General features: G+C 64.2%; 49 protein-coding genes and 1 pseudogene (2 of these 50 only partly in view). 29 read left to right on the top strand and 21 right to left on the bottom strand.

Annotation, left to right across the window (positions count from 1 at the left end; genetic code table 11):
* A protein-coding gene (locus tag KUW00_RS01595; protein WP_222568086.1) for a DEAD/DEAH box helicase family protein crosses the window boundary here: on the bottom strand, positions 1-62 show its 5' end (the start). 2701 nt of this gene lie to the left of the window's left edge; the window shows 62 of its 2763 coding nt (coding positions 1-62); its start codon is at positions 60-62; the stop codon falls past the left edge of the window.
* A 321-nt stretch (positions 63-383) separates the two neighbouring features.
* On the opposite strand from KUW00_RS01595, the gene KUW00_RS01590 reads away from it, so the two are divergent.
* A complete protein-coding gene (locus KUW00_RS01590) occupies positions 384-629 on the top strand; it encodes a hypothetical protein (protein WP_222568085.1) in 246 nt (81 codons plus the stop codon).
* 3 nt (positions 630-632) lie between these two features.
* Positions 633-829 (top strand): annotated as a pseudogene (locus KUW00_RS22305) (IS3 family transposase); the annotation flags it as partial.
* Between the two features lie 804 nt (positions 830-1633).
* On the opposite strand, the gene thpD reads toward KUW00_RS22305, so the two are convergent.
* Entirely contained in the window at positions 1634-2560 is a 927-nt protein-coding gene (gene thpD, locus KUW00_RS01585) for an ectoine hydroxylase (RefSeq protein ID WP_213227508.1), read from the bottom strand.
* A 613-nt stretch (positions 2561-3173) separates the two neighbouring features.
* On the opposite strand from thpD, the gene KUW00_RS01580 reads away from it, so the two are divergent.
* The 3 genes from KUW00_RS01580 to KUW00_RS01570 all read left to right on the top strand — a co-directional run bounded on the left by KUW00_RS01580 (position 3174) and on the right by KUW00_RS01570 (position 5703).
* Positions 3174-3362: a DUF3008 family protein gene (locus tag KUW00_RS01580; protein WP_108131823.1), complete on the top strand. Its 189-nt coding sequence runs from the start codon at positions 3174-3176 to the stop codon at positions 3360-3362.
* A 269-nt stretch (positions 3363-3631) separates the two neighbouring features.
* Positions 3632-4306 (top strand): response regulator transcription factor, encoded by a 675-nt coding sequence (locus tag KUW00_RS01575; RefSeq protein ID WP_222568084.1) that lies wholly within the window; start codon positions 3632-3634, stop codon positions 4304-4306.
* Positions 4306-5703 (top strand): ATP-binding protein, encoded by a 1398-nt coding sequence (locus KUW00_RS01570; RefSeq protein WP_261391939.1) that lies wholly within the window; start codon positions 4306-4308, stop codon positions 5701-5703. The genes KUW00_RS01575 and KUW00_RS01570 overlap by 1 nt, the downstream gene beginning before the upstream one ends.
* A 42-nt stretch (positions 5704-5745) precedes the next feature.
* On the opposite strand, the gene KUW00_RS01565 is transcribed toward KUW00_RS01570, so the two are convergent.
* Positions 5746-6210, bottom strand: a complete 465-nt coding sequence (locus tag KUW00_RS01565) for an HPP family protein (RefSeq protein WP_308812437.1) — start codon at positions 6208-6210, stop codon at positions 5746-5748.
* Between the two features lie 803 nt (positions 6211-7013).
* Between KUW00_RS01565 and KUW00_RS01560 the strand changes: the two genes are divergently transcribed.
* The 6 genes from KUW00_RS01560 (at position 7014) to KUW00_RS01535 (ending at position 14584) form a co-directional block, all read left to right on the top strand.
* A complete protein-coding gene (locus tag KUW00_RS01560) occupies positions 7014-9533 on the top strand; it encodes an EAL domain-containing protein (protein WP_213227378.1) in 2520 nt (839 codons plus the stop codon).
* 155 nt (positions 9534-9688) lie between these two features.
* On the top strand, positions 9689-10135 hold the full coding sequence (gene mntR / locus KUW00_RS01555) for a manganese-binding transcriptional regulator MntR (RefSeq protein ID WP_108131827.1): 447 nt from the start codon (positions 9689-9691) through the stop codon (positions 10133-10135).
* Between the two features lie 262 nt (positions 10136-10397).
* Positions 10398-11405 carry a metal ABC transporter solute-binding protein, Zn/Mn family gene (locus KUW00_RS01550; protein WP_222568082.1) on the top strand — a complete coding sequence of 336 codons (1008 nt, stop codon included), beginning with the start codon at positions 10398-10400 and terminating at the stop codon, positions 11403-11405.
* A 55-nt stretch (positions 11406-11460) separates the two neighbouring features.
* Positions 11461-12297, top strand: coding sequence for a metal ABC transporter ATP-binding protein (locus KUW00_RS01545; protein WP_222568081.1), 837 nt, complete (start codon positions 11461-11463; stop codon positions 12295-12297).
* Positions 12294-13442, top strand: coding sequence for a metal ABC transporter permease (locus KUW00_RS01540; protein ID WP_222568080.1), 1149 nt, complete (start codon positions 12294-12296; stop codon positions 13440-13442). The genes KUW00_RS01545 and KUW00_RS01540 overlap by 4 nt, the downstream gene beginning before the upstream one ends.
* Positions 13439-14584, top strand: a complete 1146-nt coding sequence (locus tag KUW00_RS01535) for a metal ABC transporter permease (protein WP_213227384.1) — start codon at positions 13439-13441, stop codon at positions 14582-14584. The genes KUW00_RS01540 and KUW00_RS01535 overlap by 4 nt, the downstream gene beginning before the upstream one ends.
* Positions 14585-14737: 153 nt before the next feature.
* Here the strand turns inward: KUW00_RS01535 and KUW00_RS01530 are convergent, their stop codons facing one another.
* On the bottom strand, positions 14738-15526 hold the full coding sequence (locus KUW00_RS01530) for a transporter substrate-binding domain-containing protein (protein WP_222568079.1): 789 nt from the start codon (positions 15524-15526) through the stop codon (positions 14738-14740).
* 137 nt (positions 15527-15663) lie between these two features.
* On the opposite strand from KUW00_RS01530, the gene KUW00_RS01525 reads away from it, so the two are divergent.
* The 5 genes from KUW00_RS01525 (at position 15664) to KUW00_RS01505 (ending at position 20552) form a co-directional block, all read left to right on the top strand.
* Positions 15664-16602, top strand: a complete 939-nt coding sequence (locus KUW00_RS01525; RefSeq protein WP_222568078.1) for a LysR family transcriptional regulator — start codon at positions 15664-15666, stop codon at positions 16600-16602.
* Between the two features lie 117 nt (positions 16603-16719).
* Complete coding sequence (gene dctP, locus KUW00_RS01520) at positions 16720-17754, top strand: TRAP transporter substrate-binding protein DctP (RefSeq protein WP_222568077.1); 1035 nt, start codon at positions 16720-16722, stop codon at positions 17752-17754.
* A gap of 236 nt (positions 17755-17990) precedes the next feature.
* Positions 17991-18494, top strand: a complete 504-nt coding sequence (locus KUW00_RS01515) for a TRAP transporter small permease (protein WP_045993166.1) — start codon at positions 17991-17993, stop codon at positions 18492-18494.
* A complete protein-coding gene (locus KUW00_RS01510) occupies positions 18491-19768 on the top strand; it encodes a TRAP transporter large permease (RefSeq protein WP_108131832.1) in 1278 nt (425 codons plus the stop codon). Before KUW00_RS01515 ends, KUW00_RS01510 begins: the two co-directional genes overlap by 4 nt.
* Positions 19769-19775: 7 nt before the next feature.
* The gene (locus KUW00_RS01505) at positions 19776-20552 is read left to right on the top strand and encodes a M15 family metallopeptidase (protein WP_222568076.1); all 777 of its coding nucleotides are present in this window, start codon (positions 19776-19778) and stop codon (positions 20550-20552) included.
* 9 nt (positions 20553-20561) lie between these two features.
* Here the strand turns inward: KUW00_RS01505 and KUW00_RS01500 are convergent, their stop codons facing one another.
* Genes KUW00_RS01500 through KUW00_RS01485 form a run of 4 tightly spaced genes read right to left on the bottom strand, consistent with a single transcriptional unit; the run spans position 20562 to position 27020 of the window.
* Positions 20562-21440, bottom strand: coding sequence for a hypothetical protein (locus KUW00_RS01500; RefSeq protein ID WP_222568075.1), 879 nt, complete (start codon positions 21438-21440; stop codon positions 20562-20564).
* A 17-nt stretch (positions 21441-21457) separates the two neighbouring features.
* Complete coding sequence (locus tag KUW00_RS01495; protein ID WP_108449527.1) at positions 21458-22711, bottom strand: hypothetical protein; 1254 nt, start codon at positions 22709-22711, stop codon at positions 21458-21460.
* Positions 22708-23334 (bottom strand): condensin complex protein MksE, encoded by a 627-nt coding sequence (locus KUW00_RS01490; RefSeq protein WP_045993163.1) that lies wholly within the window; start codon positions 23332-23334, stop codon positions 22708-22710. Before KUW00_RS01490 ends, KUW00_RS01495 begins: the two co-directional genes overlap by 4 nt.
* Positions 23331-27020 carry an ATP-binding protein gene (locus KUW00_RS01485; protein WP_222568074.1) on the bottom strand — a complete coding sequence of 1230 codons (3690 nt, stop codon included), beginning with the start codon at positions 27018-27020 and terminating at the stop codon, positions 23331-23333. The genes KUW00_RS01490 and KUW00_RS01485 overlap by 4 nt, the downstream gene beginning before the upstream one ends.
* Before the next feature lie 210 nt (positions 27021-27230).
* On the opposite strand from KUW00_RS01485, the gene KUW00_RS01480 reads away from it, so the two are divergent.
* Positions 27231-27863: a hypothetical protein gene (locus tag KUW00_RS01480; protein WP_222568073.1), complete on the top strand. Its 633-nt coding sequence runs from the start codon at positions 27231-27233 to the stop codon at positions 27861-27863.
* A 73-nt stretch (positions 27864-27936) separates the two neighbouring features.
* Here the strand turns inward: KUW00_RS01480 and KUW00_RS01475 are convergent, their stop codons facing one another.
* Positions 27937-28830 (bottom strand): LysR family transcriptional regulator, encoded by an 894-nt coding sequence (locus KUW00_RS01475; RefSeq protein WP_222568072.1) that lies wholly within the window; start codon positions 28828-28830, stop codon positions 27937-27939.
* A 189-nt stretch (positions 28831-29019) separates the two neighbouring features.
* On the opposite strand from KUW00_RS01475, the gene KUW00_RS01470 reads away from it, so the two are divergent.
* The 3 genes from KUW00_RS01470 to KUW00_RS01460 are packed head-to-tail and all read left to right on the top strand — an operon-like array spanning position 29020 to position 32731.
* The gene (locus tag KUW00_RS01470; RefSeq protein ID WP_222568071.1) at positions 29020-30177 is read left to right on the top strand and encodes a M20 family metallopeptidase; all 1158 of its coding nucleotides are present in this window, start codon (positions 29020-29022) and stop codon (positions 30175-30177) included.
* A gap of 9 nt (positions 30178-30186) precedes the next feature.
* Entirely contained in the window at positions 30187-31611 is a 1425-nt protein-coding gene (locus KUW00_RS01465) for a YfcC family protein (protein WP_222568070.1), read from the top strand.
* Positions 31612-31624: 13 nt separating this feature from the next.
* Positions 31625-32731, top strand: coding sequence for a mandelate racemase/muconate lactonizing enzyme family protein (locus tag KUW00_RS01460; RefSeq protein WP_222568069.1), 1107 nt, complete (start codon positions 31625-31627; stop codon positions 32729-32731).
* A 203-nt stretch (positions 32732-32934) separates the two neighbouring features.
* Here the strand turns inward: KUW00_RS01460 and KUW00_RS01455 are convergent, their stop codons facing one another.
* The 4 genes from KUW00_RS01455 to KUW00_RS01440 all read right to left on the bottom strand — a co-directional run bounded on the left by KUW00_RS01455 (position 32935) and on the right by KUW00_RS01440 (position 37861).
* A complete protein-coding gene (locus KUW00_RS01455) occupies positions 32935-34764 on the bottom strand; it encodes a TRAP transporter permease (protein WP_222568068.1) in 1830 nt (609 codons plus the stop codon).
* Between the two features lie 74 nt (positions 34765-34838).
* The gene (locus KUW00_RS01450) at positions 34839-35813 is read right to left on the bottom strand and encodes a TAXI family TRAP transporter solute-binding subunit (protein ID WP_222568067.1); all 975 of its coding nucleotides are present in this window, start codon (positions 35811-35813) and stop codon (positions 34839-34841) included.
* Between the two features lie 361 nt (positions 35814-36174).
* Complete coding sequence (gene iolG / locus KUW00_RS01445) at positions 36175-37161, bottom strand: inositol 2-dehydrogenase (RefSeq protein WP_222568066.1); 987 nt, start codon at positions 37159-37161, stop codon at positions 36175-36177.
* Positions 37162-37528: 367 nt separating this feature from the next.
* Complete coding sequence (locus KUW00_RS01440; RefSeq protein ID WP_222568065.1) at positions 37529-37861, bottom strand: hypothetical protein; 333 nt, start codon at positions 37859-37861, stop codon at positions 37529-37531.
* Here KUW00_RS01440 and KUW00_RS01435 point away from each other — a divergent pair.
* Genes KUW00_RS01435 through KUW00_RS01415 form a run of 5 tightly spaced genes read left to right on the top strand, consistent with a single transcriptional unit; the run spans position 37829 to position 43153 of the window.
* A complete protein-coding gene (locus KUW00_RS01435) occupies positions 37829-39091 on the top strand; it encodes an NCS1 family transporter (RefSeq protein ID WP_222568064.1) in 1263 nt (420 codons plus the stop codon). The genes KUW00_RS01440 and KUW00_RS01435 overlap by 33 nt on opposite strands.
* Positions 39092-39146: 55 nt before the next feature.
* Entirely contained in the window at positions 39147-40532 is a 1386-nt protein-coding gene (locus KUW00_RS01430; protein ID WP_222568063.1) for an amidase family protein, read from the top strand.
* 41 nt (positions 40533-40573) lie between these two features.
* Positions 40574-40876 carry a hypothetical protein gene (locus tag KUW00_RS01425; RefSeq protein ID WP_045993133.1) on the top strand — a complete coding sequence of 101 codons (303 nt, stop codon included), beginning with the start codon at positions 40574-40576 and terminating at the stop codon, positions 40874-40876.
* Positions 40877-40905: 29 nt separating this feature from the next.
* A complete protein-coding gene (locus KUW00_RS01420; protein ID WP_222568062.1) occupies positions 40906-41946 on the top strand; it encodes a CobW family GTP-binding protein in 1041 nt (346 codons plus the stop codon).
* A complete protein-coding gene (locus KUW00_RS01415) occupies positions 41939-43153 on the top strand; it encodes a PotD/PotF family extracellular solute-binding protein (RefSeq protein WP_261391925.1) in 1215 nt (404 codons plus the stop codon). Before KUW00_RS01420 ends, KUW00_RS01415 begins: the two co-directional genes overlap by 8 nt.
* Before the next feature lie 68 nt (positions 43154-43221).
* On the opposite strand, the gene KUW00_RS01410 is transcribed toward KUW00_RS01415, so the two are convergent.
* Positions 43222-43965 (bottom strand): sulfite exporter TauE/SafE family protein, encoded by a 744-nt coding sequence (locus KUW00_RS01410; RefSeq protein WP_222568061.1) that lies wholly within the window; start codon positions 43963-43965, stop codon positions 43222-43224.
* A gap of 134 nt (positions 43966-44099) precedes the next feature.
* Positions 44100-45101 carry a type I glyceraldehyde-3-phosphate dehydrogenase gene (gene gap, locus KUW00_RS01405; protein ID WP_045993129.1) on the bottom strand — a complete coding sequence of 334 codons (1002 nt, stop codon included), beginning with the start codon at positions 45099-45101 and terminating at the stop codon, positions 44100-44102.
* Between the two features lie 361 nt (positions 45102-45462).
* On the opposite strand from gap, the gene KUW00_RS01400 reads away from it, so the two are divergent.
* On the top strand, positions 45463-45939 hold the full coding sequence (locus KUW00_RS01400; protein ID WP_108131858.1) for a methylglyoxal synthase: 477 nt from the start codon (positions 45463-45465) through the stop codon (positions 45937-45939).
* 20 nt (positions 45940-45959) lie between these two features.
* Positions 45960-47630 carry a glucose-6-phosphate isomerase gene (gene pgi, locus KUW00_RS01395; RefSeq protein WP_045993127.1) on the top strand — a complete coding sequence of 557 codons (1671 nt, stop codon included), beginning with the start codon at positions 45960-45962 and terminating at the stop codon, positions 47628-47630.
* A 162-nt stretch (positions 47631-47792) separates the two neighbouring features.
* Here the strand turns inward: pgi and KUW00_RS01390 are convergent, their stop codons facing one another.
* Both KUW00_RS01390 and KUW00_RS01385 read right to left on the bottom strand, forming a co-directional pair.
* Complete coding sequence (locus tag KUW00_RS01390; protein WP_222568060.1) at positions 47793-48212, bottom strand: fluoride efflux transporter FluC; 420 nt, start codon at positions 48210-48212, stop codon at positions 47793-47795.
* Positions 48213-48234: 22 nt separating this feature from the next.
* Positions 48235-48603, bottom strand: a complete 369-nt coding sequence (locus KUW00_RS01385; RefSeq protein WP_222568059.1) for a fluoride efflux transporter FluC — start codon at positions 48601-48603, stop codon at positions 48235-48237.
* 423 nt (positions 48604-49026) lie between these two features.
* Between KUW00_RS01385 and ybiO the strand changes: the two genes are divergently transcribed.
* Positions 49027-51402, top strand: coding sequence for a mechanosensitive channel protein (ybiO, locus tag KUW00_RS01380; protein WP_261391923.1), 2376 nt, complete (start codon positions 49027-49029; stop codon positions 51400-51402).
* 315 nt (positions 51403-51717) lie between these two features.
* Here the strand turns inward: ybiO and KUW00_RS01375 are convergent, their stop codons facing one another.
* Genes KUW00_RS01375 through hemC form a run of 4 tightly spaced genes read right to left on the bottom strand, consistent with a single transcriptional unit; the run spans position 51718 to position 56288 of the window.
* Entirely contained in the window at positions 51718-52944 is a 1227-nt protein-coding gene (locus tag KUW00_RS01375; RefSeq protein WP_045993949.1) for a heme biosynthesis HemY N-terminal domain-containing protein, read from the bottom strand.
* Positions 52941-54566, bottom strand: coding sequence for a uroporphyrinogen-III C-methyltransferase (locus tag KUW00_RS01370; RefSeq protein ID WP_222568058.1), 1626 nt, complete (start codon positions 54564-54566; stop codon positions 52941-52943). Before KUW00_RS01370 ends, KUW00_RS01375 begins: the two co-directional genes overlap by 4 nt.
* 25 nt (positions 54567-54591) lie before the next feature.
* Entirely contained in the window at positions 54592-55356 is a 765-nt protein-coding gene (locus KUW00_RS01365) for a uroporphyrinogen-III synthase (protein ID WP_222568057.1), read from the bottom strand.
* On the bottom strand, positions 55356-56288 hold the full coding sequence (gene hemC / locus KUW00_RS01360) for a hydroxymethylbilane synthase (RefSeq protein ID WP_261391937.1): 933 nt from the start codon (positions 56286-56288) through the stop codon (positions 55356-55358). The genes KUW00_RS01365 and hemC overlap by 1 nt, the downstream gene beginning before the upstream one ends.
* 330 nt (positions 56289-56618) lie before the next feature.
* Here hemC and argH point away from each other — a divergent pair, with 330 nt between their 5' ends.
* On the top strand, positions 56619-57456 hold the 5' portion of the coding sequence (argH, locus tag KUW00_RS01355; RefSeq protein WP_222568055.1) for an argininosuccinate lyase. Its footprint extends 578 nt past the window's final position; only the first 838 of its 1416 coding nucleotides appear in the window; it begins with the start codon at positions 56619-56621; its stop codon lies beyond the right edge, outside the window.

Raw genomic sequence — 57456 nt, 5'->3', positions numbered from 1 at the left:
CAGCCTGCATCTCTCAGCAGCTGATCGATCCGGCTCCTGGCCTGCTCCTCCGGCTGTTGCACGGCTCCCTCCATCCCCTGGTCATCGCGTGGGTGGTCCCACGTCTGCTCTGTCTGCCTCTTCCCTGGCGGCCCGAATAGGCCAGCAGCCCTTGCTGAGTGCTGCTCAATCGCCTAGAGACGAAAAGGCTCTACCCCAAGAGTACCGGCTAATGAACAGGTTTTCCTGTTGGAGCTGGAGTCATTGAGTCCTGGTTAGCCCTATCGCCGAGCAACAAGATCTCTGGCGGCAAGCTACTGTTATTGCGAACGCGGCGGATTAAGAGCCGATCGGCGGTCCTGTTGCGACTGGCGGCAAATGTCATCGAGCGAACGCAGACGGTGATGAGCGCATACTACCGCCAGCTGGCAAGTCGCACCGGCAAGGTCAAGGCGGTGACGACCAGCGCGCGCAAGCTGGCTCTGCTGTTCTATAACACCCTGCGCTATGGCTCGGCGGCTCAGGATCCTGGCGTCGATTACTATGAGGCGCGCTATCGGCAAGGACTGGTGGGTAACCTGCACCGGCGTGCGAAGTCGCTGGGCTTTGAACTGGCCACGTTGCAGCCCCTCAATCAGCGAGTTTTGTAGGAAAGTGTCCGCGGCAGCCAATACGCGTCGCATGAGTACCGCAGCACGCTGGACGGGTATACTTTCCAAGCTCCGATGAGCCATAAGGGGAACCGCTGGGACAATGCCGTCATGGAGCGCTTCTTCGGCTCACTGAAAAGCGAGTGGATGGGGGCCAGTGGTATGCGAGCCAAAAATCAGCGTGGCGCGACGTGATTAACTAAATCGAAATGGAGTACAACAGCTGCCAACTCCTCTCGACCCAAGGCTAACAGACGCCGGGGGAGATTGAATTGGCAGCTGCGGGGTGAAAATGTGTACGCTGAATTGACCAGAATAGGACGCGGACACCAGTGGAGGGTTTCTCCACCAAACAGCCTTCTCGACAGGGTGACGTACAGCAGCGAGACCGAAGCCGCACGACCAATCATTAAAACTATCAAAAACCGCAATTTTGATTATTTTTACCTATAGAACGACATTTTCAGATCTCCCGATTCTGCTGAACCACCGATGCCTACTAAGCAAAAAATAGCGGGGGTACCTGTGGGGGTACCAAGAAATTTAAAAAATAGAAATAACCCAAAAATCAAATGTTTGACGATACTTTTAGCGGGACGCCGCCTCCACCAACACCGACGAAAAGGCCACCTCATCTGAAGGTGGCTTTTTTGTGTCCGACAGATCCCAAAGGCAAAGAAGACCCAAGGGCGAGGTCGGCGCTCTCTACAGACCCAGGGGGTTCGATTCCCGCCGACTCCACCAACACCAGAAAGATGCCACCTTCCCAAAGGTGGCATTTTTCGTTTCAGGGCACACCCCCAGAAAAGCAGAGCCAAGGGCAAAGTCGGCGCTCTCTACAGACCCAGGGGTTCGATTCCCGCTGCCTCCACCAACACCGACGAAAATGCCACCTTGTGTATCAAGGTGGCGTTTGCTGCTGGAAGATCTCGAGCCCCAGCGACGATGGCCAGGTAAGCGCGTGACAGTGCCTGTGATGGCGGAGAGGTAGGTGGCGTCGGCTCTCACTCTTCCTGACGCTTTCCTTCGACAGGTGTGAGCGGGCTGTAGTCCTTGCGCGTGGCCAGGAACTCGGGGCGAGGCTTGTTGCCGCAGTAGGGGTCGTGGAGGGTATTCTCGACACTGTTATAGACGAAGAACAGGTTACTTCTCGGCCAGCAGGACATATTGATATTGGAGCCGTGCAGCGTATTGCACTCGAACATCACCAATGAGCCAGAATCGCCTTTCGGCGCCTCTATATCGTTCTCCAGCATCAGTTTCTTCAGGCTGGCGGCATCAGGAACACCGATGTCCTGGCTCTTCAATGACTCCTTGTAGTTGTCCTCCGGGGTGCGCCCGACACAAGGAACGAACTGCTTGTGGGACCCTGGTATCAGCATCAAGGGGCCGTTGAATTCACCGTTATCCGTCAGAATGATCGAGCAGCTCAGTGACCGCATCCGAGGCATGCCGTCTTCGCTATGCCAGGTCTCGAAGTCCGAGTGCCAGTCAAAACCTTTCCCCTTGAAGCCGGGCTTGTAGTTGATACGAGACTGATGGATGTAGACGTCGCTACCGAGTATCTGCTGCACCATGGCCAATAGCCTCGGGTCCCGTGTCAGACGGCTGAAACGATCCGAGACCTGATGTATGCCGAAGATTGACCGGATCTCCTGTTTTCCGGGCTCCAGCACCGTCCCTTCGGACAATTTGAGGTCTTCGTCCTCTTCGTACTCCCGCAATTCCTGGATAAAGGCATCCATCTCTTCTTTGTCGAAGAAGTTCTCGAAAGAGAGAAAGCCTTTTCTATCAAACTCATCAAGCTCTTCTTCGCTGAGGGGGCCATTCGCTCGCTGCTGTTCATCGCAATGAACGACCGGGTCGATGCGCTCGAACATGCCCAGCTTGCGCTCCAGGCGTGTCGGAAAAAGATCCTGTGTATCTCGCATGGTGGCTTGCTCCCTTGTCATGGCAGAATCGCTGAACGAAAGACGAAGACGCCATGCCTGGCCGAGTCACCAATGAACCGTCGCGGACAAGACTCGATGGGCGCTTTACGTCAAAGCTGTTGCAATAGCGTCTGAACAACGTCAATTCGAAAGTCATCAAGGTAATCCTTTACGTCGTCATCAGACGCTGCCAGAGCAGGACGCTGTTTCGTACTTATTATTGAAAAGAGTTGTAACGCCGTGTGACTTCACTTCTTCACATTACTTCGAATCTCGACGGTCAGATTCGGCGGCGGCCAAGGTAGCACCGCTATGCCCAGGCAAAAGCGCAAAAACCTCCAGCGAAAGGATACCTCCACGAAAGAACACAGGCCGACACACTCCCTGGCGAACGTCGCTCTTCCTTCCATGTGATTTCGCCCACTCGCCTCTGGATACGTTTCGGTATTCAGGCAACTGGCGTTGAAGACGTTCATGGCAAGTGATTATGCTGGGACTGATCCGGGTCGAACCTGGCGGAGTCTGGCTTTTCGTCGTTGGATCTGTAGAGCCTGCCAGGCAGCAAACTATTTACGCCGGTACGACAATCTTCTTTCCCTTCAAGGAGGTAACCATGCCAGCGAAATCGAAAGCCCAGCAGATGGCGGCAGGAGCGGCCCTCGCTGCCAAGCGCGGAGAACAGAAGGTGAGCGAACTCGACGGTGCCGCCCGGTCGATGTACGACTCGATGAGCGAAGACGAACTGGAAAAGATGGCGTCGACCGAGCGTACCGGCAAGCCCAGGCACGATTCGCAGTCCTAGGGCTTGTCTGAAAAGTGCCTGCGCTCGGTAATACGGCGTTAAAAATCGGCTGGTGCGCCAGCCCGGTCAAAATGCTCATTTACACCCCGTAAACTGCGCTTTCTCACCGATTTTTTGCCTTGTCTAACCTTCGCTCGTCGACTTTTCGGACAGCGCCTAGCCAGAGAACAGCGTCGGATCAAGGCTCCCGTCGATCCTTAAGCGTAGATTAAGGTTTTGCGCCCCATACTGCCTGAGAGACAGTTGGGTAGATCGACGGAGAAGACGCCATGCGGGCACTACTGGTGGAGGATGACCCTCTGTTGGGGGACGGTATCAAGGTCGCACTTGAACGAGAGGGCTATGCAGTCGACTGGTTCACCTGCGGCAAGCCGGCTCTCGAGGCTCTGGCCCTGGAGGCGTTCTCGGTGGTGATCCTCGACCTTGGCCTGCCCGACTGCGATGGACTGGAAATCCTGAGACGCCTGCGCCAGCAAACTGCCCTGCCGGTCCTGATCCTCACCGCCCGTGACGCCGTGGAAGAACGTATCCAGGGCTTGGACGCCGGGGCAGACGACGATGTACTGAAGCCCTTCGACCTCCAGGAACTGCTGGCGCGCCTGCGCGTGGTGATTCGACGAGCGGCCGGTCGCGCCAGTTCCACCATCGACGTCGGCACGCTGTGCATCGATGAGGCTCGCCATTGTGTCGACTGGAAGGGACGCGGTATCGCCCTGAGTCGTCGCGAGTTCGCCCTGCTGATCGAGCTCGCCCGTCATCCCGGCCAGGTACTGTCGCGTCCCCGCCTGGAGAGCCTGCTTTACGGCTGGGGCGAAGAACTCGAGTCCAATGCGCTGGAAGTTCACGTTCATCATCTTCGCAAGAAGCTGCACAAGGAGATGATCACCACGGTGCGTGGCATCGGCTATCGCCTCAATACCGACTTCCTGGCCATCACCCCGTGATGTCGATCCATCGCTATCTTTTCCGCACCCTGGCTCTATCCCTGGCCATGGTGGCGCTATTGTCGGTGGTGGCCGCCTGGCTGATCTCGCAAAACGAGCTGGAGGAGATCCTCGATGCCCAGCTCGCCTTCACCGGCAGGGGGCTGATGAGCATGCTCCCCGAGGCACCCGAGACAGACGACTATCAACGTCTGGCCCGATGGATGGACCAGCGCAAGGCCAGCGCCCACCTGTACACCGACAGCGGCACGTCCGATGACCTGCCGGTGGCACCCGGCCAGACCTATCACCACGAAGAGCGCAAGATGGGCTTCGGACTGTGGACCGAGACCGGCCAGCCGGTGGTGATTGGCCCTGGATGGCAAGGCGTCGATCGCCAGCCCCAGATGCCGCCACCTGGTGAGCAGGGTTTCGAGTGGCGATCGCTGGGAGAGTCTCGCTGGCGAGTCTTTGCCCTGCATGCCCCGGGTCGTGGTCTGTGGCTACAGATCGGTATCGAGCGGGACTTCTTCCTCGACATCATCGAGCGCATCGCACTCAATCACCTCTGGCCCATGCTACTGCTGATGCCGCTGTGCCTGTTGCTGGTGCTGCGCCATATCCAGCGCGGCTTGCGCCCCATCGAGCGACTATCGCAGCAGGTGGAGCATCGCGATTCCGCCGACCTCAGCCGCATAGCACTGGACGTACCGACGGAACTGGCTGGCCTCAGAGGGTCGCTCAATGACTTTATCGGGCGACTCAAGGCGACCCTGGAAAAGGAGAGACGTTTCACCGCCGATGCCGCCCACGAGCTGCGCACTCCGTTGGCAGCCCTCAAGATCCACCTGGACAACGCCCTGGCGGGTGAAGGCGACGCCCTGCCCAAGGCTCGTCAGGGCGTCGAACGACTCCAGCGCGTGGTAGAGCAGCTTCTGGTACTCGCACGGGTCGATCGCCACACCGCCGCGGCACCGGAAAGCGTAGACCTGCGCTCCCTGCTGCTGGACCTCGCGGCCGAGCTCTGGCCGCTGGCCGACGCCCGTGGCCAGCAACTCCGCCTGGAAGACGTCGACCCGACCACGGTCATGGGCAATGCCACGGAGCTCGGCATCATGATCCGCAATCTGCTGGACAACGCGCTGCGCTACACACCCGACGGTGGCACCATCGAAGCCATCCTCCAGGCAGAGCCCCAGGGTGTTCGCCTAAGCATCCTCGATAGCGGCCCCGGCATTCCCGATACGCACATGGAGCGTGTCGCCGAGCGCTTCCACCGCGCCAGCGACGCCACCATCACCGGTAGCGGTCTGGGCCTTTCCATCGTGCTTGCACTGGCTCATCAGCAAGAGGTCGAAGTCAGCCTGAACAACCGTGAGTCTGGAGGGTTGAACGCCACACTGCGCTGGCGACGCTGACATGCCACCCGGCCGTGCAGCACGCCGTCACGCATCGTCACCTCACCACCAATGGCGTGGGTATCGACGATGCCGGGCCAGATTGTTGATCAGGGTAGCGATCACCAACAGCAGCAGGCACCCCGCCGCCACCGGTACCAGCGCGTATCCCCACCCCAACGCGTGCAGCTCCGGTGAGCCAATGACCGCGATCAAGGCCGTTGCGCCGCCTGGGGGGTGCAGGGTGTGGGTCAACTGCATCACCAGAATCGAACTGGAGACCGCGACCGCGGCAGCCAGCCAGTCATCCCCCAGCCATAGCCAGCAGAGCACGCCGACCAGAGCTGACAGGACATTGCCGCCCAGAACATTACGGGGCTGCGCCAGAGGGCTGTCAGGGGTGGAATACAACAGCACAGAAGTCGCACCGAAGGAGCCGATCATCAACAGTGCCTGAGTCGATAGCCATTCGTGGCTCAACCAGCCGACGCCGGCCATGCCGACAAAGGCGCCAACCCACGACCACAAGGCATCCTTCCAGCACAGTTGCCCACGCTCAGCGTTCCCACCTTTCATCTTGCCCAGATACGTTTTCACCACCCGCCACCCCGGTTGTCCTGCCGACTCATTCAAAAGGGCCGCATACTCTTGCAAAGGTGACATCCCGAGGGAAATAGCCTTTTGGCATGCATCTATAGCAAAAGCGATAGTGTCAGGCAGCTCCCCGCCAACCTGGTCAGGCTGCGAATTGGCCTCGGGATGCTGGCGCGAGGCCTCTCCCGGACGACACCGCCGTCGAGGTTTCGCCGGTCTTGCAATGTATCCTTGTGGACGGCTTTCGCCCTGAAATTGTCGGTGGGTAGCGCCTGCGCCAAGCGACGGCTCGGCATAGGCATAGGCATCGTTGGCGCACCCCATTGCCGGTGAGGTCTGCACCGCACACGCCAGACAGCAGTAAAACAAGGTCGACGACCCGAGGCCGCACATATAGATGTTGACCAAAATCTTTGCCCGAATCGGCAACCAGGGTCGACTCGACTAAAGACAACGGCACTTTATCAGCGCTGTCTCAGCGCCTGACAACGCCTGCCTACTATGATTTTCTTCTCTGAGCCAGACGTCGGCATTTACACTTTTTTCACCGCCAGGACAACAATATAGCGCCCTGTATCACGCAAGCATTGACCGACAATTCTATACTCAAACGCGGATCCATCATGCTGGCTTGGCGACCACTCAGCCCGGCAGGAGCCTTTGCTCTACGCGCCAGGTCATGCTAATCAATGAAGAGGTTGTCTTAAGGCCTTACTACAAGGGACCCACCCCGACCCATGCCGCCCATCTTTATTACCTACCCGCAGGTCGCCCAGGCCATACAGGGAGTACACACGCCCTGGCTCGTCGTCCTGTCGTGTCTGGTGGCACTGGTATCGGTGTATTCGGCCATGGCCGTCGGCGAACGCGTTCACTCTGCGCGATGGCAACATCGACGCAGGGCCTGGTGGCTGGCCGGTGGCACCATGATGGGGCTAGGCATCTGGAGCATGCACTTCACCGGCATGCTCGCCTATCGTCTGCCCTTTCCCGCCCATCATGGTCTGTGGCTGACCCTGGCTTCTTTGCTGCCGGCGGTGGTCGCCGGCCTGATCGCCGTGGCGGCGATGGCTCGCAGGGGACTGTCCACCACGCGCAAGATCATCGCGGGATGCCTGCTGGGGCTGGGTATCGCCACCATGCACTACACCGGCATGGCAGCCATGGAGGCGCCTGCCAGCATGCGCTTCGCTCCCATTCCCTTGCTGCTGTCACTGGTGATCTCGCTGCCCTTTGGTATCGCCAGCATCTACAGCTTCCATGCGTCCAGAGATTTGCCCCGCGTGCAGGGCATTCGCCTGGGCAGCCTGCTGGCAGCGGTGTTTGCCGCCCTGGCCATCTGCAGCATGCACTATTCGGCCATGATGGCGGTGTACTTTCTGCCGGACCCAGGCTGGCAGGCGACAACACCAATGGCCCATCACGGCTCGCTACTGGCCACCGCCGTCGCCGTGCTGTCATTTCTGTTTGCGGTGGCCACCCTGGTCACGGTGCTTGTCGACAGGCGACTACAGGACAGCGCCATGCGCATGCAGGTCTCACGCCGCCAGTTGGTGGATGTCATCGAATCGATGCACGATGGCGTCGTACTGCTGGATCAGCGTGCCCGCATGATCATGTGCAACCACGCCTTCGAGACCCTGACAGGAGTGCCCCACACCGACCTCCAGGGCCACTCGATGCTCAAGCTCAACACCCTGCTGCGGCTCGATCAGCATCGCAGCCAGGTACTGCGCTCGCTGCGAGAAAATGGCGCCTGGATCGGCGATGTCGAGGTCCGACACCGCCAAGGTCGCCGCTTCCCTGCGCGCCTGAGCATCAATCGTGTACGCGCCGATGAAGACGGTAGCGGGCATTTTGTCGCCACCCTCAGCGATACCTCCGCCCACCATGACGCCCAGCAGCATATCCGTTACCAGGCCTATCACGACGGTCTGACCACCTTGCCCAATCGCAGCTCGCTGCAGGAGCGCATCCACGCCCTGCAACTGGCCAGCGACATCAGTGGCCGGCACATCATGTTGCTGCTGGTGGATATCGACAACTTCAAGGGCATCAATGATGCCCTCGGTCAGGCCACCGGAGATCGCCTGCTCAAGGCGCTGGCGGCCCGTCTCAGGCCCTGGGCCAGGCAAGCCAACGATCTGGCGCGGCTGAGCAGCAATGAATTTGCGCTGCTCTACGACGGTCTCTCGGTCTCCCCTGAGAATGCCATGGGGCAGGCCAGGGAAAAGGCACGCAGCGTACTGGAATCCTTGAACGGCGACTATTCGCTGGCCGGCGAGCGCCACAGCTGCCGCGTCAGCGGCGGCTACCTGTTGTTTCGTGGCGGTGACCTCGGCGTCAGCGAACTGCTCAAGCGCGCTGGCCTGGCCCTGCTCGAGAGCAAGAGCGAGGCCGCCCAGCGTCCTTGCGCCTTTGAAGCCAGCATGGTCGAGCGCCTGAATGCTCGACTCAGGCTCGAGCGACAGCTCAAGGACGCGGTCGTCGGCGAGCAATTGCGCCAGTACCTGCAGCCTCAGGTCGATCACCAGGGCACGATTACCGGCGCAGAGGTACTGCTGCGCTGGGAGCATCCGGAGCTGGGGCTGGTCTCGCCGAGTGCCTTCATCAGCCTGGCCGAGGACACCGGCCAGATCATCGAACTGGGCAACTGGGTGCTGCGCAAGACCTGTGAGCTGCTGGCCGACTGGCAACACGACCCCCACAGAAGCGCCTGGACCCTGTCGGTCAACGTCAGCGCCCGGGAATTCCAGCGCGCCGACTTCGTCACCGGCGTGGAGAGGGCCCTGACGGATACCGGGGCGCCTGCAAGCCAGCTGACCCTGGAGCTCACCGAGTCCTTGATGCTGGGTGAGGCCTATCCGGTCATCGATACCCTGACCCACCTGCGCACCCTCGGGGTGCGCTTCGCCATCGATGACTTCGGTACCGGCTATTCCTCTCTGGCCTACCTCAAGCGCCTCCCGCTGGACAGCCTGAAGATCGATGTGGCCTTCGTCCGCGATCTGACCGATGACCCCACTGCGGCTCCCATCGCCCAGACCATCATCGCCCTCGCCCAGACCCTGCAACTCGGTGTCATCGCCGAGGGTGTCGAAACCGTGGAGCAGCAAAAGCGGCTGCTGGAGCTGGGCTGTCGTTCATTCCAGGGTTATCTGTACTCGAAGCCCCTTCCCCTCCATCAATTCCTGGCCCTGTCGTCGCGCCGCCGACTGCCGGTAGGTGGATCGGCGATGCCACTGCTTCAGGGCTGACGATTTCTCTGACATGGGCATATGCGAGAAGGTCTCGACTCGGGTACGCCTCTTCCCGCGGAACACCTCTACGTGAGGTATCACCTTTGCTGAACTTGCATTACCGCCACCAATTGGCAAGATGGACACCCTGACCCGAGGCGACTCCATCCCCCATGAACGACCCCCTCAACCACGACGAACGCGCATCGCTGATTTCCCCGGAAAGCCACGTCGAGGGGTTTCGCAAGGCACGAGACGCACGCCGCACCGAACTGATCGAAGACTACGTCGAGCTGATCTCGGATCTGATCACCGACGGCGGTGAAGCGCGCCAGACCGATATCGCCCGCCGCCTGGGCGTCGCCCAGCCCACCGTCGCCAAGATGCTAAAGCGTCTCGATGATGAGGGCCTGATCATCAAGCGCCCCTATCGCGGCATCTTCCTGACCGACAAGGGCAAGGCCCTGGCCGATGCCAGCCGCGAACGACACCAGATCGTCGAAGCCTTCCTGATCAAGCTGGGCATCAATCCCGAAACCGCGCGGGTCGACGCTGAAGGCATCGAGCACCATGTCAGCGCCGAGACCCTGGCCGCCTTCGAACGCTTTCTGAAAGGCTGACGCCATCGCCGGGGCTTATCCGGCTCCGTGCCCCGCTCTGCCAACCCTATGCCAGCCCTCTGCCAGCCCCGGGCCGCCTCCAGGCAACAGGGCCTGTCGGTGCGCTCCAACGCGCGGATAGCCTGACTCGATCACCTCGATTAGCGCTCGATGCTTGACGCGAGGGGCCTTAGGCGCCAAAACTTAGCCACGTCTATAAATGATAGCCAAATAGCACTTCGGTGCTGCTTGCGCGTCGTTCTTGCCCCGAGGAGCCCTGTTCATGCGTCGTTCAGCCCCGGCTTCGGCCCTGCTGACCCTGGCCTCGCTGGCCGCTCTGACCACCCCCCAGGTTCACGCCCAATCCGACGCCGCAAAGACACAGGCACCGCTGGATGTGGTCGTCACTGTCGGCATGCTCGGTGATCTGGTCGAGCAGGTGGGCGGCGACTGCGTCGCGGTCAACACCATGATGGGGCCGGGGATCGATCCCCACCTGTACCAGGCCAGCGCCCGTGACGTGCACGATCTCGATCAGGCCGAGCTGATCCTTTACAGCGGCTTTTCACTGGAGGGCCAGCTCGGCAAGGTGTTCGATCGATTTTCCCGGATCAAGCCCACCGCTGCGGTAAGTGAGCAGGCCGTCGGCGACGACCAACTTATCCACACCCAGGACGCCTATGGCGTCGACCCCCACCTGTGGATGGATGCAGGACTCTGGGCCCGGAACGTTCCGGTCATCGCGGAACTGCTGGGAGAGCAGCGTCCGCACTGTGCCGAGGCCATGCAGCAGCGCGCCGAGGTCTACCAGGCGTCACTGGCCGAACTCGATGACTGGATTCAGGCCAGCATCGACAGCGTCCCCGCCGAGCAGCGCATCCTGGTGACCGCCCACGACGCCTTCGGCTACTACGGACGCGCCTACGGCATCGAGGTGGCCGGCATCCAGGGGCTATCCACCGCCACCGAGACCGGCGTGGCCGATATTCGCCGCATGGCCGAGCTGGTGGTCGAGCGTGGCGTTCCCGCCATGTTCGTCGAGAGCACCATCAATCCGCGCACCGTCCAGGCGGTGATCGACGCCGCCGCCGATCAGGACCACCGGGTCGAGATCGGCGGTCAGCTCTATTCCGACGCCATGGGCGCCAAGGGCACCCTGGAGGGCACCTACATCGGCATGCTCAAGAGCAACACCGAGCATATCGTCAGCGCCCTGGGCGGTCAGCCCGCCCCCTTGCCCGAGGCCCTCGCGGCGCAGATCGCCTCCGCCAGCCAGGACGCCGACCAGTGAACACCACCACCCCGCAGCGCTTGAACGCCACCGCGAGGTCGACAGGAGCCACACCATGAGCGAGCAGCTCCACGAACCCGACCTGGCCCTCCACGTGGAGGACCTGACGGTCAGCTACCATGGCAAGCCGGTGCTGTGGGACATCGATTTCGACGTACCGCCCGGTGTCATGGCCGCCATCGTCGGCCCCAACGGCGCCGGCAAGAGCACCTTGATCAAGAGCATCCTCGGCCTGGTGCCCAGCGTCGCCGGCCACGTCACCCTGCATGGACGCCCCTACCGCCAGGCGCGGCGGCGGGTCGGCTACGTGCCCCAGCGCTCCACGGTGGACTGGGACTTTCCCACCACCGCACAGGACGTGGTCGGCATGGGCCTCTACGGCCGGCTGGGCTGGCTCAGGCGTCCCGGCCGCCGCGAGCGACACGAGGCCATGCAGGCGCTGGAGATGGTCGGCATGGACGGCTTTGCCGATCGCCAGATCAGCCAGTTGTCCGGCGGCCAGCAGCAGCGGGTGTTCCTGGCCCGGGCGCTGGTCCAGAAGGCCGACGTCTACTTCCTCGATGAGCCCATGGCAGGCGTCGACGCCACCACCGAACGCGCCATCGTCGACATCCTGCGCAGGCTGCGGGACCAGGGCAAGACGGTGATCGTGGTCCACCACGACCTGCAGACGGTGCGCAGCTACTTCGACTGGATGCTGATGCTCAACGTGCGAGTGATCGCCCAGGGGCCGGTCAACGACGTCTATACCGCCGACAACCTGCGCCGCGCCTACGGCGGCCAGATCGCCCTGCTCGACGATGTCACCGGCGCCATTCCCGCCGAGCGCGAGCTCGCCGGCCAGCGACCCGAGACGCGCCCGCAGGAAAGTCGCGAAGAGGTGCCGAGATGAGCCTGAACGCCCTGCTCGGCGACTACACCCTGCAGAACGTGGTGATGGGCGCGGCGATGCTGGGTCTGGTCAGCGGCGTGCTCGGCTGTTTCGCGGTGCTGCGCAAGCAGAGCCTGCTCGGCGATACCCTGTCCCACGCGGCGCTACCCGGTGTCTGCCTGGGCTTCATCATCGCCGGGGGCCGCGAGATGGGCAGCATCCTTGCCGGCGCGCTGTTCACAGGCTCCTTGGCGGCGCTGGTGATGCTGCTGCTGACCCGCATGAGCCGGCTCAAGACCGACGCCGCCCTTGGCATCTCGCTCAGCGTGTTCTTCGCCATAGGGGTGGTGCTGTTGACCTATATCCAGGGCACCGGCAACGCATCCCAGGGGGGGCTCGACGCCTTCCTGTTCGGCCAGGCCGCCGCCACCCTGCGCAGCGACCTGTGGATCATGGCCGGCGTCAGCGGCGTGGCGCTGGTGCTGGTCGGCGGGCTGTGGAAGGAATTCAAGCTGGTGTCCTTCGACGCCGAATTCGCTGCCACCCAGGGCCTGCCGGTCACACTGCTCGAGGCCTTGATGACGGTGATGATCGCCCTGGCCGTGGTGGTCGGCCTGCAGATGGTCGGCGTGGTGCTGATGGCTGCCATGGTCATCGCCCCGGCGGTGGCGGCGCGTCAGTGGGCCAACAAGCTGGAGACCATGGTCATGCTGTCGGCGCTGTTCGGTATCGTCGGTGGCGTCACCGGCGCCTTGATCAGTGCCCTCGGCCCGGGGCTCGCCACCGGGCCGCTGATCATCCTGAGCCTGTCCAGCGTGGTGCTGGTATCGCTGCTGTTTGCGCCTCGCCGGGGCTTTGTGTGGGAAATCCTCAAGCTTCAGCGTGATCGGCGCCAGCTACGTCACCAGCGGGTGCTCACCACCCTCTACCAGCTCGCCAGCCACCACGCCGATCGCCAGTATCGCTCCGAGAAACGCATGGTGGACGCCTACCTGGGCACCGACAGCCGGCGCGCGCTGGAGCGCTTGACCGCCCGTGGCCTGATCACCCAGCAGACGCCGCCGTCCCACGAACCCGGTGACCACAAGCGCTGGGTACTGACGCCGGAAGGCTGTCGCGAGGCCGAGCGCATTCTCGATGACCTTGGCCGGGGAGGCCGCGCATGATGGCATCGCTGTTCAACAATATTCCGCTGATGATCATGCTGGTCGGCGCCCTCGTCGGCATCGCCTCCAGCCTGGTCGGGACCTTTCTGGTACTGCGCGGCACCAGCATGCTGTCCGACGCCATCGGACATTCCATCGTCTTCGGCATCGTGGTGGTGTGGTTGCTGACCCACCAGGCCAGCGGCCCGCTGCAGATCATCGGTGCGGCGCTCACCGGCATCTTCACGGTGTTTCTTACCGAGCTGCTGGTGTCGACGCAGAAGGTCAAGAAGGACGCCGCCATCGGTCTGGTGTTCCCGGTGCTGTTTTCCCTCGGGGTCCTGCTGATCAACCTCTACGCCAGCGACGTGCACATCGATGCCCACACCGTGCTGCTCGGCGAGATCGGCTTCGTGTGGCTCGACACCCTGCCTATCGGCGGTGTCGAGGTGCCCCGGGCGCTGGTCTCCATGGGGGCCATGACGGCGCTGAACCTGGCCTTCGTGGCGGCCTTCTACAAGGAGCTGAAGCTCGCCACCTTCGACAGCGCCCTGGCCAAGGCGCTGGGCTTCGCTCCTACCGCGCTGTTCTATGTGCTGCTGCTGTTGACCAGCGGCACCGCGGTGGCCGCCTTCGACGCTGTGGGGGCGGTGCTGTTCGTGGCCTTTGTCATAGTGCCGCCCTCGGCGGCCTACCTGCTCACCGACCGGCTGTGGAAGATCTTCGTCTACGCCTCGCTGATCGCCGCCGCCTCCAGCGTCTCGGGCTACTACCTGGCGGTGGCCTGGGACGTCTCCATCGGCGGAATGATGGCGGTGATGACCGGCGTCTTCCTCGCCCTGGCCTTCCTCCTCGGCCCGCGCTACGGCGTCTTCGCTCAATGGCTCGAACGTCGCCGCCAGCGCGAGCTGAACGAGAGCCGTACCCTGATGGTGCACCTCTATCACCACGAGGACGGCCCGGAGAAGGCGGTAGAAAACGTCACCATGGCGCTGCGTGATCACCTGATGTGGGACCCCGCCCGTGCCGAGCGGGTGGTGGAGCGCTCGCGCCAGCGCCATCTGGTCGTCCAGGAGGGCGAGCGTCTGCACCTGACCCAGGCCGGACGCAACCTGGCCCGGGAGATACTCGAGCCCGGCGCCAAGGCCGAAACCGGGGCCTGAGCACCGCGCGGACCCGGATACGCCTCTGGCAGCGACATAAGCCCAGCTAGCGCAACAAAAAGGGCGGCCAATGGCCGCCCTTTTCGTGTTCCAACTACCGGTAGCAAAATCGCTTACTGGGCCTGGCGAGGGTCCGGCCAGGCCAGACCATCCTCAGATCTTGATGTCGTAGTCCACGTACTTGTGCATCAGCTCGTCGTAGGTGCCGTCTTCCTTGATCTCGGCCAGGGCCTGGTTGAACTGCTCGGCGAGCTCCTTGTCGCGGGGACGGAAGGCCACCGCCACACCATGGCCGAAGTACGACTTGGGCTCACGGATCAACTCGGAGCTGACCACCACCTCGCTGTCGGCCTCGCCCACCTGCAGATTGGCCAGCGCCAGCGGGTAGTACATGAAGGCGCTGTCCAGGCGTCCGGTCTTGACGTCCAGCGCCAGGTCCTCGGCGGTGGCGTAGCGACGAACCTCCATGATGTCGCCATAGGTGTCGGTGATGAAGCGGTCGCGGATGGTGCCGCGCTGCACGCCCACCGTCAGGCCTTCGAGGCTGTCGCGATCGTCGGGGTCGATCTGCTGGTCACGCAGGGTCACCCACACGCTGGGGTTGGAATAGTAGGGTTCGGAGAACAGCACCTGCTGTCTGCGCTCCTCGGTGATCGCCATCGATGACATGATGGCGTCGTACTTGCGCGCCATCAGCCCCGGGATGATGCCATCCCAGCTCTGCTCGACCCACTCGCACTGACGCTGGATGCGCCGGCACACCTCTTCCCCGAGTTCCACCTCGAAACCGGCAAGGGTGCCATCGGGAAGACGATACTCGAAGGGCTCGAACGGGATATCCACCCCCAGCTTGAGTGGCTCATCCGCCTGAACGGTGGTGGAAGCAAGGGCGGAAAGCCCGATCAGGGCGCCAAGCAGCAGGGGGCGGGAAAACGATCGCATCCGTGAGATTCCTTTTTTGCGTTATGGTTATTGATCTATGCCTTTTGGGCCTGATGAGTCTGCCACTCTCCGCCTGCGCCGCCAAGCCACTTGCAGGACAATGACAGACACCGCCCCACCACGACCAAGGAATTCCGATGCTCAACGGCCGTGCCCTGGCCTATCTGTGTGAAGTGCAGCGCCGTGGGTCGCTGCGTGGCGCCGCCGTCCACCTCAATGTGGACGTCTCGGCCATCAGCCGACTGATCCGCCGCCAGGAAGAAGAACTGGCGACGCCCCTGCTGACCCGCCACCCCGACGGCGTCTCGCTGACCGAAGCCGGACGCCTGCTGGTCGACCACCATCGTGCCCAGTGCGACGCCGAGAGCGCCACCCTGTCACGCCTCAACGCCCTGCAGAGCCTGAACAGCGGGGAAGTCCGTCTGGCGGTGGGCGAAGGCTTCATCGCCGATCTGATCAACGCCCCGCTGCAGACCTTCATGACCGCCCACCCGGGCATCGACATCGTGGTGGTGATGGCCGGCGTCAACGAGGCCATGGCCCTGATCCGCGATCGCGAGGTGGACCTGGCGCTGCTGTATGCCCCACCGGTGGACCCGACGCTGCATTGCCATGTCGAGCGCCGCCACCCGCTGGACCTGATCGTACCCGCCGACCACCCGCTGACGCGGCGCCAGACGCCGCTGACCCTCTACGAAATCAGCGACTGGCCGCTGGCGCTGATGGACAACCCCTTCGGCATGCGCCAGATGGTCGACCAGGTGGCCCACCAGGAACGCCTGCATCTGACCTCACGGCTGCACACCAATTCGGTGGCGGTGCTGAAGAACTTCGTGCGCTCCGGGATCGGTGTCACCTTCATGCCGGAACTGACCGTTGCCGACGATATCGAGCAGGGGCTGATCCGGGTGTTGCCGCTGGCCCATCCGGTGCTCAATGGTGCCCGCGCCCAGATCGTCAGCCGCCAGGATCGCCCGCTCTCGGTGGCCGCCGAGGCGTGCCTGTCCCATCTCAGACGAGGCATGCGCTTCTTTCAGGATGACGCCCCCCGCGTCACGGCAGCTTGCCGCTACTGAGGCGTTGCCTGAAGATCAACGCCATAGGGTTTGATTAGTCAACGCGACAACGCCTAGTCTCGATATCGACTTGCAACGATGCCGTTTTACAACAACACGACAACACCGGAGAGTCCCATGAGCCTGTTTCGTCCCCTTCCCCTGGTCGCCGCCCTGTCCACCGCCGCGGCGCTGAGCCTGTCGGCCGCTTCGGCGCTGGCCGCCACCACCGTCAACCTGAGCTACAACGGCGCCCCCGATCCGGACAAGAACGCCGTCCACGTCTTCGCCACCAACCTCAAGGAACTGGTGGAAGAAAAGACCGGCGGTGAGCTCGAGCTCAAGCTCTACCCCAACAGCATGCTGGGTGAAGAGCAGGAGCGCATGGAGCAGACCATGGCCTCGCCGAGCCTGAACATCGCCTCCTTCGCCGGCATGTCGCCCATCGTCCCCGAGGTGTTCGTCAGCGCCATCCCCTTCCTGTTCAAGGATTTCGATGACGCCCGCACCTTCTTCGACGAAGGCGCCTACTGGCAGGCGGTGAAGGACGATCTCGAGGGCCGCGCCGGGCTTGAGCTGCTGGCGGTGGTCGAGGAAGGCGGCTTCCTTGCCTTCACCAACGACAAGACACCGATCGCCGAGCCGGCCGACTTCGAGGGCCTGCGCTTCCGCGCCATGGACCCGAGTCAGGTGGCCCTGTACGAAGCCTTTGGCGCCTCCGGCACCCCGATCCCCTGGACCGAGGTCTACATGGCGCTGAAGACCGGCGTCGCCGACGGCCAGATGAACCCGCCGATGTACATCATCCTGGGCAGCCTGTACGAGGTGCAGGACTACCTGACGCTGGCCAACATCCAGTACTCCGACCAGTTCCTGGTGGGCAACGCCAGCATGATCAACGGCTGGGATGAAGAGACCCAGGCGGCCTTCCGCGAGGCGGTGGCCGAGGCCAACCAGCTGGCCCGTGAGCACAATCAGGCCAAGGTCGACGAGCGCATCGCCTACCTCGAGGAGCAGGGCATGGAGGTCATCCGTCCCAGCGCCGAGCAGCTCGAGGCCTTCCGCCAGCAGGGCCAGCCGGCCTATCTGGAGTGGCTCAAGGACCAGAACATCGAGCAGCGCTACATCGACATGGCCCTGGATGACGCTGGCGTCGAGCTCAGCAGCGAATAACCGCTAGGCCGTGCTCAGGCCCTGACGGGCCTGAGCCAGACAGCCCAAGCAAGCGCCTGGTGGCCATACCCGTCGACCAGGCGCTGCCCAGAGCGCGGCTGCCTTGAGCCCCTCTACACTGGGACTTTTAACTAAAGCCCGGTCGCTGGAAAGCCTCAATCTCCGGATAATCCTCGATTGGATGCTGCCCGAGGGCGCTCCGCCGATCTTCACCCCTGCCGTGGAAGCCTTTGCCCATGTCCTGGTCACTTGCCCACTCTCCGCCGCTGATGGCCCTGCGGCGACTATCGCTATGGGTCGCCAGCGCTCTGCTGGTGATCGACTTGCTCGCCATGCTCTACGGCGTGCTCGCGCGCTACCTGGCCGGCGGCGCGCCGATCTGGACCGATGAGCTGGCCCGCTACCTGATCATCGGCGCGGTGATGCTGGCGCTTGGCAGCGTCTGGATCGAGGGCGGCCATATGCGTGTCGCCCTGATCGAGCGGCTGATTCCGCGCCTGGCCAGCAGGCTGCTGTCCTGGTACCAGTGGCTGTTGACCCTGGTGCTGGCCATCGGCGGTGCCTGGTTCAGCTTCCAGTACGCCCAGTCGGTGGCCATCTTCCAGAGCCAGGGGCTTGGCATCAGCCGCGCGGTACCGGTGATGTCCGTGCCTATCGGCTTCGCCCTGCTGGCGCTGATGGCGCTGTGCCACGGGCCCCACCCGCTGCCCACCCTGGACACCGAGGAGCCGCACTCATGACCCTCGCCATGCTGGCGGTGTTTATCGTCCACGTGCTGCTCGGCCTGCCACTGTTCATCTCGCTGCTGGCCACCGCGGTGGTCGGTTTTGCCTTCGTCGACCTGTCGATGATCCCGCGCATGATGCCCCAGCAGTTCTTCGGCGGCATCGACGCCTTCTCGCTGATGGCCATCCCGCTGTTCATCCTCGCCGGCAACCTGATGAACGCCTCGAAACTGACCGACCGACTGATGGCCCTGGCGCGTCTGCTGGTGGGCCACCTGCGTGGCGGCATGGGCCACGTCAATGTGGTCTCCAGCGTGTTCTTCGCCGGCGTCAACGGCTCGGCGGTCGCCGACACCTCGGCGCTGGGCTCGCTGCTGGTACCGGCCATGCGCAAGGAAGGCTACTCCACCGCCTTTGCCGCCGGCCTCACCGCCGGCAGCTCGCTGATCGGGCCGATCATCCCGCCCAGCATCTTCATGATTCTGTACGCCTCGCTGACCAATACCTCGGTGGGTGACCTGTTTCTGGCAGGCGTCATCCCCGGGCTGCTGCTGGGCGCCGCCTTCATGGGCATGAACGCCGTCTACGCCAGGCGCAAGGGCCTGCCCAGGGGCGACGGTTGGCCCGGGGCACGCCAGCTGGGCATCGCCGCCCTGGGGGCGCTGCCCGCGCTGATGGCGCCCTTCCTGATCGTCGCCGGCATCGTCATGGGCCTGGTCACGCCGACCGAGTCGGGCGCGCTGACCGTCGCCTATGTGGCGCTCTACGGCGTGCTTGCCGGCAACCTGAGCCTGGCCGGGCTATGGCGGGCCTGCGTGGACACCACCCGCCTGACAGCGGCGATCTTCGTGATCATGGCCGCTTCCAGCACGGTGAGCTGGCTGTTGTCCTACGCCCAGGTGCCGAATCAGTTCGTCGAACTGCTGACCCCCTACGTCGACAACCCGGTAGTCATCCTGTTGCTGCTGAGCCTGATCACCTTCATCACCGGGATGTTCATGGAGGAGGTCTCGGCACTGATGCTGCTGACGCCGATCTTTGCCCCGGTGGCGATGATGGCGGGTATCGATCCGGTCCATCTCGGCATCATCATCACCCTCAATATCACCATCGCGCTGATCACGCCGCCCATGGGTGCCTGCGTCTTTGTCGCCGCCGCCGTCAGCCGGCTCGAGATCACCGCGCTGTTTCGCACCATCTGGCCCTTCGTGGTCATCGCCCTGCTGGTCCTGGTGGCACTGATCCTGGTGCCGTCACTGACCCTGTGGCTCCCGACCACCCTGGGATGAGGCAACCATGACCCAAGATCGCTCTTCTCGTGATGCCTGCCGCGATCCGCGCCACACACCGATCCCCCTCGCGTCGGAGCCAGCCTGGTCGCAGCTACGCCAGATTGCCATCCAGGGGCTCGACGAGCCGCTGGTGCCGATGAGCCTGGCACCGGTGCCGGTGAAGGTATTTCCGGCCTACGCCCGCCTCGGCATTCCCGGGGCGATCAACGAGTGCTACGTGCGCGAAGGCGTCTACCGCCGGGTGCTCGCCGCGGCCCGCTCGCTGCCCCAGGGCGTCGGTTTGATCGTGCTCGACGGCTGGCGTCCCTGGCGGGTCCAGCAGTACCTGTTCGAGACCTTGATGGAGGCGATTCGCGGCAATCACCCCGATATCGCCGAAGATGAACTGCTCGAGCGCACCCGGGAGTTCGTCGCAGAGCCGAGCACCAGCCCGACCGGCCCCAGTCCGCACTTGAGCGGTGGCGCGGTCGACGTGACCTTGTGCGATGAAGACGGCCTGCCGCTGCCCATGGGTACGCTGTTCGACGAGGCGATACCGGCCTCCCACACGGCCTTCTACGAAGCCAAGGAGGCCCCCAGCGCGACCGAACGTGAGGTCCGCGACAATCGTCGCCTGCTCTACCACACCATGGCCGCCCAGGGCTTCACCAACCTGCCCAGCGAATGGTGGCACTTCGACTTCGGCGACCAGCTATGGGCGCACTACGGCGGCCACCCCAAGGCGCTGTACGGCCCGGCGGAACTCGACACCATCGAGAATCGCTGGCGGCGCCAGCTTTAGGGAAATGACTCAGCGCAGCGCCACGGCCTCAAGTGGGCCAGCGAACCACTGCTGGCGCAGGCCGCGCTGCTGATCGAGGATCAGCGCGAGGTAGTCGCGCAGGGGATGCGCAGCGGCCAGGCGCTCGCGATGGTGCCTGAGCGCCGCCTGGTGTGGCATCTGCTCGGCGGGCTGGTGCAACCCGCTGGCCTTGTCGGCAAGGGTCGCGAGCGACGGCAGCAGCAGGTGGCTGGCGCCGCTCGCCAGGGCGATGGCGATACCGGCGGCGTCGAAGTCCCCGAGATACAGATGCGGACGCTGGTCGTGGAAACACTCGCCCCAGGCCGCCGCCATGGCATCAACCCCCTGGCGGTAGAGAGTGTCGCCGCGATAGACCACCAGTGGGGTGACGACCTCGCCCAGCTCACCTTGGGCGCCATCCAGCTCATAGAAGCTGTCCAGGTTTTCGACTTGCACCAGGGCGTCGAAGGCGTCCAGGCTGAGGTCGCGCCAGTCCAGGTCGCGAATCTCTCGCGGGGTGGTGGCAAGCCAGGCCGGCGTTGCCGAGGCCGGGGCGCTGACCAGCACCCTGGCCTGGCGGGGTGCTGCGCGATTGGCCTTGTCCTCGTCCAAGCCGTGCACGGCCTGCTCTCGGGTGGAGCGCCCACGGGTGGTGGCGTCGATGGGCCGGTGGCCCAGCTCCTGAAGCGTGGTGTCGATGGCTTCAAGCAGGCGCCGGTCAAAGCGCAGCGTAGCCCCCCGGCGATAGTCATCGAGTCTGATGTCCTGCGCGTCGCAGAACGCCTCGATCGCAACGATCGCCTTCAGCGAGCGCTTGCGCTCCACCGTCCGGGCAGTTTTTAGCTCCCGGGCGATACGCGAAAGCACCGCGTAGTCGGTCGGCTTCAATACCCCTTCCGCCACGCCTAGACCACCAGCGCCAGGCTGACGTCGTGGATCAACTGGACGTCGTTGAAGGGCCCGGCCGGGCTCTCGTCGGGGATCAGCCGAAAGGCGCGCTGCTCCTCACGGGGCAGGCCCTGGTACTCGGCGATGACCTGAAACAGCCAGATCTCCGGGTCCCACTCGAGCTCGCTCTCGCTCAGGTACGCCAGGGCGCTGGTGCCCGACGAGGCGCCAGCGGCGGGCGCCTGCTGGTCGACCACGTCCAGGTAGAAGCGCTCGACGTCCTGCTTGAGCGCCTGCTGGCGGGCCTCCACCATGCTCTGCGCCTCGACCATGGCAGGGCCTGCCACCTCGGCCTGTTCCGGCCGGTGGACCGCCACCGGCAACTGGTGCAGCAGCCCCGTGAGCACCTCGGCGTCGCGATGGTGATCCAGCGCCGGGGCGGCGGCGGCGTGCAGCGGGCTTGCGTGGTTGAACAGCTCCGGCACCTCGCTGCGCCGGGTGTAGTTGCCCGGCACAAAGCCCGGATGCTCACGCAGGAAGGCGGCCATGCCGGCCACCAGCCGGCTCTGCTTCTGCTGCTGGCGAAAGCGCGCCATCAGCTCGATCAGTCTTCCCTGGACCTCGCGCAGGTTGGTGTAGTGCTGGCTCAACTGCTGCTGCAGCTGGCTGATCAGCAGCTTGCGCAGGGCGCCGTCGCTGCCGACCAGATCGATCAGCTCGTCGAAGTCGATCAGCGCCATGCCGTCGAGCAGGCGCACGATCTGCTTCTGGGCGCGGTCGTTCTCGCGGATCTTATCGTTGAGTCGGCTGACGAAGCCGAAGTCACTGTTGAGCCGCTGCCACAGGCTGTCGATGGCGTCGGCGAAGCGGCCGTTGAGGTCGTCCACCTCCTGGCGCAGACGCAGCATCAGCGGCCCCTGCTGCCAGTGCTCGCCCAGGCTGACCGCCTCGCGGTAGCTCTGCACCAGGTTGCGAATCTGCTCCAGGGTCTCGCCGACGTCGGCGTTGACGTGGCGGCGGGTCTCGTCGGCCAGCATCTCGGCGATCAGCTCGCGCACCTTGGGGGTCAGCTTGACCGCGCCGTGCTCGTCGGGCCGCCACAGAATCCGCGCCGCCAACAGCTTGCGCAGGGCGCCTTCGGTGAGGGTCTCCAGCGGCACCTCGTCGCGGGTATAGCCCTGCATCAGCACGTCGGCGTAGCGCCCCAGCAGCGACAACCGCTCGGTGCCGGTGGCGACCAGCCGGCTCTCGAGCGAGTGTTCCTCGCTCATAGCAGCGTCTCCTGGCGGGCCGGTGCCTCGTCATCCACCGGCAGGTTCTCTTCGTCGCGGATAAAGCGCACCAGCTCCACCAGATAGTCGATCTTGGCGGTCACCAGAAAGACCTGGCGGTCGGCGTGGGGCTGCAGCAGGTAGCCGTGCTCCTTCAGACGCTTGAACACCTGCTTCATCTGGGCGTCGAGCTGCTCGCTCTGGGAGCCGAAGAAGGGATCGGTGGCCAGCCGCTCCAGGCGCTCGCGCAGGCTCTGGTTGTCCTCGCACTTGGCGCTGAACTCGGCGGGCTTGAGCACATCGCCAGGGGCCGCCAGGGAGTCCTGGCCCAGCGCCTCCTGCACCAGCTGCAGCCATTCGAGCAGCGGCAGCAGGCTGTTGACGGTCTCGCCGAGCTGGCGCGACAGCTGCTCACGGGCGTCTTCGTTGAGCTGACGCCAGGCCAGAAAGTGGACGCTGCGATCCTCGTTGGTGGCCAGGCGGCGGTTGAGCGGGCGCAGGTAGATGTCGATCTGCTCGCGCACCTCCTCGTCCTGGAGCTTGCGAAAGGCGCTCTCGTCGCTGACGGCGCAGATGAACTCGCCGGCCAGCAGCCGTTCGAGCAGGGGACCATGTTCGATCATTGGGTGACCTCCTCGGCACTGCGCTGCTTGAGACGCTGAGCCAGCTTGCTCAGGCGGGGTTCGATGCGCTTGAGCCGGCGCCGGCCCGGCTGGGCGGCGTCACGGTCGATCAGGTAGCGGTTGTGGAACAGCAGCAGCACGTCGGACTCCGGGTTGGGGAAGGCGCCGACGATGTGGATATGGTTGCTGTCGCAGGCCTCGAACAGCTTCTCGACGTTGTGATAGGCCAGGGTGCCGATCTCGTCGATGGGCCAGTGCACGCTGATCTCGGCCTGACCGCGCAGCAGTCGGGTAAAGGCCAGCAGGAACTTGCACAGGATCAGGTAGGCCATGCCGTGGCTCGAGGATTCGAGCAGCTGGCGATCGTTCTTGATCACCAGGTCAGTGCCGCCCTCGTTGAGGTGCAATTCCAGGCGCAGCAGGCTCTCGAAGCTGTACTGCTGGTCGCTGCGCAACAGGTCGACCACGTCGGCCAGGGCGTTGAGGTAGTCGTCCCCCGGCAGTCCGCCGGTCTCCTGCCAGTCGCGATAGTCCTGGGCGAAGCGCTTGAGCGGCTCCCAGAAGCCCAGCTCGTCGATGGTCGACTGAATGCGCACTTCGGCCTTGGTGATGCCCTCCAGGCGCAGGTCGTCGGCGACCTCTTCGGACAGCCGCCGACTCTGGGCACTGATGCGCCGATTCAGGTCACGAAAGACGGTAAAGAACTTGTCCAGATCGGCGCCGAGATTGCGCCCCTGCTGGACCAGCTGCTGCTGCTGGTCCTCGAGCAGCTTGAGCATTCCGCGCAGCAGCGGCAGCAGCCGGCGCGGGCTGGGCTCGGCGCCGTCGGCGGCGTCATCCTCGCGCAGCTTGGCGCGCTCGGCGCTCATGGTATCGACAAAGCCGGTGCTGGCGCCCTTGATCAGCTCGCTTTCGACCTGCTCGCAGCCCTTGCGCAGGGCGTCCATCTCACGAGCACGCTCCGACAGCGCCTGGCGGGTGCGCTCGATGCGCTCGTGGACGTCGCCGGGGGCATCGTGCCGGGGCGCCGGAGAGGGGTCCAGCGGCAGTTGCTCGACCTGCACCAGCAGTGGCTTCAAGGCATCGATCACCTCGGCCTCGGCGCTGCGTTGGGCCTTCAGTTCGCCCAGCGCCTGCTGGTGGGCGGCGCGGTCGGACTGGAATTCGGCCTTGCGCTGCTCGCGTTCGCGCTCGGCACCCTCCTTGTCGCGTACCAGCCGGGTTTCCTTGTCGACCAGCTCGGGCTTGCGCTGGCCCCAGTCCAGGCGCATGAAGCGGCGATAGTCTTCCAGCTGCTCCTGGCGCGAAGCGGTCAGCCGGATACGCTCGTCCAACGAGGCCAGTCGCGCCTTGGTGTCCTTCAGCGAGGCCAGGTCCACGCCCTGCTCCTGCAGTTCACGGTCGAAGGCCGCCTCTAGCTCCTGGCGCTGGCGCTGATGCTCGCTCTTCTGGTCGCTCTGGTACTGCTTCAACTGGCGGATCTGGTCATCAACGCCGTCAAGGCGGCTCTGGCCGTCGGCCTTCACCTCCAGCATCTGCGCCTGGTGGGTCTTGGCCAGGGTATCCAGGGCGGCGCGCTTCTCCTCCTTCAGCCCATCGTGGCTGGCGCGCTGGGCGGCCAGCGCCTCCTCCAGGCCCTGACGCCGCGCTTTCTGCTGGCGGGCGTGACGCTCCTGCAGCTGGCTGCGCGCGTCGCGGGCGTAGTCGACCTCGGACTCGGCGCGCTTTAGCTCCATGCGCGCACGGCGCACCGCTTCCTCGGCGGATTGCACCCGCTCGTTGGCCGCCTTCATCTGGCGCTCGGCCGCCTGAACCGCGCTCTCGGCACGCACCTGGGCGGCCTCGGCCTGCTCGATGGCGGCCAGCAGGCTGGCCTCCTCCTGGGCGTACTCGGGCACCTCGACCGCGGCCAGATCCAGGCCCACCCCGAACAGCTCATCGTGGTCCTGCTCGCCGACACGGGGCGACAGGTCGCGGCGCTCCAGCAGCTCCGGCGCGATCACCTTGCCCAGACGCTGCTCCCAGCCGGGACGATGGAAGCGCAGGAAGTGGCGCAGGGTGCCCTGGGCCGGGTCACGCTGCTGGTGCAGGCCATAGGTGTGAGCTTCGGCCCTGGCAAGCTGATGGCGGGCCTCGTCGAGTTCCTTTTCGGCCTGATCACGGGCGCGCTTGAGGGTATCGAGCTCCTCGCGCAGCGCCCCCAGTGTCTCGCTCGCCGCCTCGCGGTCGGTCTGGGCCTGGTCGAGGCGAGCCTGGGCCAGCTCCGCCTCCTGGATTTCCTCGGCGCTGGCAGCGCTGGCGGCCAACTGGGCCTTGAGCTCGGCCAGCCGCTCGACGCCGCTTTCCAGGCGCTCACGGTAGCTCTCGTCGAGCTCCTGGCGCTGCTGCTGGTAGCGCTGTTCGAGCTCGCTTTCCTGACGCCACTGCTGGTCACGCAGCTCTTCGCGGGTCTCGCCCAGCTCGTCGATGCGCGCCTGGGTCTCCTCGGTCTGGCGGGCCAGCTCATCGCCCAGCTCACGCAGGCGTCCTTCAAGGCGTGACTGGCTTTCCTGGAAGGCGTTCTGCATCACCGCCAGGTGCTCGCGCAGCTGCTGGCTCTGGTCGCGCCACTGGGGCAGCGCCTGGACGTCACGCTCCAGCGCCGGCATGTCGGCCTCTTCGTAGGCCTCGAAGGTCGCCTGCAGGTCAGAAAGCTCGCGCTGGGTCTGCTCCAGATCGCTGGTCATCTCGCTCAAGCGGTCGTTGAGGGCATCGCGGGCTTGCTCGTAGGCGGCTTCACGCTCCTGGAACTCACGCTGGCGGTTGCCGATCTCGGCCTCGGCGTCGGCCAGGGTGCGCTCGGCGCGGTGACGGTCGGCCTCGAGCTGGGGCTTCAACTGCCACAGGGTCGTCTCGCGCTCGGCGATCTCCTGATCGAGCTCATCGAGCTTGCCAAGCGATCGCTCCAGCGGTTCCAGTCGCTTGGACTGGCGCATCTGGGCGATCCACTCCCGCGCCTTTGTATTGCGGATGCGGGTCACCGGCAGTTCGACGCCGTCCTCCTCGAAGATCGCCGCCAGCATGGTCTTGAGGGTATCCATCTTGCCCTCCTTGGCGTGCACCGCGCTGATCAGCTTCTCCATGTGGCGGATGCGATGCTCCGGCTTGACCAGGCTGAACTGGGCGGCCATCTGGCGAAGACGCAGGCTTTCCTTGCGGTTACCCTGCTGGTGGGTGAAGTCGTTCTGGATCACCGAACGAAACTCCGAGGTAGCGCCCAGCTTGGACGACACCGCAATACCTTCGTGGCGCAGCAGGCTGGCCCAGTCCTTGTAGCTTAATGCCGCCACCCCGGCCTCGTTTTCCACCAGATAGTGCTCGGGCTGGTAGGGCGCGCCGACGAAGCGGTACTCGACGCCGCCGTCGCTCTTGCGGGTCAGCACCGCCTGGCAGACGTTGCCCGCCTCGCGGCGGTACTCATAGATCAGGTAGCTGTTGCTGTTGGGCAGATAGAAGGCGTCGAACTTCTTGCGGGTCTTGGGCACCACCTTGTTGGGCAGCTCACCGTAGAACACCGGGACCAGCCGCTGCAGCGTGGTCTTGCCCGAGGCGTTGGTGCCGCAGATGTTGGTATGGCCGTCGACGTCCAGCTCGACCACCCCCTCGAGGTGGCCGTGGATCATCACGATGCGCAACAGGTGAGCCATTGGGATTCCTTGGTCGCTTGCCCGGTAGGAGGGCTATTCTGCCAGAGACGAAGCGCCCTGACAGTGCGACCAGAGTTGCCCGACAGCAAGCTTTCGCCTACAAGGTTCCTGCGACAGGGATAGCCCGACACGCCCCCGTCACCCCGAACGACTCCTTGCTCCGCATCCATCCATCGCTATCCACGCACCACACCACAGGGAAAGACCGCCATGCACTTCGCCACCCTCGGCCCCGAGGACAGCAACCACGCCCTGGTGCTCGCCCGCTATCTCGACGATCGCAGGCTCAAGGAGCCTGACCTCACCGACATCGAGCCCCGGATCAGCCTGGTGGATGACTTCATCGGCGCCTTCGAGGAACTGGTCGCCGGAGGCTACGACTATGTACTGCAGGTCAGTGCCCACCCCAGCCACGCCGACTGCGTCGGGCGCTTTATGCATCGCGCCTTTCCGGTGGACGCCTTTATCGCCCCCAGCCGCCCGCTGGCGCTGGTAGCCCGCGCTGACGTGGCCCAGCCGAAAAGCGTGCTGCGACAGCCCGCCACCCGCCACTACACCGACCTTTCGGCCTTCGCGGAACACGACGCCCCCACCATCGTCGCCGCCCTCGAGCAACTGCTGGACGGCCAGGCCGACGCCGCCATCGTCGCCGAGGACGCCATCGAGCGTCATCCCGACCGGTTGCGGGTGATCCAGCCCCTGGGCCCCGCCCTGGATACCTGGATCCTTTACGCCAATCGGCCCCTGTTCCCGAATAGAGAACAGGGGCCGATGCTGGGCGCCAACGACGCCATGGCAGAGCACTTCAGGGAGACAGCTCATCCCGTTTCAAGAAAGAAATGAGCCGACGCGGCAGGACAATGCCATCTACGACTAGTGATAAAGGAACGCACGATAGACGCTCGATGGATCACACCTAGCGATACCCGCCGATGACGTCGACTGCCATGCGCGAAAACTCCTTTACAGCGCTCAGTCGGGTGCCCTTGCGAAACGCCAGCACAAGCTGCGAATAGATGTCCAAATCGTCCAACTCATAGGCTACGAGGTCTTGTTCACCCTTAGCCATAATCCCCGGCATGATGGCATAGCCCATACCCGCCGCCACCAGACTGCGTATCGTGATGTCGTCGTGGCACTCCTGGATCGTATTCGGGACGATACCGGCCTGCTGAAAGCAGTTGTCGACCCTGTCGTAGCTGCCCGGCGTCGAGTCGCGACTGAAGCGGATGAATGGTGCAGCAGCAAAATCGCTCAACGAGACCGGCACCACCTCATTGAGCGAACGTTGCCGCCTGGCAATGACAGCCATTCGATAGCTGGCCAATGGTGTGTACACGAGCCCACTCTCCTCCTCCTTTTCGGTAAAGAGAATGCCGGCATCGAGACTCCCCTCACGGATGGCCTTGGTCTGCGGGCCCGATAGCATGGTTTCCAGCAATAGTCTGACAGCGGTATTACGCCTCCGGAACTCACTAATCAAGGTAGAGATGCCGGGGATGCAGGAATGGATAGTGGTAATACCGATCGACAGGTTATCGCTGTAGCCGTCGGAGATGGCCTGCGTCCTCTTGGCCACGCCATCCAGCTCGGCAAGCAGACGCCTGCTGTGGTCGTGAAGATAGCGTCCGGCCTTGGTCAGAGATACGCCCTTGCGGTCACGCTCGAACAACCTCGCCCCGATTGTTTCCTCCAGCAACCTAATCTGGCGTGTCAGCGCCGGCTGCGCGATGGGAATGCGCCTCGAGGCCGCTGTGATGGAGCCCGCCTCTACTACGGCAAGGAAGTACCTCAGTTTCTTGATATCCATTGGCGCCTCACGTTGCGAGCAATGAGCATATCAAAAAAGCATGACTGCATCGTAAAGAAGTATTTTTTATAGGGTAAATAACTGAACATACTCCGAAAAATGCCATTTTCGTGACGTAGCGGTGACCTTCGCCAGCGCTCTACACTCGGCACCGGCACACCGGGACCCACAACAAGAGCAGGAGTCGGAATGCAGGACCTCGATACAGACAGGATGGTCACCTTTCGCAGGGAGCTCCATCGTCATCCCGAACTTTCAGGAGATGAAAGGGAGACCGCTCGACGGATCTCGGCAATGCTTCGCGAGATAGGCGTCGACGAGATACACGAACAGGTGGGCGGTCATGGCGTCGTCGCAATCATCGAAGGCCAACGACCAGGCGCCTCCGTCGGCCTGAGAGCGGATATCGATGCTCTGCCACTCCAGGAAGTGGCCAGTGCCGGCCACTGCTCCTCGCGTGCCAACGTCATGCATGCATGCGGCCACGATGGTCATACCGCCATGTTGATGGGCGCAGCCGCGCGACTGGTTCGCGAACGTCCCGAGCGTGGGCGGGTCGTGCTCGTCTTCCAGCCTGCCGAAGAACTCGGAACCGGTGCGCCGGCGATGATCGCCAATGGGCTGCTCGACCGTTTCCCGCTTCAAGCCATCTTCGGGCTGCACAACTGGCCCGGTGTCGAGGCGGGAAAGTTCGTCATCCACGACGTTCCCCACATGGCCTCGAGCGATGACTTCGAAGTGTGTTTTCACTCCTCCGGTGGACATGGCGCGATGCCGCACCTGTCCAGGGATCCCATCGTCGCGGCCGGGCTGTTCGTGACAGCCGTTCAGCAGATCGTCAGCCGCAACGTCAATCCGGAAGATATTGCTGTTGTGAGCCTCGGCAGCCTGCAAAGCGGTCATGCCAGCAATATCATCCCGGCGATGGCCAGACTCAAGGGCACCGCCCGCTGCTTCAAGAGCGAGTTGCGTCTGCACCTTGAACAGCGAATTCGTGACATCGCCGAGGGCATAGCCCACGCCTGCGGTTGCCACATGTCCTTGGACTATATGCCTTCAACGCCCGCCGTCGCCAATGACCCTGCTTGCGTGCGTCTCTGCCGCGAAGTTGCGCAGGGGCGATGGGGGCGTGACGCCCTGGCCTCCCACCCCATCAGCATGGGCGCCGACGATATGGGATTCCTGCTGGAAGCGGTACCAGGAGCCTACGCCTGGATCGGCAACGGCAGCGACTCCGCAGCGCTCCACCAGCCGAACTACGACTTTAACGACGCCATCCTGGGGAAGGGCAGCGACTTCCTCGCCGGCGTTGCCAGACACTTCCTTACTCTTCATCACCAACCATAGAGAGCAGTCATGAGCGATCTCGATACAACAACGACAGTCGAGAAGACCCCGCGACAAACAGTCAGATTTCCACACATTTTCGTGGTGCTGTTTACCTTCATCTGCATCGCAGCACTATCGACCTACCTCGTCGATGCCGGTAGCTACGAACGCACCACCACAGAGCAAGGCAGAACGGTGGTCGTACCCGATAGCTACACCACCGTTCCGGGTGAAAAAGCCACCCTACTGACGCCTTTTATGGCCGTATTCGAGGGCATGAAAGAAGGTAGCAGCATCATCTTCTTCATTTTCATTTCCGGCGGTGCCTTCGGCGTCCTCAAGGCTACTGACGTGTTGCAGAAACTGGTCACTAGTGTCAGTAACGCACTATCGGGAAGAGACATCATTCTGATTCCTTTATTGATGGCGATGTTTGCCGTAGGGGGGGCCACCTTTGGCCTGGCCGAAGAGACGATCGCCTTCATCATCATATTGGCCCCCATACTGAGAATGCTGGGTTACGATTCCATCACAGCCGCAGCGGTCCCTCTCGTTGGTGCCGGCGCGGGATTCTCGGCTGCTTTCATGAATCCTTTCACCGTAGGTGTTGCCCAGGATATAGCTGAACTTCCTCTGTTTTCAGGATTGACACTTCGCGTCATCTACTGGGTGGTCTTTGTCGGTGTCACTATTGCATTTGTCACACGCTATGCCGCCTCAGTTAAAGCAGACCCTACCGCCAGTCCGGTTTATCGCAACGATCGACGACAGTTCGGCAACAGTGTTCCTCCACGAGGCCATCAGACACTCGACCTTTCAGACAAGCTAGTCATGCTGGCCTTCACAGGCGCCATTATTTCAATCGCCTATGGCGTCATTCGGCACGGATGGTATATCGGTGAAATGTCAGGGATCTTCCTGCTTATGGGCATTTTGGTCGGCACCCTCTCAGGTATGGGCCCCAGCCGTATTGCCGAAGGCTTTGTCGACGGCTTCAAGGAGATTGCCATGGGAGCGTTGGTGGTAGGATTTGCCTACGGCATCCTGATCGTCCTGAAGGATGGCAGCATCCTCGATACCATCCTCTATCATCTTGAAACCTTGCTGGCCGACCTGCCATCTGCACTGACAGCCATCAGCATGTTCATTGTTCAGCTACTGCTGAACTTCCTCGTGCCATCGGGTAGCGGCCAAGCGGCCCTCACCATGCCCCTGATGGTACCTCTTTCAGACTTGATGGGTGTTTCCCGCCAGACAGCTGTGCTCGCATTTCAGTTCGGAGACGGTATTTCAAACATCATCACACCAACGTCTGGCTACTTCATGGCGGGCCTTGCCGTAGCTGGTGTGTCGTGGAGCAAGTGGATCAAATGGCTAGCCCCACTAGCCGTCACACAAATCGTCATGGCAGGTGGAATGATTACTATCGCTCACCTGATCTCCTGGACATGAAGGAACATTCGACATGCGCATCAAGAACATCACCGTCTACGGCATCCGGCTACCGCTCAAGCAACCCTTCAAGATCGCCTACGACACCTACGAAGACATTGAAAGTCTGGTCGTAAGCATTGAAACTTCCAGTGGCATCACGGGCTGGGGTGAAGCCGTTGTCGATCAGCATGTCTCTGGCGAGACCTGGCAGACCGCACGCAGTGTTATCACGCAGGAGCTGGCGCCACTACTGATCGGACGAACACCGGATCACATCAGTGCATTCCATCACGCTGCTGAGCGACGCACCCGCCATAACCCATCCGCCAAGGCCGCGCTGGATATCGCTCTGCATGATCTGCTGGCTAAACAGTACGACATGCCTCTTTTCTCTCTATTGGGCGGGCGTTTTCACAAGGTACTGAATCTACCTAGTGTCATTAGCATGCTGGATCCTGACGAGATGGCACGTCAGGCGGAAGAAGCTTGCCGGCAGGGCTTCGATTCCATAAAGATCAAACTAGGGGATGCGCCAGAAGCAGATATCGAGCGGATAGCGCGAGTAAGAGAAGCCATTTCAGCCGAAACCTCGCTGAGAGTCGATGCCAATCAGGGATGGAGTGCCAAGCAGGCACTTAAGGTCATCAATGAATCTCGCTCCTACCATGTAGATTGGTATGAACAGCCCGTATTCATCGAGAATCTCGACGCCCTGGCTCGAGTTACCCGTGCCACAGATGCCGTTATCATGGCTGATGAGCCAATCCACGGCACCAGGGACATGTTACAGCTTATTCGTCTTGGTGCAGCTGACATGGTCAACATCAAACTGATGAAATCGTCCGGGCTGCACGCCGCTCGGTGCATGGCGGAAGTCGGGATGGCGTCTGATATACCATGTCAAATTGGTTCCATGGTCGAATCATCCATCGCCACTCTGGCAGGAGCACACCTCGCCTTGGCTCACCCCAACATCATTGCCAATGATCTGGTCGGCCCATCCATGATTTCCTGCGATGTCGCTGACTTGCCGGGGGACGGCACCCATATCGAGCTGGGAGACTCGCCAGGCCTTGGCGTCGATGTCGATCCTGAGCGTGTGCGCGAACTCAGCATCTTTACGGACACCATCGACTAACCGTCGCGTGTTGCAACCGGTACAAAAGCACGGCCCGCTACCCTTGGTCGCGGGCTAACATGAGTATGGATGCCCATGGATCAGTCATCACCACGGGCCATCGTAGTCACAGCGAAGATGCTCCGCCATCGCTTTACTCCCCGAGCAGCATGGACACAATTCTCGTGGAAGTGCCCTCGTTCTCTCGCGACGCCCGTCATTTCTTACACTGGCCAGGGCACGAAGATGACACCGAGCCCGAGCGCCACCAGCGCTGCCCTGAGCCACCAGGCGAAACGTCCGATCAGTCCGTAGGAGACAAGGCCAAGGCCGATCAGCACGCCCAGGGTGGTAGCCAGGGCGGCGAAGACGCCGGAGCCAAGGTCGAGCAGCGCCGGGTGCGCGACCATCGCCAGCGGAATGACGTAGAGCCCGACCCCCAGCGCCATGGCCTTGCCCGCCACCTTCAGCCAGTTCTCGTCGGCCATGCCGGCGGCGATGAACACCGCACCACACACAGGCGGGGTGATGGTGGACAGCAGCGCGAACCAGAACACGAACAGGTGGGCGGTCAGCAGCGGCAGCCCCAGCTCGGTCAGCGCCGGCCCCGCCACCGAGACGCAGATGACGTAGGCGGCGGTAGTCGGTACCTCCATGCCCAGCACCAGGCAGGCCAGGGCGGTGAGCAGCAGCGCCGGCCACAGCTGCCCACCGGACAGCGACAGGATCGCCGAGGTGACCTTGACCCCGAGCCCGGTCAGCGACAGCACCCCGATGACCAGGGAGGCGCACAGGATGATCGCGCCGATGACCGCGATCTGGCGACCGGCGGTCAGCGCTGCCTGGGCCAGGCGGGCGCGAAACTCCGCTCCCGACACCTTCAGCTCGGCGTTCATGGCCAACAGCGCAAGGCCTGCGAAGATCGCCACACTGGCGGCGTACTGGGGGGTATTGCCGGCGTGGAAGATGCGCTCAAGCAGGATCGCAAAGGGCACCGCGAAGAACAGTGCGGTGGTGATCACCTCACGCGCTGCCGGGCGGTCCTCGGCGGCCACCGGCTTGAGATCGAAACGGGTGGCGAAGGCGTTGATGCCGAGCCACACCGTGGCGAAGTAGAGAAAGGCCGGCAGCAGCGCCGCGGCCATGATCTCGGTGTAGGGGGTGCCGGTCAGCTCGACCATGACGAAGGCCCCGGCGCCCATCAACGGCGGCATGATCTGGCCCCCGGACGAGGCCACTGCTTCCACCGCCGCTGCCAGCGAACGTGGATAGCCGAGCCGCGCCATCGACGGGATGGTGATGGCTCCGGTGGAGGCCACATTGGCCGACGCCGAGCCCGAGATCGAGCCCATCAGTGCGCTGGAGATCACCGACACCTTGGCGCCACCACCGGTCAGGCGGCCCGCCGCGGCGCCGGCCAGGTTCATGAAGCCACGCCCCGCCTCGCCCGCGTTGAGCACCGCACCGAAGATCACGAAGATCGCCACCACCGAGACGCTGACCCCGGTCAGCTTGCCCCACAGCCCGCCCTCGGCGATGGTCAGCGAACCGACCAGGCTGGCCATGGGCAGGCCAGGATGACCAAACTCGCCGGGCACGTACTGGCCCAGGGCCGCGTAGCCCAGCGCGATCGCGGTCACCAGCGGCAGCGGCCAGCCGATGGCACGCCGGGCGGCCTCCAGCGCCACCACTATCAGCAGCAAGCCCACCGCCATCTGCAGGGGGGTGTCGATAAAGCCGTACTGGCCGCTCAGGGCGTCCTCGTTCAAGGCGATATAGCCGCAGGCGGCGATACCGAGGGCGGTCAGCCCCAGGCCGCTGATGCGCTGCCACGGCGTGCGGGCGGCAAACACCAGCACCCAGGGCAACACCAGCGCCATATGCAGTGGCCGACTGATCAGCGCCGGCGTCAGGCCGTGGAAGATCAGCCCCAGGTGAAACACCACCGACAGGGCGCCGAGCGCGATCCAAAACGGGCCACCCGGCCACGGCGAACGAACAGGGTCACGCGCGTCGGCCGATGCGGCCGACGAAGAAGCGTCGCTTGAGTTCATGAAATCAGCACATCATCGATGAAACGGAGCGGGCCCGCAGGGGCCCGCCGGGTCGAGTCCTGGGCAGGATCGTCTCAGCGCAGGGCCTCGGGCACCTGCACGTCGACCTCGTCGTAGTAGCGCAGGGCGCCGGGGTGCAGCGGCCCCTCGAGGTTGGTCAGCATCTGCGGCGAGATCGCCTGCCACCAGGGCGAGGTCTCGGCCATGGCCTCGCGGCGCTCCCAGAAGGTCTTGGTCAGGGTGTAGGCGGTGTCCTCGTCCATCGCGCTGGTGGTGTAGGCCACCACCGGCAGCGAGGTGGTCAGCACGTCCTCGTCGATGCCCGCGTAGGTGCCGGCGGGGATGGTCTGGGGCGCGGCGCCGGTGGCCTCGACCTGTGCTTCGGTGAACGACACCAGGCCGACATCGTGGCTCGCGGCGGTCTCGATCACGTTGGGTGCCGGGAAGGAACTGCCGGTGGCGAAGGCGTCGATCTGGCCGTTCTTGAGCGCGTCGGGGGCGCTGCCCACGTCGGCGTCGTCGACCTCGACCTGGTCGGTGAGGTCGAACAGCTCGAGATAGCGTGCGGCCTCGCGGGCGCCAAAGGAACCCTGGCCGATCAGCAGGTGCTTGCCGGCCAGTTCATCGATGCCGAGAGTGTCCTGTTCGCCCGCTACCACGAAGTGCATGGTCAACGAGGGAATCGGGAAGAGCGCCCGAATGTCCTTGAGGCGCGGATGGTTGCGACTCTCGAAGGGGCCGGTACCCTCGCGGGCGCGGGTCACCAGGCCGGGCGGCGAGGTGAAGACGTAGTTGCCGGAACGCGCCATCACCTCCATGACGTTCTGCACCGAGCCCTGGCTCTCTTCCAGGGTCAGGGTCATGTCACCCTCGGTGCCGGCCTTGATCGCCTCGGACAGCTCCACTCCCATCTGGTAGTAGGCGGTGCCGGCGGAGGCGGACTTGTAGGTCAGGCGGGTCTGGGCGTGGGCGCTTGCGGCGGTCAGCACGACGCTACCGGCGAGCACAGCCGTCAGGGCCTTGAGGCCAGGGCTTCGAAGATGGCGCATTGAGGGGGTCTCCAGTCGACAGCGGGCGTGGCCAACGCCTCGTTTTGCTTATGCTCCCGCCTGGCTTCAGGACCTGGCGGAAATGGCCGGCCAACAGCATATTCGACTGGCGTGATTCGTGCCACGGCGCCCGCTCAGGTGTTGTTGGTCCTCTTGCGTCTACGCGCCAGGACCGGCGCGTCGTGTCGCCAGTGAAAGTGCGCTGCTTCAAGCAGCCTGGGTAAGGGTCTCAGGTCTTCAGGGCACCAAGGAGCGTCTCTCTCTTTGCCCCACTTTGCCGTGGGGCTTTTTTATGTCCATCTTGGATTTGCCTCTTCCACCTGACTTCGACGAACAACTCACCGCCATTTGCGATCCACCTCTAGACCTCTTCGAGCCGCACCGTTCGACCTTCCCTGAACGAGATATTCGCTGCCTCGGCCAGCCTCAATGCCTCGACGCCGTCGGCAATGCCGGCACGAGGCGCACGACCTTCCCGCCAGCTCTGGTAGAAGTCGTCGAGCTCACGCCGAAAGGCCTCTGCATAGCGTTCGAGGAAAAACCAGCGTGGGGCCTCCTCCAACTGGCCCTGCCTGCCGACGAACTTGAGCCGAGTGTCGCTCTCGTTCTGGGCCTGCAGCATGCCCTCACTGCCAAAGGCCTCGATGCGCTGGTCGTAGCCGTACACCGCACGCCGGGAATTGCTGATGGTGCAGATGCGACCGGAGGTCGTTTTCAGTATCGCCACGGCGGTATCCACGTCGCCGACGTCGCCAATAGCGGGATCGACCAGGCAGCTTCCGCAGGCGTGTACGCTCTCGATGGGCTCATCGAGCAACCAGCGGGCCATATCGAAGTCGTGAATCATCATGTCGCGAAACAGCCCACCGGAACCTTTGACGTAGGCAAGCGGCGGCGGCTCGGGATCGCGACTGGTGATCGCCAGCGTCTCCAGCTTGCCGATTCGCCCCTGCACCAGCTGGTCCTTGAGCGCCGAGAACTGCGGGTCATGGCGACGATTGAATGCCATGGCGCAGTGGCTTCCCGCCACCCTGGCGGCGCTCTCGCGGGAGGCCGCCAGATCGAGCGCTATGGGTTTCTCGCACAGGATGGCCTTGCCGGCAGCCGCAGCGCGCTCCAGATAGTCGATATGGGTCGCGGTGCTGGAGGCGATCAACACGGCGTCGATCTCGGAATCCTCGAATACCTCGTCGATGCCCCTGACCCGGGAGTCGAAGTCTCGGGCCAGCGCCTCGGCCCCCTCGAGATAGGCATCCACCACCGCCGCCAACGTCACCTCGGGATGGGCGGCAATGGACAATGCATGCACCCTGCCGATCCTGCCCGCTCCGATCAATGCCAGCTTCATCGCCTGCTCCTTGTCTGGACGTCCGTTTCATACGCATCCGGCCGAGCAAGATTGGCGTATTCGGCCCAGCAAGAGCATAGAAGTGTTGAACGGTAGGCAGTGGGCAGGCATCGCGCTGCCAGCAACTACGTAAGACATCTCGACGCAGTGGTCAGCCGGGTCCAGCTCGCGTGATCGACACCTCAGCTACTAGTGTGAACAGGGTGTCTTGAAAGTCACCAGCCCCCGTCTGACGGCAGTCAATTGCAACGATGGCGCTTCATACGCTTTCGCCGCTTACGGGAAAACCCGCTTTTTCGGCGGACTTTTTCCGTATTTTCTACCGTGAGGTGCTCTTGGCTGCGTGGACGATCGGCAAAAGGTGACCTCACGCAGGACGCGGCCTGCGCAGGCGCCTCTGCCACGCCCACAGGGCGCTACTGGTGCCCAGCGAGGCAGCCAGGGCGAGGCCAAAGGACAGCGCGGGGGAAAGGTGCGCGGCGGTTGCCGCAAGGACGGCGCTGAAGGCCACCAGGCTGAGCATGCCAAGCTGGGTGTCGGCCAGGGTGGCCCGGGCGACCTCGGCGCCGTAGCGCTGGTGCAGGGTCAAGGCGATGGTCAGCATGCCGATGGGGAAGCTCAGGGCGACGCCATCATCTTCCTGGCCAATCTGGTACTCGGCGTGGTGATGAGCCTGACCGCCGACATCGGTACCGAACATGGACTGTCGTTCGCGGTCTACCTGCGCGCGCCCTTCGGCCTCAAGGGCACCCACCTGCCGGCGGTGTCCCGCGGGGTGGTAGCCGCCATCTGGTTCGGCGTGCAGACCTACCTGGGGGCGCTGGCCCTGAACGGCATCGTCGAGTACCTGTGGGGCCTGGACAACTGGATCCTGTGGTATGTGCTGTTTGCCGTGGTCCAGATCGTCAACACCGCCCTGGGCATCCGCGCGGTGGAGCTGCTGGCGTCGATCGCCGCCCCCTGCATCGTGGCCATCTCGGTGTGGATGTACTTCACCCTCGACGTGCTCGCCGAGACCCAGGGCATCAATATCTGGACCTTCGTCGGCGACCAGAATGTGGCCGCGCTCGGCCTGTTCTTCGCCAACATGGCGTTCTGGTCGGCGCTGGCGGTGGATATCCCCAACCTGACCCGCTTCCTCAAGACAAAGGGTGGCGAGCGCAGTTTCTTTCAGCGCAACAAGAACGTCTTCGTCGCCCAGTTTCTGGCGCTGCCGGCCACCCAGGCCTGGATCGCGCTGATCGGCGGCGTATCCTTCATCGCCGCCGGTGACTGGAATCCGGTCACCGTCATCCAGGGACAGGGCGGCGGCCTCACCCTGATCGCACTGCTGGCGATGGTGATCCTGGCCCAGTGGTCGACCAACAACGCGGCCAACCTGATCCCGGCGGCGCTGACCTTCGTCAACGCCGGCGCGCCAAGGGTCAGCTACCCGGTCGCCCTGGTCATCGCCGGCATCATCGGCACCGCCTCGATGCCCTGGCTGATCCTCAACAACCTGTTCACCTTCCTCAGCTACTACGGCGCCGTGCTGTCGGCGGTGGGCGGCATCATGGTGGCCGACTACTACCTGCTGCGTCGGCGTCGCCTCAACGTTCCGGCGCTGTACGATCCCAACGGCCAGTTCCGCTTCAGCGGCGGCTTCAACCCCGCCGGCCTCATCGCCTGGATCATCGGCGGTGGCCTGGCGCTGATCTTCCTCGAGTACGCCTACGCGGTAGGCTTCGGCTCGGCCCTGGTGGTCTATATCGTACTGATGAAAAGCTGGGTGCTGCGGCGCTATCCTCAGGAGGAGATCACCTCCGGCTACGACGACCGATTCCTCGCCACCTCGGTGGGCCGCAACTGGGTCTACACCGAAAAGGGACGCTTCGAACGCCTGGAAACCGGTGACATCCCCGACTCCGCGCTCAAGCGCGAGGATCGCTGAGTGGCCGTCTAGCGCCGCCCGCGGCGGCGCCCACCACCCGCTACAGGAGACGTGCATGCCTGCACAACCCTTCACCGCCCTGGCCATCGGCGAGGCCATCCGACGCGGCGAACTCGATCCGGTCTCGTTGACCCGCCAATGCCTGACCCGGGCCGCCGACAGTGACGCCGTCTTTATCTCGCTGACCGAACAACGCGCCCTGGTAGAGGCCGAGGCCTGTGCCCAGCGTCAGCGCTCGGGTACCCTGCGCGGGCCGCTGGACGGCGTGCCGCTGGCCTGGAAGGATCTGTTCGACATCGCCGGCACCGCCACCACCGCCGGCGGCAAGGTGCTGGGCAAGACGCCGGCCGATCGCGACGCCGAGGCGGTACACCACGCCGCCGGCGCGGGCATGGTCTGCATCGGCAAGACCAACCTCACCGAGATCGCCTACTCGGGGCTTGGCCTCAACCCCCACTACGGTACGCCGCACCATACCCCTCCCCCCACCTCGAGCGAGCACGAGCACGAAAGCAGAAACGAGAACGAGCCGAGGGCCCCCGGCGGGTCCAGCTCCGGCTCCGCGGTGGCGGTCGCCCAAGGCATCGTGCCGGCCGCCATCGGCACCGACACCGCCGGCTCGCTGCGCGTCCCCGCGGCCTTCAATGGGCTGGTGTCTTATCGTCCTTCCCAGGCCCGCCACTCGCGCCAGGGAGTGACACCGCTGGCCGACAGCCTGGACACCATCGGCGTCATCGCCAGCACCCTCGAGGACTGCCTGGCCATCGACGACACGATGCGCGGCAGCGCGCCGCTGGTTCGTGCCGCCGCCGTGCCCGAACAGTCGGTAATCGTGCTCGATGCAGGTTGCCTCGACGACCCGAGGGTATCCCGCGCCGTGGGCGACAATCTGGAGGCCTGCGCCAGCCGCCTTAAGGACGCCGGCTTCCACATCGTCCGTCGCCGCGTGGCGAGCGTCGCCGACACCCTGGAGGCCATCACCCACCACGGCTGGCTGGGCGCGGCGGAGGCCTACACCGAGTACCGCGCCCTGCTGGAAGGCCCCGATGCCGAGGCTATGGACCCCAGGGTACGCAAGCGCCTGGAGGCCGCCCGCCAGATGGCCCCGGACAGCGTGGTCAGCCTGTACCGCCTGCGCCAGGCGTTCAAGACGCGGCTGCGCGAGGAGCTCGCGGGCGCGACCCTGCTGACGCCCACGGTAGCGCATGTGGCGCCCTTGCTCGCGCCGCTGGAAGCCGATCCCGAGCACTTCGCCGAGGTCAATCTGGCAACGCTGCGCCTGAGCATGGTGGCGAGCCTGCTCGACTCGCCGGCGGTAGCCCTGCCCAGCGGGCGCGACGACGACCGCCAGCACACCAGCCTGCAGCTGAGCCGCCCCTGCGGCGAGGACGAAGCGCTGCTGCGGGTGGCCCTTGGCGCCAGCTCGGCGCTGACGGCATAAATCACATTCATTCGGCGCCGACGGCGCCATCGGAGGTTGGCATGTGCGGACTGTGCGGTGCACTCGGCGGCGAAAGCCACTGGAGCACCAACATCGAGGACCCCGAGCAGGCCCACTTCGCGCGCAGGCGCGCCCGCGCCTACCGGGTCACCCTGATCAATCGCGTGCTGAGCCCCCGCCGGATCACCATCGAGGACTTCCAGGCGGCGAGCTTCGTGCTCGCCACCGCCACCGGCAAACGCGAGATCGTGCAGGACCTGGGCGGCGTATGGCTGCAGGCAGAACGCATGGGCGGTCATGAACTCGACCCGCTCGATCCCGCCTTCCTGGCCTCGCTGCAATGACGCCAGACCGCCACGACGAGGACACCACCATGAACGAGACGACACCCCTGGTGCCGGTGCACGTGATCTCGGGCTTTCTGGGCGCCGGCAAGACCACCCTGCTCAAGTCGGTGCTGGCCAGCGAAGCCTTCGGCGACAGTGCGGTACTGATCAACGAGTTCAGCGATGTCGGTCTCGACGACCGCCTGCTCGGCGAGATCGCCGAGGATGCGGTGCTGCTGTCCAGCGGCTGCGTCTGCTGCACCATCCGCGGCGAACTGTCAGAGGCACTCAGACGCCTGCTGTCCCGACGCCAGGACGGCGAGATCCCGGCGTTCAAGCGGATCGTGCTGGAAACCACCGGGCTCGACGATCCGGGTCCGATTGCCTCGACCATCACCGCCGACCCGGTACTGCGCCACCACCTGCGCCCCGGCACCAACCTGACCCTGGTCGACGCGCTCAACGCCGTCGACAGTCGCGCCCAGCACCCCGTCTGGGAGGCCCAGGTGGCGGTGGCCGACAAGCTGGTGATCAGCAAGGCTGACCTGGTCGAGGAAGATACCCTGGCAGGGCTCGAGGCCATGCTGGATACGATCAACCCGGCGGCCCAGCGGCTGGGCGCCGAGGCGCTACGCCAGCCCAGTGATGAGCTGTTCGCCAGCGGACCGCACCTGCAGCGTTTCACCCCCGGCCAGGTGAAGTCCTGGCTCGGCCCCTGGCGCAAGCCACCTCAGCATGATCCGGACCACCTCGGCGACATTCGCTCCTTCCGCCTCGGTCTCGAGGGCGAGGTCGACTGGACCTGCCTCGGCATCTGGCTGTCGATGCTACTCAACCGCCATGGCAGCGACATCCTCAGGGTCAAGGGTGTGCTCCACGTCCAGGACGACGATCGACCGGTGGTACTCCACGGCGTCCAGCACACCATCCACCCGCCGGAGCACGTGGAGGCCTGGCCTTCCGACGACCGCCGCTCGGAGCTGATCTTCATCACCCGGGACATCGACGCCGAGCGCGTGACACAATCGCTTGAGACCTTCATGGACAAGGTCAGTGATCATCCCAGCCCAAGGATCCTGCATGCCTGACACCGCCAAGCCCTGCGCCCCCTTTGTCCAGCGCAGTCCGGTTACCCTGCGCGTGCTGGGCACCTCGGTGACACTGCTGGAGAGCATTCGCCAGCGCGCCCGCGAGGACCTGGGCTTGCACCTGGAGTTCAGCGTCATGGACGGGGTGGCGGCACAGCGTGCGGGAGTGCTGGCGCCGGACAGCTTCGACATCTACGACCAGTGGTTTCACAACGTCGACTTCGTGTGGCCGGCCGGGGCCATCCAGCCCATCGAGCTTGCACGCATCCAGCACTGGGACGCGATCAATGACCTGCCAAAGACCGGCCGCTTGACGCCCCACGCGCCGCTCGGTGCCGGCGGCAATCCGGTCGACCGGCTCTATGTCCAGGCCGACGGCAGCTGCGGCGCCCGTCCCAGCGAGCGCATCACCATGCTGCCGGTCAGCCATAACGTGGACAGCTTCGGCTATCGCCTGGACATGCTGCCCCAAGGGCTCGACAGCGAGCAGGAAAGCTGGGGCTGGCTATTGGACCCACGCTGGCGCGGCATGGTCAGCCTGCAGAACGACAGCGCCATCGGCGCCATCGACGCAACGCTGGCCGCCAAGGCCGCCGGCCTTGTGCAGTTCGAGGACCTGGGCAACCTGAGCGTCGCTGAGATCGATTGCCTGATCGATTGCCTGATCGAGCTCAAGCGGGCTCAGCACTTCCGCACCTTCTGGAGCAACCAGGACCAGGCCTCTTCGGACATGGTCCGCGGCCGCGTCGGCATTGAGAGCCTGTGGTCACCGGCGATGACCGATCTCAAGCAACGCCAGATCAAGGTGCGCATGGCGGCACCCAGGGAAGGCTATCGCGCCTGGTACGGCGGCATGTCGCTGTCACGCAGCATCGTAGGCCGCAGCCTGGACGCCGCCTATGACTATCTCAACTGGTGGATCTCGGGCTGGCCCGGCGCCGTCATGGCACGACAGGGCTACTACATCTCGCCCCCCGAACTGACCCGGCCTCATCTGTCCGAGGCGGAATGGGACTACTGGTACGCCGGCAAGCCCGCCGCGGAGGAACTCGCCGGACCGTCAGGCCCCTGCGGCATGATCCACAAGGGCGAGGTACGCGACGGCGGCGACTACATGACGCGCATGAGCCGCATCGCGGTGTGGAACACGGTGATGGACGAGCACAACTACCTGGTGCGGCGCTGGAACGACTTTATGTCGGCGTGAGCCCGCTACAGCCCGTCGCTCGGCTCTGTCCGAAAAGTCGACGAGCGCAGGCACTTTTCAGGCGAGCCCTAGGCGAGCGCCTTGATAATCAACTGCACCCCGACCACCGCCATGGCCAGTATCACCAGCCGGTAGAACAACCGCTCGTTGACCCGGTGCTGCAGCCACAGGCCAGACCTGATGCCGAACCAGGCCACCGGCACCAGCGCCAGCGACGCCCAGATGCTGGTCAGGTTGATCTCGCCAAGCCACAGATACGGCGGCAACTTCATGGTATTGACTGCGGCAAACACCAATGTAGTGGTGGCGATAAAGGTGGTCTTGGGCAGGCGCCTGGGCACCAGGTAGAGGTTCATCGGTGGGGCGCCGGCATGGGCGATAAAGCTGGTGATACCGGTGGCGATGCCCGCGGGCCAGGCCCAGAAAGAGGCGATCGGCTTGGAGGCTGCCGGCTTCACGATCATGTAGGCGACAAACAATAGTGAGATCACGCCCAGCAGCAGTCTGACGTGGTCCTCGTCGAGGCTGCCCGCCACCAGGGTGGCCACCACCACGCCGATCGCCATGCCAGGGATCAGTCGCTTCACCTCGGCCATATCCTGATGCCCCCACCAGGCCTTGACCGCCAGGACGTCCATCACCAGCAGCAAGGGCAATAGCAGGCCAGCGGCGGCGATGGGGTCGATCGCCAGCGCCATCAGCGGCACCGACAGGGTACCGAACCCCCCGGCGAAGCCGCCCTTGGAGATGCCGGTCAGGTAGGTCGAGAGGATGATCAGGCCCCAGGCGAGCCAGGAGTATTCGGGCAGCATGGCATTCCTTGCGCGCAAAGACGCCGAAGCAGTGACTGCTTCGGCGTCTGTACCAATGATGGGGGCGGCGAATCGCCCCGACCATCAGAGTGCCACACCAGGCCCGCCGATGGCAGCGGGCGGGTGCTATTGGCTTACTTGGCGGCCTGCATGGCCAGGGCGGTATCCAGCATACGGTTGGAGAAGCCCCACTCGTTGTCGTACCAGGCCATGACCTTGACCAGGCGACCGTTGACGCGGGTGTGGTTGGCGTCGAAGGTCGAGGAAGCCGGGTCGTGGTTGAAGTCGATGGACACCAGCGGCTGGGCGTTGACGTTGAGCACCGGAGAATTCTCCGCCGCCTTGGCCACGATCTCGTTGATCTCTTCCTTGGTGGTGTCGCGCGAGGCGTTGAACACCAGATCCACCAGCGAGACGTTGATCACCGGCACCCGCACGGCCAGGCCATCCAGCTTGCCGTTGAGCTCCGGCAGCACTTTGCCCACGGCAGCGGCAGCGCCGGTCTTGGTCGGGATCATGGAGTGGGTGGCGCTACGCGCGCGGTACGGGTCCTTGTGGTACACGTCGGACAGATTCTGGTCGTTGGTGTAGGCATGGACCGTGGTCATCAGGCCATTCTCGATACCGACGGCATCGTTGAGCGCCTTGGCCACCGGCGCCAGGCAGTTGGTGGTGCAGGAACCGTTGGAGACGATGGTATCGCTGGCCTTGAGTACGCCGTCGTTGACGCCGAACACGATGGTAGCGTCGCCGTCGGGGCTAGGCGCGGAGACCAGCACCTTGGCGGCACCGGCTTCGACGTGCTTGCCGGCGTCGGCGCGCGTGGTGAACAGGCCCGTGCACTCCATCACGATGTCCACGCCGAGCTTCGCCCAGGGCAGGCTGGCCGGGTCACGCTCGGACAGAATAGCGATACGGTCGCCATCGACGCTCAGACTCTCCTCGTCATGTTCTACCTTGAAGGGAAAGTGACCGTGAGCGGTGTCATGGCGCAGCAGGTGGGCGTTGAGCGAAGGATCACCGAGATCGTTGATGGCAACGACCTCAATCCGGTCCCGGTAGCCGTTCTCGTACAGTGCGCGCAGCACGTTGCGACCGATACGTCCGAAACCGTTGATGGCAACCTTGAGCGTCATAGCGAATATCCCCCTGAGCGGCGAAAGCGTTCTTGCGTGAAAGCTGGTGAGTCGACGGTAGGCGGATTCACTAAAGATGCAAATCCCCCGCAAGGACGTCGTCAGTGGGCACCAATGTGGTACAGACAGCGCCGGGACTCAAGCACTATTTTGTTAAACTTACAACATTTCTCCAAAAACATTGATGAAGGACACTCTAATAAGCACGAAATTTCGACAACTTACTGCCCACGCCTTCTTTATGAAGGCCAGCGCTAGACCTTAGTCGCATCGCCAGTCCGTAGTAATATTACCTTCAACGCTCTAAGGTATCCCTCATCCCGGTGACACCATTCACCACGCCTTTTATCCCGGAGGCCCCATGCCCCAACCCGCCAAGGAAGTCAGCCGCATTCTGCCGGCTCGCAAGCGCATCGCCCTGGTCGCCCACGACGGCAAGAAGCAAGAACTGATGGAGTGGGCCTCCCGCTGGAAGGACACCCTGATCGCTCACCAGCTGCTCGGCACCGGCACCACCGCCGCGCGGCTCAGCCGCACCCTGGGTCTGGAGGTGGAAGGCCTGATGAGCGGTCCGCTGGGAGGCGACCAGCAGATCGGTGCTCGCATCACCGAGCAACGTCTCGACCTGCTGATCTTCTTCTGGGACCCCTTCGCGCCCCAGCCCCACGACCCGGACGTCAAGGCGCTGCTGCGCCTGGCCGCCCTGTGGAACGTACCGGTGGCCTGCAACCCCTCCAGCGCCGACTTCATGATGAGCTCGCCCTGGCTCGGCCAGGACTACGAGATGCAGATCCCGGATGCCAACGCCTGGATTTCCTCTCGCAGCGATAACAACTGACCAATATCGAGGATTCTCCCGTGTTCCAGCTGACCCGAAGCGTGACCTGGCAGTCGCTGTTGAAGCTTCGCGACGAGACCGCCGACGACCGGATTCGCGACTACTTTGCCAAGGATCCGAAGCGGTTCGACAAGATGAGCCTGCGCGTGGGCGGGCTTTTTCTGGACTACTCCAAACACCAGATCTCCGACGCGGTGCTGGAGAAGCTGGTCGAGCTGGCCGAACACTCGGCGCTGGTCCAGCGTCGCGCCCAGATGTTCTCCGGCGACATCATCAACGTCACCGAGGACCGGCCGGTGCTGCACACGGCGCTGCGCAATCTGGGTGACAGCCCGGTCATCGCCGATGGCAAGGACGTGATGCCGGAGATCCACGCCACCCGCGAGCAGATCAAGCGCTTCTCCGAAGAGGTCCGCAGTGGCAACTGGAAGGGCTACAGCGGCGAGCGTATTCGCGACGTGGTCAACATCGGCATCGGCGGCTCCGACCTCGGCCCCAACATGGCCAGCCGCGCCCTGCTCAAGTACCGCCAGGCGGACCTGAACTTCCACTTCGTCTCCAACGTGGACGGCGCGCATATCCAGAAGGTGCTGAGCCGCCTCGACCCGGCCACCACCCTGTTCATCGTCTCGACCAAGACGTTTTCCACCCAGGAGACGCTGCTCAACGCCCGCACCGCACGGCGCTGGTTCGTCGAGAACGCCGGCGATGACGCCGACATCGGCGCTCACTTCATCGCCGCCTCGACCAACCGCAAGGCCGCCATGGAGTTCGGCATCCGCGAGGAGAACGTGTTCGAATTCTGGGCCTGGGTCGGCGGTCGCTATTCGATGTGGTCCTCGATCGGCCTGCCCATCGCCCTGGCGATTGGCTATGAAGGCTTCATCGAGATGCTCGAAGGCGCCTACGAGATGGACCAGCACTTCCAGAACGCCCCGCTCGGCGAGAACATGCCGGTGCTGATGGCGCTGATCGGTATCTGGTACATCAACTTCGTCGGTGCCGAGACCCAGGCCATCGTACCCTACGACCAGGCCCTGCATCAGCTGCCAGCCTTCCTCCAGCAGCTCGACATGGAGTCCAACGGCAAGTCGGTGGACATCTTCGGGCGCCCGGTGGACTACAAGACCGGCCCCATCGTCTGGGGGCAGACCGGCTCCAACGGCCAGCACGCTTTCTTCCAGCTGTTGCACCAGGGCACCCGCTACGTGCCCATCGACTTCATCGCCTCGCTGAAGCCTGAGCCCGGTGTCGAGGATCACCACTTCGCCCTGCTCACCAACATGCTGGCCCAGGCCAACGCCTTTATGGAAGGCAGCAGCAAGGGCGGCGACCTGGACCCCTACAGCTGCCCCGGCAACCGCCCCTCCAGCGTGCTGCTGCTCGACGAACTGACACCGCGCAACCTGGGCGCGCTGATCGCGCTCTACGAGCACAAGGTGTTCGTCCAGGGGGTGATCTGGAACATCAACTCCTTCGACCAGTGGGGTGTCCAGCTGGGCAAGCGCATCGCCGGCGAGATCAGCGAGAAGATCGACGAGCGCAGCCAGGACTTCGACGCTTCGACCCAAGGACTGCTGGGCCTGGTGCGGGAGCACTTCCAGGCACCCGGCAAGAGCGTGGAAAAGGCCGCCGAAAAGGCAGCGAAGAAGACCGCCAAGCCCGCCGGCAAGGACGCCAAGGCCAAGTAACGCGTCGCGAGTCCCAAAGCTGCCGAGCATCGAGTGCTCGGCACGGGCCTGCCATGGCGGCACCCAGCGACGGGCAAGAAAAGATCGAGAATGACCAGCGGGCCACCCGGAGTTCCCTCCGGGTGGCCCGCTTTGGTCTGGCCCAGCTGGATCGTGCCTGGGCTACCTGGACGGCCGTCTGGCCAGGGCCCGCCGCGCGCTGACGTCACCAGCCCAGGCCGCGGCCAGCCATAGCGGCACGCTCAGCGCCACATAGGCAAGCGCCAGCCAAGGGGCGCCGGCGGTGGCCAGGCGGACCGCCTCGAGGCTGAACAGCGAAAAGGTGGTGAAACCTCCACAGAAGCCCGCCACGACAAGCGGATGAAGGCTCGCCAGCCGAGGGCTATCGCTCAGGGCCGCATGGGTAGCAAAGCGGGCAATCAACCAGGATCCCAGCACGTTGACCAGCAGGGTCGCCCAGGGAAAGGACGAGGCCACCAGGCCCGAGACCGCAACGCCGGTCACAAGGCGACACACCGATCCCAGGGCGCTGCCAAGGCCCACCGCCAGATAGAGCCGCCAGACGCTTGTTGCCTGACTCATGCCTTCCTCCACTGCCCACATCTCACAGGCCACCCCCGAGGGCAAGTCCCGCCACCACGGCGGCCAGGCCGGCCAGCAGCGTCACCGAGACATTGAGCGCGGCCGCTGCATGACGACCTTCGCGCAGCAGGTCCAGGGTCTGCAGACTAAAGGAAGAGACCGTGGTGAAGCCGCCCATCAGTCCGCTCAGCAGCATCACTGCCGCCGTCGAGCCCGCCGACAGGCGACTGGCCAGCAGGCCGATAACAAAGGCCCCCAGCAGATTGACGACCAGGGTCCCCCAGGGGAAGCGCACTCCCCAGGCCGCCGCCGCCCGACGACTGACGAACAGGCGCCCCATGCCTCCTGCGGCGCCCCCCAGCGCTACCGCTGCCAGCGTCCACCACTCCATCACGAATCGCCTCGGCCAAAACCGCCATGGTATGCAAATACCTGGTCGATGTCGTGACCGGTGGCAATACCGCTGGACCTCGCCCTCGGCGTGGCGAAACGGGCTGATCGCAGATGGCCCGTAAAGCGACAAGGCACAGACAATGCCGAGCCTCGGAAGGCGGGAGATCAAAGATGCTGAAGGTGCTGAAAATCTAAAAAAAACGCCGCCCGAGGGGGCGGCGAAGTTGTGCTTGCCTAGCAGGGATGAAGCGCATGGGATGCGTTCACGATCAATATGGCACAGAATTGGCAATCCGTACAACTTTTGTACATCCTTGATTGCGTACAAGCGGCAAACGGGCATGTTAGCCTGTGACAGATTCGTCCAAGGACGCCCCTCTGCCCCGACGGGCCCCACCCATCAAAGGAGAAGGTTTGCGTGATGCGATCACGACTCTGCTCTCGACTCTTCAGCGTGCTGATGCTCGCGCTCGTGCTGCTCGCGGGACCTGCCATCGCCCAGCAGGGCGGTGACGCCAGCGGCTCTGGCGGTTCCTCCAGTGACGGTCCGGCCTACTCGACCCTGGCCGACCTGCTGGAAAACGAACAGGCCCGCAGCCAGCTGATCGAGCAACTGCGACAGATGGCGGAAAGCGCCCCCGAGCAGGCCCAGGCCGCCGGTGAACAGGCCGTCGACAGCGCCGCCGAGGCTACCCTGCCCAAGCAACTGGCGGACATGACCAGCCGCGTGGTCAGCGAGTTCGGCAATCAGTTCGAGAATCTCGCCGCCATCTTCGGTGGCATGATCGACGGCGCCCTGACCGAAGGCGAACTCAACTTCGATCTGTTCACCCAGGCGGCGATCAACCTCGGCCTGGTGATTCTGGCGACCTTTGTGCTGTTCGTGATCATCAGGCGTCTGGTCAGGCCACTGTTCACGCGGTTGAGCCAATATTCGCAGAACGGTCAGAACCTCAACCCCACCATCCGCCTGGTGCTGTGCGTGGTGCTGGCGGTGATCGTGGACGCCGCCGTGGTGGGTCTTGCCTACGTCGGCGGCAACCTGGCCGCCACCTTCGCCATCGGTGAGACGGGCAGCCTGTCGACCCGGGCGTCGCTGTTCCTCAATGCCTTCCTGGTCATCGAGCTGTTGAAGGCGGCCGTGCGCATGCTGTTCGCCTCACGCTACGAGGGCCTGCGACTGCTGCCCATCACCGCTCCCAGCGCGTCCTACTGGAATCGCTGGATCGCCCGGCTGATTGGCCTTACCGGCTACGGCCTGATGGTGGTGGTCCCGTTGATCAACACCTACCTGTCTTACCGTGTCGGTGAGGGCATCGGCGCTCTGATCATGATCGGCGCCTACCTGTACGCCATCACCGTGGTGCTGATCAATCGCAGCCGCCTGCGCGATGGGCTGTTCGATGCCGCTGTCAGGTCCAGCCTGTCGGCCTCCCGTGTCGCGCTGCGCCTGCTCGGCCGCATCTGGCATCTTTTGGCGATCACCTACTTCACCGTGGTGCTGGTGCTGACCCTGACACGCCCCGAGGACGCCCTGCCGTTCGTGCTGATCGCGACCCTCAAGACCCTCGGTATCGTGCTGGCTGCCATGCTGGTGTCGCGCCTGCTGGCCCAGGCCATCGGTCGTCGCATCACCCTGTCCGGTGAGCTGCGCAAGAAGCTGCCGTTGCTCGAGGCACGCCTCAACTCCTATATCCCGACGATGCTGCGCGCCTTCAACGTGCTGATCCTGATCGTCGCCGCCATGGCCCTGCTCAATGCCTGGGGCGTGTTCGACATGGCCACCTGGTACGCCTCCGAGGCGGGCCGCGTGCTGGTCAGCCAGGTGATCAACGTGGCCATCATCCTGATCGTCGCCGCGGCGGTCTGGATCGGCCTTGCCAGCCTGATCGAACACAAGCTGAATCCGACCACCGGTCGCGGCATGCCCTCGGCCCGGGCCCAGACCCTGCTGTCGCTGTTCCGCAATGCCCTGGCCATCGCCATCGTCACCATGACGGCGATGATCGTGCTGTCGGAAATCGGCATCAACATCGGCCCGCTGATCGCCGGTGCCGGGGTGCTCGGTCTGGCCATCGGTTTCGGCGCCCAGAAGCTGGTGCAGGACATCATCACCGGTATCTTCATCCAGGTGGAAAACGCCATGAATACCGGCGACGTGGTGACCCTGGGCGGCATCACCGGCACCGCCGAGAAGCTCAGCATCCGCTCGGTGGGTATCCGTGACCTGCACGGCACCTACCATCTGGTGCCGTTCTCCAGCGTCGATGTGGTGTCCAACTACATGCGTGGCTTCGGCTACCACGTGGGCGAATACGGTGTCGCCTACCGCGAGAACGTGGACGACGCCATCGTCGCCCTGCGCAACGCCTTCGACGAACTGTCCTCCGACGAGGACCTCAAGTCCGAGATCCTCGAACCCCTCGAGGTGGCCGGCGTCATCGCTCTGGCCGACAGCTCGGTCAACATCCGGGTGCGCATCAAGACCACTCCGGGCAACCAGTGGGCGGTGGGGCGTGCCTACAACCGCCTGGTCAAGCTGCACCTGGACGAAGCGGGCATCGAGATCCCCTTCCCGCACACCACGATCTTCTTTGGCGAAGACAAGCAGGGCCAGGCGCCAGCCGCCAACCTGCGCCTGGTCGAGAAGGATGTGGTGGCGACCGGCGAAGCCAGGGATACCGCACCGCTGCCCGGCGAGGACGGCAGTATCGACTCGCCCCGCGAGCACGAGACCCGCGAGGATGCCGAGACCAACGCCAAGTTCAAGGGCGACTACGATCCCGACGGCAACTGACAGACCTTACCTGCAACGCTTCTGGGGCGGCCTACGGGCCGCCCCTTTTTATTGATCGAATCGCCAGGGTGCCGACCCCTGACGCCACGCTCTGGCGCCACAGCCCGGACGCCAAAGCCCTGACAACACAGGCGTGGCGGCAGCTGCACGCCGCAAGCCGGGCCTGTACTCGCCTTCAGCATGGTGACGCCACGCCGGACGCCCCCTTGGCCGGCACGCCGCGCGAGACGGATCCACCAAAACCGCAAACGCCACGGGCGGGGCCGAAGCCCCGCCCGTGGCGAGTGGTACTGCTTAGTAGATCGAACGCCTGGCTCAGGCCTGCTGAGCGTCGCTCGGCTGTGGCAGCGAAGGAAGTGACTTGTCGAGCAGCTCGACGCTCTGGCGATAGTAGAGCTGGCTCTTGTTGTGCTCGCCCAGGTTGGCGTAGAGCCGCGCCAGCTCGGCACAGACCACTCCGCTGGGACGTTGACGCTGGCTCGCCTCGAAGTACTCCTGGGCCTTGCCCCAGTAGGCGTTACGCAGCGCCAGGCGACCCAGGGTCAACAGCAGGTCGGGATCGTTGGGACGCTCCTGCAGCCACTTCTCGGCGGTCACCAGCTGACGTGAAGCGTCCACCCCGAGCAGGCCATAGCGCAGCACCAGACGGCTGTCCCAGTTGGTCTTGAGCGAATGGCGCAGCAGTTTCTCGGCGATCACCTGTTCGTCGCAGCGCACCAGCGTCTCGACGTAGAGCACCAGCAGGTCGATGTTGGTACGCAGGTACTCGGGCATGTCGGACCACAGGTTGCGCACCCGCTCGATATCCTCGGGATTGCGCGTCTCCTGCAGGATCAGCTCGCGGTAGGCCTGCAGCTCGAGCTGTTCACGCTCTTCCCGGGCGATCAGCTGCTGGTCGGCCAGACGCGGCAGCAGGCGACGCAGGCCGTCCCAGTCGCTGACGCTGATATAGGCGGCCTTGAGCTGCTTGAGCACCTGGGGATGGCGCGGCAGATGACGGTCCAGACGGGTCAGGATCGCCAGCGCTTCCTCGTACTGCTGGCGGTCCAGCATCAGCTGGGCCTGCATCATGCCTACCGCGGGATCGGCGCCGTCGGTGGAGATGTGGGCCCGCTTGAGCAGGGTGTCGGCCTGATCATAGCGGCCCTGGTAATGGGCCGCCAGGGCGGCAGACAGGTAGTTGACCAGCGGGGTGCTGGAGTCATCGGCGGCCTTGACCAAGGCCTTCTCGGCGCGCTTCCAGCGACCCTCGGCCAACGCCACCAGGCCACGTACAGTGCGCTTCATCGCGGTGCGGTTGCGTGCACGCGAGTTCCACACCTTGAAGCGGCTGACCGGACGGCTCAGGCGGAACAGCACGCGCAGGGCAAAGTGCAGCACCATGAACAGGGCCAGCAGGATTACCAGGCCGAACCAGAAGGAGGTCTGGAAGGAGGTGTCGCCCACCCGCACCAGCCAGTAGCCGGGCACCGACATCATCAGCTGACCGAACAGCGCCCCGAGCGCGAGGCCAACGACAATGAGCAGGATCAGCTTTCTCATGCGTTATCTCCCTGGCCGGAAGCGCCCGCCTCGAAGCGCTGCTCGATGAACCGGGCCAGCGCCTGCTGGGAGGCGCTGATGTCGGGAAGCTCCGGACGGATCGACTTGCCCTTGAGCTCGCCCAGACGAGCGATCACCGACTGCACCGACTCATCGTCGACGTCATAGTAGCCTTCGAGCAGGGTGATGGCCTTGTCGAGGCTGGCCTCGTACAGGCCGGTCTCTTCCTTGAGCAGGGCCAGCTGGGACTGCTCCAGCACCAGGCGCAGGCTCTGACGCAGATAGGACTCCTGCTCCGGGGTGATCAGGGCTTCCAGCGCCTGGTCGTGGTGACGCACCGTCACCAGCTCCTTGAGCTCTTCACCGACCCGTGCCAGCTGCTCCTGCCAGGCACCGGAAGGAGCCTCCTCGATGGTGGTATCGGCGGTGAACTGCTCGATGTCCTGGGCCAGCGGCAGGCCGGCGATCTGCTCCTGCTGAGCGTTCAGGGCCAGGTAGAGGCCAGTCCGGTCGACCTTGGGCACCGTCTGCAGGGCGGCCAGCTCCTCGGCGATGGCGCGGCGTACCGGGACCAGGGCCGGATTGTTGGCCTCTTCGAGGCGAGCGTCGGCGGTGCGCAGCAGCGCCGCGGCACCCTCGACGTCACGTTCGAGCTGCAGGCGCTGATTGGCCAGACGCAGCAGGTAGGCGGCCTCGGCGTGCAGCCAGTCACGCTCGTCGGCGTTCTGCTCCTTGGACAGCTCGGCCAGCACCCGATCCAGGGTCTGGTTGACGTCGGACTTGTAGGCGTCGAAGTCGCTCTTGATGCCGTCCACCGCCTGGCCCATGGTCTCGCGGCGCTCGGCAAGGCCGCTTTCAAGCTGGGACGACAGCTCCTGGACCTCGGCCACGCTGGGGCTGTTCTGCTTGAGCTGATCGATGCGCGCGGACATGGCCTGCTGCAGCTGCCAGCCCTTCCAGCCGACAAAGGCCACGCCGGCGATCAGGATCAGCACCAGCACCAGGGCCACGACGCCGGCCTTCCCTCCACCAGAGCCACCACCAGAACGGCCACCAGAGCCGCCGGAAGACGAGGTCGCGGCACCGCTGCCGCCAGCGGAAGCCCCGCCGCTGCCACCCTTGCCTGCCGTAGAGCCGGGCTTGTTGTCCCCGGCCTTGGTGTCGCCTGGCTTGCCGGCACCGGACTTGCCGCCACTGGAGGCGGTGGCATTTGCGCTGGCCTTGGCGCTGTTGTCGGGCTTGCTATCGCCGGGCTTGCTCGCACTAGGTTTGCTAGCACTGGGCTTGCTTGCACTGTCCCCGGCGGCGCCCTTCGCTTCGGCGCTCGTGGCGTCACTCGATGTGGCCTTGGTGGCGCTATCTGTGCTCGACGAAGTAACGCCGGCAGACGATGAGCCGCCCGTCGCCGTGGCGGGAGTAGAGGATGCCGCACTGGCACTGGACGAAGTGGATCCGGTCGAGCTGCTGCCACTCTTGTCGCGACGCCGCGACCGCCGCTGGGAGCCCCCCTTGCCCGCGCCGCCCTTCGAGGCGTCCGTGCCTGAGGTCGCGCTTCCTGTGCCCTGCTGGCCGGAAGCGGACGGGGTCTGCTGCTCGTCCTGATCGTGCTGTTGGTTGCTCATCTGTCGCTAGCCCTTTTAGAGATCTTCATTCGCCATCCTCTGGGTCGCAGGTCCTTGCCACCGCGGCCGCCAGCGCCGCAGGAGACGCGCCAGACGCCACGACCGGGATGCGAAATCCCAGCGTTTTCGCCAGTGTAGCCAACCGCTGGCTGGATACGACAAGCGGTTGTTGAAAGGCGGCCTCTGAACACCATCTTGCCAGATGTTCGAGGATTTCTCCGCTACTGACCACCAACGCCTGATAGCCCCCTTGTTCGAGCCATGTTCTGGCCCCAGCGTCGGGAGTGATCAGGCGGCGTCGATACACCTCGAGACGCGTGACGCGCGCGCCCCTTTGCGCAAGGGTGTCGCCCAGCAGCGGGCGGCCACCTTGGCCCGCCACCAGCAGCACTCGCTGGTGCTCCAGGCACTGCAGCGAGGCCAGCGCCAGCAAGGCCTCGCTGGTCTCTTCTCCGGCGGTGGGGGCAGGCACCCGCACCTTGAGCCCCAGCGCCTGATGAAGCACCGTCGCCGTGGCCTGCCCGACGGCATACAGCTCGAGCCTCTGGGGCAACTGTGGCCAGTAGCGATCCAGCGCCTCGGCCAGCCGCTCGGCAGCGGCGGGACTGATGACTACCACCTTATGAAAGTGGTCGATGTCGAGCCAGGCCGAGCGCACATCTGCCGTCTCTGGCACAGTTTCCTGCTGCATCACCGCGAGCCGCTCGGTGCCGAACCCCTTGGCCTCGATGGCCTCGGCCAGCGCTCGGGCGCGCTCGCCGGGCCGGGTGATCAGTACCGGGGCGCCCATCAACGCGGTCCGTAGACCTCGGCCAGGATATCGCCGGCGCCCTGCTCCAGCAGCTGTTCGGCGACGCGGATTCCCAGCGCTTCGGGCTCATCCACCGAACCACGCCCTTCGGCACGCAGCACGCGGGAGCCGTCGGGCGTACCGACAAGGGCCCTCAGCCACAGTGTTCTGCCATCGTCCTGGTAGATGGCATGCCCACCGATGGGCACCTGGCAGCCGCCTTCCAGACGTGTATTCATGGCCCGCTCGGCACGCACTCTGGTCGCCGTCTCGATATCGTCGAGCGGTGCCAGCAGCGACACCAGTTCGGTGTCGTGCATGCGGCATTCGATGCCAAGTGCGCCCTGGCCGCAGGCCGGCAGACAGATTTCGGGCGGCAGCTCCTGGGCGATACGTGCCCCCAGCCCCAGCCGCTTGAGCCCGGAGGTAGCCAGCAGGATGGCGTCGAATTCGCCAGCGTCGAGCTTGGCCAGGCGAGTCTGGACATTGCCACGCAGGCTGATGACCTCGAGGTCAGGACGAGCCTCGCGCATCTGCAGTCCGCGGCGCAGGCTGGAGGTGCCCAGACGGGCGCCCTCGGGCAGGTCCTCGAAGCGAGCATAGTCATTGGAGACGAAGGCATCGGTGGGCTCGGCGCCTTCCAGGATCACCGACAGTCCGAGACTCTCGGGAAACTGCATCGGCACATCCTTCATGGAGTGCACCGCGATATCGGCGCGACCGTCGAGCATCGCCTCTTCGAGTTCCTTGACGAACAACCCCTTGCCGCCAACCTTGGCCAGGGGCGTGTCGAGAATCTTGTCGCCGCGGGTCGACATCGGTACCAGCTCGACCTCGAGCCCGGGGTGAATCGCCATCAGGCGATCGCGAACATGTTCGGCCTGCCATAGGGCCAACTGGCTCTTGCGCGTCGCGATACGCAGCCTGGACATCTGTTGCACGTTGCTCTCCCTGGTCGGGCTTGCGACCAAATCGCCGCGTCCGCCATGTTAAATGAATGACGTCATCATAAAGCACGGCCTCCGTCAGTAAAATCGACGGCGACGGGACCCGTTGCCGCGCCTGCCACAAGCGCCCGCTGCCACCCTCGTTTCAGAGGCTGCTGCCGCACCTTCCTCGACGGCCCGCTGCACCCTCGCCTCAAGGGCCGACTCTGGTACACTTTGGCCATACCAACGACAACGGCTGCCGGCTTCGTCAGCGCCCTCGGCGCCGGCCACCGATCACGTCGCCATCGCATCGTCATTCAGGAAGTCCATCCAATGAGCCAGACCACCAACCAGTCCTGGGGCGGCCGCTTCAGCGAACCCACCGACGCCTTCGTCGCTCGTTTCACCGCCTCGGTCGATTTCGACCAGCGCCTGGCCCGCCATGACATCCAGGGCTCCATCGCGCATGCCACCATGCTCGCCCAGGTAGGCGTGCTGAGCGAAGAGGAACGTGATGCCATCCTGACCGGGCTCAAGGAGATCGAGACGGAGATCGCCGAAGGGCGTTTCGAGTGGTCGGTGGCACTGGAAGACGTGCACATGAACATCGAGGCACGGCTGACCCAGAAGATCGGCATCACCGGCAAGAAGCTGCACACCGGGCGCTCGCGCAATGATCAGGTGGCCACCGACATTCGCCTCTACCTGCGCGAGGAAATCGACCTGGTCGCCAGCGAGCTGGCGCGCCTGCGTGCCGGCCTGATCGAGTTGGCCGAGGGCGAGGCCGACACCATCATGCCGGGCTTCACCCACCTGCAGACCGCTCAACCGGTGACCTTCGGCCACCACCTGCTGGCCTGGCAGGAGATGCTGGCCCGCGACCACGAACGCCTGCTGGACTGCCGCAAGCGGGTCAACGTGCTGCCGCTGGGCGCCGCCGCCCTGGCCGGCACCACCTACCCCATCGATCGTCACCTGACCGCCGAGCTGCTCGACTTCGAGCGCCCCGCCGAGAACAGCCTCGACGCGGTCAGCGATCGGGACTTCGCGATCGAGTTCACCGCCTTCGCGAGCCTGCTGCTGATGCACCTGTCGCGGATGAGCGAGGAGCTGGTGCTGTGGACCAGCGCCCAGTTCGACTTCATCGACCTGCCCGACCGCTTCTGCACCG

The sequence above is a fragment of the Halomonas sp. DP5N14-9 genome (assembly GCF_019802175.1).
GTDB classification, from domain to species: domain Bacteria; phylum Pseudomonadota; class Gammaproteobacteria; order Pseudomonadales; family Halomonadaceae; genus Halomonas; species Halomonas litopenaei.
The sequence above is the reverse complement of the archived record's forward strand: the minus strand, read 5'-3'. Positions and strand labels throughout refer to the sequence as shown.

Excerpts from the sequence above, each read along its gene's own strand:
- KUW00_RS01590 (WP_222568085.1), top strand. The coding sequence starts at position 384 with ATGAGCGCATACTACCGCCAGCTGGCAAGTCGCACCGGCAAGGTCAAG.
- thpD (WP_213227508.1), bottom strand. The coding sequence starts at position 2,560 with ATGCGAGATACACAGGATCTTTTTCCGACACGCCTGGAGCGCAAGCTG.
- KUW00_RS01580 (WP_108131823.1), top strand. The coding sequence starts at position 3,174 with ATGCCAGCGAAATCGAAAGCCCAGCAGATGGCGGCAGGAGCGGCCCTC.
- KUW00_RS01575 (WP_222568084.1), top strand. The coding sequence starts at position 3,632 with ATGCGGGCACTACTGGTGGAGGATGACCCTCTGTTGGGGGACGGTATC.
- KUW00_RS01570 (WP_261391939.1), top strand. The coding sequence starts at position 4,306 with ATGTCGATCCATCGCTATCTTTTCCGCACCCTGGCTCTATCCCTGGCC.
- KUW00_RS01560 (WP_213227378.1), top strand. The coding sequence starts at position 7,014 with ATGCCGCCCATCTTTATTACCTACCCGCAGGTCGCCCAGGCCATACAG.
- mntR (WP_108131827.1), top strand. The coding sequence starts at position 9,689 with ATGAACGACCCCCTCAACCACGACGAACGCGCATCGCTGATTTCCCCG.
- KUW00_RS01550 (WP_222568082.1), top strand. The coding sequence starts at position 10,398 with ATGCGTCGTTCAGCCCCGGCTTCGGCCCTGCTGACCCTGGCCTCGCTG.
- KUW00_RS01545 (WP_222568081.1), top strand. The coding sequence starts at position 11,461 with ATGAGCGAGCAGCTCCACGAACCCGACCTGGCCCTCCACGTGGAGGAC.
- KUW00_RS01540 (WP_222568080.1), top strand. The coding sequence starts at position 12,294 with ATGAGCCTGAACGCCCTGCTCGGCGACTACACCCTGCAGAACGTGGTG.
- KUW00_RS01535 (WP_213227384.1), top strand. The coding sequence starts at position 13,439 with ATGATGGCATCGCTGTTCAACAATATTCCGCTGATGATCATGCTGGTC.
- KUW00_RS01530 (WP_222568079.1), bottom strand. The coding sequence starts at position 15,526 with ATGCGATCGTTTTCCCGCCCCCTGCTGCTTGGCGCCCTGATCGGGCTT.
- KUW00_RS01525 (WP_222568078.1), top strand. The coding sequence starts at position 15,664 with ATGCTCAACGGCCGTGCCCTGGCCTATCTGTGTGAAGTGCAGCGCCGT.
- dctP (WP_222568077.1), top strand. The coding sequence starts at position 16,720 with ATGAGCCTGTTTCGTCCCCTTCCCCTGGTCGCCGCCCTGTCCACCGCC.
- KUW00_RS01515 (WP_045993166.1), top strand. The coding sequence starts at position 17,991 with ATGTCCTGGTCACTTGCCCACTCTCCGCCGCTGATGGCCCTGCGGCGA.
- KUW00_RS01510 (WP_108131832.1), top strand. The coding sequence starts at position 18,491 with ATGACCCTCGCCATGCTGGCGGTGTTTATCGTCCACGTGCTGCTCGGC.
- KUW00_RS01505 (WP_222568076.1), top strand. The coding sequence starts at position 19,776 with ATGACCCAAGATCGCTCTTCTCGTGATGCCTGCCGCGATCCGCGCCAC.
- KUW00_RS01495 (WP_108449527.1), bottom strand. The coding sequence starts at position 22,711 with ATGAGCGAGGAACACTCGCTCGAGAGCCGGCTGGTCGCCACCGGCACC.
- KUW00_RS01490 (WP_045993163.1), bottom strand. The coding sequence starts at position 23,334 with ATGATCGAACATGGTCCCCTGCTCGAACGGCTGCTGGCCGGCGAGTTC.
- KUW00_RS01485 (WP_222568074.1), bottom strand. The coding sequence starts at position 27,020 with ATGGCTCACCTGTTGCGCATCGTGATGATCCACGGCCACCTCGAGGGG.
- KUW00_RS01480 (WP_222568073.1), top strand. The coding sequence starts at position 27,231 with ATGCACTTCGCCACCCTCGGCCCCGAGGACAGCAACCACGCCCTGGTG.
- KUW00_RS01475 (WP_222568072.1), bottom strand. The coding sequence starts at position 28,830 with ATGGATATCAAGAAACTGAGGTACTTCCTTGCCGTAGTAGAGGCGGGC.
- KUW00_RS01470 (WP_222568071.1), top strand. The coding sequence starts at position 29,020 with ATGCAGGACCTCGATACAGACAGGATGGTCACCTTTCGCAGGGAGCTC.
- KUW00_RS01465 (WP_222568070.1), top strand. The coding sequence starts at position 30,187 with ATGAGCGATCTCGATACAACAACGACAGTCGAGAAGACCCCGCGACAA.
- KUW00_RS01460 (WP_222568069.1), top strand. The coding sequence starts at position 31,625 with ATGCGCATCAAGAACATCACCGTCTACGGCATCCGGCTACCGCTCAAG.
- KUW00_RS01455 (WP_222568068.1), bottom strand. The coding sequence starts at position 34,764 with ATGAACTCAAGCGACGCTTCTTCGTCGGCCGCATCGGCCGACGCGCGT.
- KUW00_RS01450 (WP_222568067.1), bottom strand. The coding sequence starts at position 35,813 with ATGCGCCATCTTCGAAGCCCTGGCCTCAAGGCCCTGACGGCTGTGCTC.
- iolG (WP_222568066.1), bottom strand. The coding sequence starts at position 37,161 with ATGAAGCTGGCATTGATCGGAGCGGGCAGGATCGGCAGGGTGCATGCA.
- KUW00_RS01435 (WP_222568064.1), top strand. The coding sequence starts at position 37,829 with ATGAGCCTGACCGCCGACATCGGTACCGAACATGGACTGTCGTTCGCG.
- KUW00_RS01440 (WP_222568065.1), bottom strand. The coding sequence starts at position 37,861 with ATGTTCGGTACCGATGTCGGCGGTCAGGCTCATCACCACGCCGAGTAC.
- KUW00_RS01430 (WP_222568063.1), top strand. The coding sequence starts at position 39,147 with ATGCCTGCACAACCCTTCACCGCCCTGGCCATCGGCGAGGCCATCCGA.
- KUW00_RS01425 (WP_045993133.1), top strand. The coding sequence starts at position 40,574 with ATGTGCGGACTGTGCGGTGCACTCGGCGGCGAAAGCCACTGGAGCACC.
- KUW00_RS01420 (WP_222568062.1), top strand. The coding sequence starts at position 40,906 with ATGAACGAGACGACACCCCTGGTGCCGGTGCACGTGATCTCGGGCTTT.
- KUW00_RS01415 (WP_261391925.1), top strand. The coding sequence starts at position 41,939 with ATGCCTGACACCGCCAAGCCCTGCGCCCCCTTTGTCCAGCGCAGTCCG.
- KUW00_RS01410 (WP_222568061.1), bottom strand. The coding sequence starts at position 43,965 with ATGCTGCCCGAATACTCCTGGCTCGCCTGGGGCCTGATCATCCTCTCG.
- gap (WP_045993129.1), bottom strand. The coding sequence starts at position 45,101 with ATGACGCTCAAGGTTGCCATCAACGGTTTCGGACGTATCGGTCGCAAC.
- KUW00_RS01400 (WP_108131858.1), top strand. The coding sequence starts at position 45,463 with ATGCCCCAACCCGCCAAGGAAGTCAGCCGCATTCTGCCGGCTCGCAAG.
- KUW00_RS01390 (WP_222568060.1), bottom strand. The coding sequence starts at position 48,212 with ATGAGTCAGGCAACAAGCGTCTGGCGGCTCTATCTGGCGGTGGGCCTT.
- KUW00_RS01385 (WP_222568059.1), bottom strand. The coding sequence starts at position 48,603 with ATGGAGTGGTGGACGCTGGCAGCGGTAGCGCTGGGGGGCGCCGCAGGA.
- ybiO (WP_261391923.1), top strand. The coding sequence starts at position 49,027 with ATGCGATCACGACTCTGCTCTCGACTCTTCAGCGTGCTGATGCTCGCG.
- KUW00_RS01375 (WP_045993949.1), bottom strand. The coding sequence starts at position 52,944 with ATGAGAAAGCTGATCCTGCTCATTGTCGTTGGCCTCGCGCTCGGGGCG.
- KUW00_RS01370 (WP_222568058.1), bottom strand. The coding sequence starts at position 54,566 with ATGAGCAACCAACAGCACGATCAGGACGAGCAGCAGACCCCGTCCGCT.
- KUW00_RS01365 (WP_222568057.1), bottom strand. The coding sequence starts at position 55,356 with ATGGGCGCCCCGGTACTGATCACCCGGCCCGGCGAGCGCGCCCGAGCG.
- hemC (WP_261391937.1), bottom strand. The coding sequence starts at position 56,288 with ATGTCCAGGCTGCGTATCGCGACGCGCAAGAGCCAGTTGGCCCTATGG.